The sequence below is a fragment of the Dyadobacter sp. BE31 genome, from assembly GCF_031457695.1.
GTDB lineage: Bacteria > Bacteroidota > Bacteroidia > Cytophagales > Spirosomataceae > Dyadobacter.
The window spans coordinates 173,015-230,548 of sequence record NZ_JAVDXA010000005.1 but is presented as its reverse complement, the minus strand read 5'-3'; the positions used below and the strand labels follow the sequence as shown (position 1 = coordinate 230,548).

Genomic DNA, 57,534 nt, shown 5'->3' with positions numbered 1-57,534 from the left:
GTGCATTGGTGAACGGTATCATCGTAGGCTTGAAAGTAGCCGTTGTGATCATCTTCATCGTGCTGGGCTGGAAATACATCAACGAATCTAACTACGTACCTTATATCCCCGACAACACGGGCAAATTCGGTGAATACGGTTTCAGCGGGATCATACGGGCCGCGGCGATCGTGTTCTTTGCCTACATTGGTTTCGACGCTGTAAGTACTGCGGCGCAAGAGGCCAAAAACCCTAAGAAAGACATGCCGATCGGTATCCTCGGCTCATTGGTGATCTGCACCATTCTATATATTCTCTTTGCACACGTAATGACGGGTGTAACCAACTACACCACATTCAAAGGCCAGGACGGTATCGCGCCGGTTGCCGTAGCGATCGAATCCATGGGTACGCCCGATGCCAGTGGTGCTATCCACCCCGACTATCCGTGGTTGAACCGCGCAATCATCGTGGCGATCCTCGCGGGTTATGCTTCCGTGATCCTGGTAATGCTTTTGGGCCAGAGCCGCGTATTTTTCAGCATGAGTAAAGACGGATTGCTGCCACGCGTATTCTCGGCCGTACACCCGAAATTCCAGACGCCGGTGAAGAACAACACCATGTTCCTGGTCTTCGTGAGCCTTTTCGCGGCATTCGTACCTGCGCGCGTCGTGGGTGAAATGACCAGCATCGGTACATTGTTTGCGTTTATCCTCGTTTGTATCGGTATCATCGTAATGCGCAAGCAAATGCCGGACGCACCGCGTGCATTCAAAACACCGCTGGTGCCATTGGTTCCGATCCTCGGTATTTTCACTTGCTTTTTCATGATGGCGTTCCTGCCACTTGATACCTGGATCCGTCTGTTCGTGTGGATGATTATCGGTTTCGACGTGTATTTGTATTATGGTATTAAAAACAGCTTCCTGTCGAACAAACTGCCGGCTTCCATTGTGGCTGGCGGCAAAACCGTTGGAATCGTGGGAATCGTGCTGGCTGTGCTGCTGGCCGCGATAGCCTATTTCCACCACGTACAAACCGACGGCACCGACACAGGGATCTATTACTTCTCGCTCATCTTTGCCGCTATTCACATTGTGACTTTCGGTATGACGCAGACCAAGAAGGCGTAATTAGAAGAAAAAAAGGGCGGCCCGCGCAGGGAGGACGGAGGAGAGGAAAAAGGAAAATATATCAAAGCAAAATAGGCCATTCCGTGACTGGATGGCCTATTTCTGTTTAAGGCTATATCGATACTAAAATCTTGACAACACTTTCTCCGAAACCGTTTGCCCGATGGAGAGCGATGATGTAGCGGCAGGCGAAGGCGCATTGCAGACGTTAATGGCCGTTTTGTTTTCAATGATCGAGAAATCATCCAGCAACCCGCCGTCGTAGTCGCACGCCTGTGCGCGTACGCCCGAGCCGCCGGGAATGAGGTCGTCGCTCTGGATTTCAGGGATGAGGCCTTGTAATGCTTTCGTAAATGCGGCTTTCGAAAATGAGCGGTAATATTCGCCCAACCCGGTGCGCCAGTATTTCATCGCTACTTTCTGAAAGCCCGGCCAAGAGAGCGATTCAAGCATTTCGGGCACGTTAATGTCCAGCTTTTTATAACCTTCTCTTTTGAATGCAAATACCGCGTTCGGCCCCGCCTCGATGCCGCCTTCGATCATACGCGTGAAATGCACGCCCAGGAAAGGGAAATTAGGATCAGGCACCGGGTAAATGAGGTTTTTAACCAGATAATGCTTCTCCGGCCGGATCTTGTAATATTCCCCGCGGAACGGGATAATGCGGACGTTGATATTCTCGGGCTGCGTGAGCTGCGCTACTTTATCGGAATAGAGCCCGGCGCAGTTTACGACGAGTTTGGTTTCGAATACCTTCCCGGTAGCGGTTACCACTTCCGAGTGCGTATTGCGGTTTTTCACGTCGGTCACTTTTTCACCGAAATGTACTTCGCCGTCCAGTTTCCGGAAACTCTCCGCGTATTTTTCACAAACCGTTTTATAATCGATAATGCCGGTGTAGGGAACCCAAATGCCTTCTAACCCCTTCACATGCGGCTCGATTTCCTTCATTTCGCCTTCCGAGATCATGCGGTTTTGGGTCAAGCCGTTCTGGTTTCCGCGCTCGAAGAGGTTACGCAACAATGGGCGCTGCTCCTCGGTGGTGGCCACCACTATTTTTCCGCACAAATCATACGCAACGCCTTCCCTCTCGCAGAAATCGATGAGCATCCGGTAGCCGCGGATGCAGTTTGTGGCTTTCAAACTCCCGGGTTTGTAGTACAATCCCGAGTGGATCACGCCGCTGTTGTGGCCGGTCTGGTGTTTGGCTACTTCATTTTCCTTTTCGAGCAGCAGCACTTTCAATGCAGGTTTCTGCTCCTTAATGCGGAGGGCTGTTGCGAGGCCTACAATGCCGCCGCCTATGATGGTAATGTCGTACATATATGCTAATACTAATTCCTTAATTAACCGGGGAAGGATATTTTCCCCATCGAAACGCCCGGCACGCCTTTCTTTTCGCCGAAATACACCGCCTCGCCTGCTACCGCCTCGTTCGCGAGAACGGCAAACAATACGGCCTCTTTCGCATCCCCCGCAACGCCGAGCTCATCGATCAGACGGATATTTTGGCCCAATAACCTGCCAATCGCGTCCATTAATGCCGGGTTATGCGCACCACCTCCGCTTGCGTACACTTCAGATACTTCGGCGTTTTGCTTTGCGTTCGTTTCGCCGCTTCGCATTGAATTGCGGATCGCCTCCGAAATTGTTTCGGCGCTGAACTGCGTTAATGTCGCAATCAAATCTTCCGGTTTCACCGCATTGCGCCCCGAGAGCTGCATGGCATTTTGCACATAATCAACGCTGAATACCTCCGGGCCGGTGGTTTTCGGAAATGGCTGTTCAAAAAACGACGAGTCTTTGAGTGCATTCAGCAATGCTTCGTCGACTGCACCGCTCGCCGCAATGCGCCCATTCTCATCAAAAGGCTTCCCGAAATGCAAGCGTGCAAACGCGTCGATCAACGTATTTCCAGGGCCGGTATCGGTCGTGAAAACCCGTGAAGCATCGAGGTTCCCGGGCAGGAATGTGAAGTTGGCAATGCCGCCCATGTTCAGCAGAATGCGGTTTTCATTTTTTTGGGAAAACAAAAAATAATCGCCGTACACCGCCAGCGGCGCGCCTTCGCCGCCTGCCGCAATGTGTTTTTGCCTGAAATCACTGAGTGTGATAATGCCGGTTGTCACCGCAATATGGTCGCCGTCTCCGATTTGCAAGGTCGCATTGGGAAAGCCTGCAATGCCGTGCTGCTTTTGCGGAGCGTGAAAAACGGTTTGCCCGTGGCTCGCGATCAGGTCTACTTCCGAAGTATTAACACCCCATTCAACCAGGCATTCGAGGATCATCCGACCGTGTTGCAGGCCTATGAATGGATTGAGCAAAACCAGTTGCTGAAAATCGATCTGCCTCTTCGCGAAAATCTCCCGCACGGCATTCCTGAAATCCTCTTCATAAGGCACCGTTTTGAAATGCTCGACGCTCAAATGCGTCTCCGGCCCACTCCCTTCCGCGCGGCAAAGTGCCACATCCAGCCCGTCGAGCGAAGTGCCCGACATCAGCCCGATAATCCTGCGCGACGGCTTGCGGCTCAGCGCGTAAAGCTTTTCAACGTGTTCTTTCACAGATGGTATTGCTAAAAAACGGGCCAGCCTTTGAATGAGCTGGCCCGTAAGGATCCGTTGGAAACGCGGTTACCCGTTGTTTTCCGCTGCCGGCGGCGTTCCTTCCGGCTTCGGTCCGCCACCCGAAGGCTTCTGCCCTCTGTTACGGTTACGGTTGTTCCTGTTTCCTCCTTCGTTGTTATTTCTGTTACCTCCTTCGTTATTGCCCTTGTTGCGGGGCTCACCGCCGGGGTTACTGTTGTTACCTTTGTTTCTCGGTTCGCCTCCGGGATTGTTATTGGCCCGGTTACGCTGGCCTTCGTTCGGGTTATTACCTCTGTTACGAGGCTCTTCTCCTTGGTTGTTGCCTTTGTTCTGACGTTCCTCTCCCGGGTTGTTACCGCGGTTCCTGGCCTCGTTCCCCTGGTTATTACCCCGGTTTCGCTGCCCTTGATTCTGGTTCTGGTTATTCCCTTTATTCTGAGGCGCATTCCCGGTATTTTCCGCAGTAATGCTGTTTCCAGCCTCATTGCCTCCGCTCTCACCAGCGCTGTTTTCAGGGCCATTTCCGCGGTTTTTACCCGAACGGTTCTTCTTCTTTTTCTTTTTCTTTTGCTCGTCGCTGTACTTCTTGTCGAGGTTTTCCAGGTCGCTATTGAGCTTGCCCGCCAACTTGTCCGCACTTTTTTCAGGTTCCGGTGTCAGGATTTCGAGTGATTCGGGGATAATATCCTTTTTATTCAACTCAATGATTTCCAAAACCTTGTCGATCGGTACAGGATACCAGTTCGTGTCCTTATCAAACCCGAACCACATGATTTTCTTGAAGATATCCGTCTTCTGCAAGGTGGCTACGCCTTTCTTGGTTTTCAACGGCGCATCCACCGTCGGGATATCCCGCAATGCATCGATGTACGTTTCGAGCTCGTAATTCAGGCAGCATTTCAGCCTTCCGCACTGGCCCGACAGTTTCGCAGGGTTCAATGAAAGGTTCTGATAACGCGCCGCAGCAGTTGAAATATTCTTGAAATCGGTCAGCCAGGTCGAGCAGCAAAGTTCGCGCCCGCAGGAGCCTAACCCGCCTAAGCGGCTCGCTTCCTGCCGCAGACTGATCTGCCGCATTTCGATCCGCACTTTGAACTCCGAAGCCAGCATTTTGATCAGTTCCCGGAAATCCACCCGCTCTTCCGACGAATAGTAGAATGTCGTTTTGGTATTATCCGACTGGTATTCCACGTCCGAAAGCTTCATATTGAGCTTCATTTCCCGGATAATCTCGCGCGTACGGTAGAGCGTGGGCATTTCGCGCGCCATCGCCTGCGTGAACTTGTCGAGATCTTTTTCCGTCGCGATGCGGTAGATCACGTGCAGGTCGTCGTTGATCTGGACATTCTTGCGCTTCATCTGAAGGCGCACGAGTTCCCCCTGCAACGATACCGTTCCAATATGCTGGCCGGAAGCCATTTCACACACCACATAATCGCCTGTGATGAATTCCAGCTGATTTATATTCCGGAAATATTCCTTTCTGCCTCCTTTGAACTTGACTTCAACTACATCAAAACGCTGTCCCGCCGGCACGTCCATGTGACTGAGCCAATCGAAAACATTCATTTTATTGCATCCGCCAGTTCCGCAGCTTCCTTTACTTCCACATCCGGCGACGGCCGTACCGTTAGTACCGCAACCCCCGGATGAACATGATCCACATCCCATAATTACTCCGCTTCATCAATCGTTATAACGAATTAAATCCACGCCAATATCGTGCCGGAAATACTTTCCTTCGTATTGCACTGCCTGCGCAGCCCGCTGTGACTTGTGCACTGCGTTTTCGAGGGAATTGGCCAGGCCTGTAAGGGCCATTACCCGTCCTCCGTTCGTCACGACCTCGGCGTTTGCATTAAAAGTGGTACCTGCATGGAACACATGTACATCCTCCACTTTGTCTGTCCCCGAAATTACCTTCCCTTTTTCGTAGTCTTCGGGATAGCCGCCCGACACCACTACCGTCGTTACGGCTACCTGCGGTGAGATCTGCAAATCGAAATCTTGCAGGGTACCTTTGGCCGTCGATGCCATGAGCATCGCAAAATCCGACTGGATACGCGGGACTACTACTTCGGTTTCGGGATCGCCCATCCGGACGTTGTATTCAATCACATAAGGCTCGCCTTTGATGTTCATCAGACCGATGAAGATAAAGCCTACATATTTGATTCCTTCGCTTTGAAGACCGTGCAATGTAGGTTTCACCACCTTTTCCTCTACCTTTCGGATAAAGTTCGCGTCCGCAAACACGACGGGCGACACCGCCCCCATTCCACCCGTGTTCAGGCCCGTATCGTTCTCGCCGATACGCTTGTAATCCTTCGCTTCCGGGAGGATTTTGTAATGCTCACCATCAGTAAGCACAAAAACCGACAATTCTATCCCTTTCAGGAATTGTTCGATCACAACTTTGTTACCCGCCTTACCGAATTTGCCGTCCAGCAGCATTTCGCGGAACGCCTGTACGGCGTCGGAATGCTTTTCCGCGATGATCACGCCTTTGCCGGCAGCGAGGCCATCGGCTTTGAGCACGATCGGCAGCGAATGGTTTTCGAGGTATTCCAGTCCTACTTCCAGGTCTTCGGCAGTAAATGTGCGCGAAGCGGCGGTTGGAATGCCGTATTTATCCATAAACTGCTTCGAGAAGTCTTTACTTCCTTCGAGTTGCGCACCGGCTTTGTCAGGGCCGATAATCCGCACTTTCGAAAGGTCTTCCCGTGCATTGAAATAATCTACAACCCCATTTACCAGCGGTTCTTCGGGACCTACGATCACGAGTTCGATGTTATTTTCAATTACCGCGTTGGCAATGGAGTCAAAATCGTTGTAAGAAATGGATAGGTTCGTTGCTATGCCTGCTGTTCCGGCGTTTCCGGGAGCCATAAATAAGGTATCGCAAAGAGGGCTTTGGGCTATTTTCCAGGCAAAAGCGTGTTCTCTTCCGCCCGATCCCAAGATGAGTATGTTCATAACTGGTTTTAAAAATTCAAAAAATACTGATTGTCCGGCAAGTACTCCGGGGGTGCTAGTTGGCTAGTTCCGACAAAAACTTGATCCGCATCAGGCGCAATTCTTCTTCACTGACCTCCTCGCCCTCGAATTCGTTCAGCGCGGTGGCGATATTGTCGGTTTCGGCGGTCATAAAATAATCGTAAATATCCTGCTGTCGCTCGCGGTCGATCACCTGGTTGATGTAATAGTCCAGGTTGAGCTTCGTACCGGAGTAGCAAATGTGTTCCACTTCTTCGATCACATCGGCCAATGCGAGGTCCTTCACTTCGGCAATCTCGTCCAGACTTACCTTCCTGTCGACCTGCTGGATGATGAAAATCTTGATTTTGGATTTGTTAACCGTGGATTTGATCACCACATCTTTCGCCGTCTCGATCTCGTTTTCTTCCACGTATCGTGAAATGAGTTCGATAAACGGCCGGCCGAACTTCTGCACCTTACCCATTCCGACGCCGTTAATCTGCGCCATTTCCTGCTGGGTGGTAGGATAAGTAGTGGCCATTTCTTCCATCGAAGGATCCTGGAAGATCACATACGGCGGCAGGTTTTTCTCCTTCGCCACCTTTTTACGCAGGGCTTTCAGCATTCCGAGCAATGCCTCGTCGTAAGCATGCGCGCTGCCATTTCCGTTCACGGCTTCCTTATCGTCGTCCTCTGGTTTCACTTCCTCTTCATCAAAGTTGTGGTCCTTCTGAAGTGTGATTGGGTAAGGATCGTTCAGGTATTTGGCACCTTTTTCGCCCAGCCTGATCACTCCGTAATTCTCAATGTCCTTTTCGAGGTAGTTCAGGATCACAAGCTGGCGAATGGCCGACACCCAGTAATCACGCGACTCATTCAGTTCCAATCCCTTGCCAAAAACTTCCAGCTGGTCGTGCTCGTAGCTTTTTACGTACTGGTTGTCGGTGGCGGTGAGCAAATCGGCGATATGGTCGGCGTCGAAACGCTGCTCGGTCAGCGCTACCGATTTGAGGATCAAAATCACGTCCTCCTGTACCTTGATCTTCTCCGTGGGCTTGTTACAGTTGTCGCAGTACCCGCAATCTTTTTCGAGATACTCGCCGAAATAGCTCAGCAGCTGCCGCCGCCGGCACACGCCCAATGTCGAGTACGCCACCATTTCGTTCAGCAAATGGCGTGCATTGTCGCGCTCGGTAACGGTTTTGTCCTTGTTGAACTTTTCGAGCTTCTGAATATCGTCGTAGCTGTAAAACATCAGGCAGTTGCCTTCCAGCCCGTCGCGGCCTGCGCGGCCCGTTTCCTGGTAATAGCCTTCAAGTGACTTCGGCACATCGTAGTGGATCACGAAGCGCACATCCGGCTTGTCGATACCCATTCCGAATGCGATCGTCGCCACGATCACATCGCACTCCTCGTTCAGGAACGCGTCCTGGTTCGCCATGCGCGTATTGGCGTCGAGGCCCGCGTGATACGGTAATGCACGTACGTCGTTGACATTCAAAAGCTCCGCGACTTCCTCCACCGTTTTACGGCTCAGGCAGTACACAATGCCCGATTTGCCCTTGTTGTTTCGGATATAGCGGATAAGCTGCTTCTTAATGTCCTTCTTCGGACGGATTTCGTAATAAAGGTTTTTGCGGTTAAAAGAAGATTTAAACGTCTCGGCCTCTTCCATTTGCAGGTTTTTACGGATATCCTGCTGCACTTTCGGAGTGGCAGTGGCCGTGAGCGCAATGATGGGCAGTTTGCCGATATTCTCGATAATGCCGTAAATGCGGCGGTATTCGGGGCGAAAATCGTGGCCCCATTCCGAAATACAGTGGGCCTCGTCGATGGCTACGAACGAGATCTTTACTTTTTTGAGAAAATCGAGATTATCTTCTTTGGTGAGCGATTCAGGGGCAATGTAAAGTAGTTTGAGGCTTCCGTCGAGCGCGTCGGTTTTGACGCGTGTCATTTCGGCTTTGGTAAGCGTTGAATTCAGGAATTGAGCATTGATACCGAACGCAGTAAGCTGGTCGACCTGGTTTTTCATCAAGGCGATCAGCGGGGAAATCACGATCGTCAGTCCGTCGCTGACAAGGGCAGGAAGCTGGTAGCAGAGAGACTTACCTGCGCCCGTAGGCATAATGACGAATGTATTTTTACCTAAAAGTATATTTTGTATGATAACTTCCTGATCTCCGCGGAATTGACTGTATCCAAATATTTCTTTAAGCTTCCCTTTTAATGTGTCTGTTACGACTTTATCAACCTGCTGTACCATACTCTGTTCACAAAATGGTTATTCCAAACTTCCCTATCTTTGCGCTTTGAAATAAATAATGACGTTTTTGTCTCTCTAAACTGTGTTTCAGATTTGAAATTAATAAAAAATATTCAGTCAACCGCAAAAGAAGTATTACGTCAGGAAGCAGAAGCTGTACGTAATCTGATTGAATTGATTGACGATGAATTTGAAAAATGCGTATATGCCATTTTACACTCCGGAGGGCGCGTTGTGGTCTCTGGCGTGGGTAAAAGCGCCATTGTAGGACAGAAGATTGTAGCCACCCTGAACTCCACGGGCACACCGGCATTATTTATGCACGCGGCCGACGCCATTCACGGCGATTTGGGCATGATCCAGGACAACGACGTGGTGATTGTGATCTCCAAAAGCGGCGATACGCCGGAGATCAAAGTACTTGTGCCCCTGCTGAAACGTACCGGCGTGCAGATGATCGCCATGGTGAGCAACAAGGACTCCTACCTGGCCAAAAACTGCATTCTCACGCTTCACGCACATGCGCCCGCAGAGGCAGACCCGCTCAACCTCGCGCCTACAACGAGCACATCCGTAACCATGGCGCTCGGCGACGCGCTCGCGATATGCCTGCTCGAAGCGCGCGGCTTCACACACGACGATTTCGCCCGGTACCATCCCGGCGGATCATTGGGCAAGCGGCTTTACCTCAAAGTCTGCGACATTTACCCGCATAATGCATTGCCGACTGTGAACGAGCAGGCTACTTTGCAGGAGGTAATTCTCGAAATGACTTCAAAACGGCTCGGAGCGACGGCGGTAGTGAGTGAAAATGGCCTGATGGCGGGTATTATTACCGATGGAGATTTACGCAGAATGCTGAAAACTTACGGCGCGGCAAGCTTGCTGGACTTGCACGCAAAGGATATTATGACCCAATCTCCGATTACGGTTTCGCCGGATGAATATGCGGTGAATGCTCTGGAGGTAATGCAGTCCAAAAGCATTACCCAAGTAGTAGTGGTGGAAGAAGGTAAAGCGCTGGGTTTCGTGCATTTGCACGATCTGCTGCGGGAGGGGTTGGTATAGCCCAGGCCCTTGCCAACCCAGGCCTCAAGGCCTGGGTTACGGTGCTGCCTATCTGAAGCGCTTGGACTGCTGCACTTCCCGCTCGTCCTTGCGGATGAAGCGATTCGCAAACACATTTGCGAGCATGGCGCCCACGAGTCCGTAGAAACCGATATCATATTTGCCGGTCAGTTCAGGATCGAAAAGCTTGGCTGTTTTGTAAAAAGTGAAATAGATCACCAGACCCATCGTAACGGTCATCAATATGGAGTTCACCGCGCACAATGCCGATTGCAGAATGCGGTTTTTGAACTGGAAGATCGCATAGGCAGCCACACCGGCTGTGAGAATGGCCAGCGCGACGAGGTAATATACCGGCTGAACATTGGATTGTACTTCGTTGATCTGGTGGTGCAGCCTCAGGGCCGTCAGATCGGCACTTTGTCCTCCCGCTAATGCTACTTTGGACCAGATCGGGAAGGCGAGGAAAATACCCATTCCAATGACGACCATAGCCAGGAAGATAGTTTGAATACGTTGTAACATGCTTTTTTAAGAGTTGTTCTTTTTCAAATTGAATGGCAAATTTAGGCAAAGACGCCATTTGCCGGAAATCGCATCAGGAAATCACTTCACCATAAAGGTCAAATTCCTCGGCGGAAGTCACTTTCACCTGTGCGAAATCACCCAACCGTACATACTGGCTCGCAGGCACGAGCACCTCATTGTCAACCTCGGGTGAATCGTACTCGGTACGACCGATGAAATAGCCGCCTTCCTTCCGGTCGAAAAGCACTTTGAAGGTCTTACCGATTTTCTCCTGGTTAAGCTCTGCCGAAATGCCTTGCTGCAATTCCATAATCGCATCTGCACGCTCTTGCTTCACTTCCGGGTCGATATCGTCCTCCATCGAGAACGAATGCGTATTGTCCTCGTGCGAGTATTGGAATGCACCCAGGCGGTCGAAACGCATTTTTTCAACGAACTCGTAGGTTTCATCGAACAGCTCTTCGGTTTCTCCCGGGTGGCCGACGATGAGTGTCGTACGCAATGCGATATCGGGCACTTTATCGCGGATCGAGTGGATGAGCGCTTCGGTTTTTTCGCGGGTAATGCCGCGGCGCATCAGTTTCAACATCTCCGTCGAGCCCGATTGCAGCGGCATATCGAGGTATTTGGCGATGTTGCTGCGCTCGTTCATCACATCCAGCACGTCCATTGGGAAACCCGCCGGGTAGGCATATTGCAGGCGGATCCAATCGATACCTTCCACATCGGAAAGGTTACGGAGCAGGTCCGAAAGGTTTCTTTTCTTGTAAATATCCAGGCCGTAGTAAGTCAGGTCCTGGGCAATGAGGATGAGCTCTTTGGTACCGCGTTTCGCAAGCGATTTCGCTTCTTTTACCAGCTCGTCGATCGGCCTCGACACGTGGCCTCCGCGCATAAGTGGGATCGCACAGAACGAACACGGGCGGTCGCAACCTTCGGCGATTTTCAGGTACGCATAATGCGCGGGCGTAGTGAGCAGGCGCTCGCCTACGAGCTCGTGTTTGTAATCGGCTTTGAGGGTTTTGAGCAGGCGGGGCAGCTCGTTAGTCCCGAACCAGGCGTCCACTGTCGGTATTTCAACCGCCAGTTCATCTTTATACCGATGCGAGAGACAGCCCGTCACATACACTTTGTCCACCATCCCGGCCGCTTTGGCATCAGCATAGCGCAAAATCGTGTTGATCGATTCCTCCTTCGCATTGTCGATAAATCCGCAGGTGTTGATCACTACAATCTGCGAATCATCCTTTTTCGACTCATGGTCCACCGCGAACCCGTTGCCTTTGAGCTGCGTGTACAGCACCTCCGAGTCGACCAGGTTTTTGGAACAACCCAGCGTCACGATATTGACTTTATTCTTAACTATTCCTTTGGTTTTCATTGAAATTGGCCGTAGGCTTTAAGCCATAAGCTGTATGCTTTTGAATTGATTAGCCGGCATTCTGCCTCAAAGTGACTGATAATGAACGGCGAAATGGGGTGCAAAGTTCGTGAAAAAATGAATAGGAAGTACTATCGGATGAAAGGAAACCTTTGTCTGACGTACTCTGTCGGGATCTTTTTGAAATACTCCACAATCACCCATTCGCCCCTTGTATAGTTGGGCACAACGAAATGATCTCCATTGGTCAGGTAGCATTTGGCATAACCGAAAGGCATTTTGTAATTACCGTTGTGATAAACTACTAATTTCTCGATGTCACCCTCTTTGAGTCGCAGCACCACTTCTTTAAATGTAATTTCGAGTTCGTGTGTTTCCGGAAACGTCTCAATTGTAATGTCTTTGGCATAAAACCAATGATCTAGTTCCAGTGCGAGAATCAGCAGTCCGGCTCCCAGAAAAAATACCGAGCCAATCAGCATCCCGATCCGCATCAATGTTTGGTAGTCAACTGTGTACGAGATATATCCAAACAGTGATATTTTGTATAAAAACACGCCGAAAACGAGTGAATAGAAAACAAACAAGTTATCCATTCTCACAAAATACCACCAGGCAGTCGTCTCGTAGAAGCGCGAAACCTTCATCGGTGAATTGGCCCCGATAGTATTCCGCGTGTACCGCAGTACTTTCCACATAAACCAGCCGAAAGGCACGAAAACAATCAAAAATGTGATCAACGTTTCCATGAAAAAAGGTATCCTGAGACGAGAATGTCATCAAGATACCTTTTTCAAATCTTATCAAAAGCAGCAATAGGCAAACGGTTACTTAACTCGATCAGCGGCTGCTATCCTATTTTCTTAAACAACGAATCCACAAACTCGCCGCGGTCGAAAACCTGCAAATCGTCCATTTTTTCGCCTACCCCGATGTATTTCACTGGGATTTTGAATTCGTCCGAAATACCGATCACGACGCCGCCTTTCGCGGTACCGTCGAGCTTGGTGATGGCTAATGCGGTAATGTCGGTCACCTTGGTGAATTCGCGCGCCTGGATCACAGCATTTTGGCCCGTACTGCCGTCGAGGACAAGCAATACTTCGTGCGGTGCATCCGGGATGATCTTTTGCATCACGCGCTTGATCTTCGAAAGCTCATTCATCAGATTCACCTTCGTATGGAGGCGGCCCGCAGTGTCAATAATGATCACATCCGCGCCGGTTTCGGTACCTTTTTTCAATGCGTCGAATGCCACGGCCGACGGGTCGGTGTTCATCCCGTGATCGATTACCGGCACATTTACGCGCTGGCCCCAGAGTTTCAGCTGGTCAACCGCCGCTGCACGGAAGGTATCTGCCGCACCGAGCACTACTTTGTGCCCGCGCTGATGAAACTGGTGAGCCAGCTTGCCGATCGTCGTCGTTTTGCCCACACCATTCACGCCCACTACCATAATCACGTAAGGTTTCGGCAAATGCTCGGTTTCGAAGCTGTCTTTAATATCGATCGATTTGTTCTCGGTCAGCAATGCAGCGATTTCCTCGCGCAGGATGCTGTCGAGCTCGGCCGTCGACGCATATTTATCCCTGGCTACACGCTCTTCGATGCGTTTGATGACCTTCACGGTCGTTTCCACACCCACATCGGAGCTTACCAGTATATCTTCCAGTTCATCGAGAACGTCCTCGTCGATGGTCGTTTTCCCCACGATGGCCCGTGAGAGCTTGCCAAAGAAGCTGTCCTTGCTTTTTTCGAGGCCCTTATCTAATGTTTCTTTTTTCTCCTTTGAAAAAAAGCCAAATAAACCCATAGTGCTGATTACATTGATGGCTCAAAAATAAAACAAAAAAGTCCCGGAAAGGGACTTTTTACAATTCAATATCAAAACCGAGGATAACCTTAGTTTTTCAATGCACCCTGTACGCCGTCCAGGGGAACGATTTCTTCTTTGAAGGTATAAGCTCCTGTTTTAGGAGATTTTACGGCTTTGATCACTTTCGCGAATGCTTTACCGCCTTCTTTTTTCAGGGTAGCAACTACTTTCTTTGCCATGTCTGTATATCAGTTAGAAGTTATTTTGTTAATGATTAACTGTTCCGTGCTTACCCAGTTATTGTTCAGCTTCACGTGACAGTTAACGGGTAACAAGACGAACTTACTTAATTTCTTTGTGGACTGTGTAACGTCTCAGGAAAGAGTTGAATTTCTTCAATTCCATACGGCCTGGCGTATTCTTCCGATTTTTTGTGGTCACGTAACGTGACATGCCTGGAACACCGCTTTCTTTTTGTTCAGTGCATTCCAAAATGACCTGTACTCTATTACCTTTCTTAGCCATTGCTTTACATCGTTTTACAAATAGGAGTGCAAAAGTAAAGACATTTTGCATTAATCGCAACAATTACAGACAAATAAACAAGAAATTTTCCTGAATTTGTTAAAAGCCACCTGCGGATAAGCGGTTGTCGGACAAGCGAATACAATTCGGTGTTTTCAAGAATTGTCCGAATTTCTGTTCGGAGCATGAAGGAAATCTAACGCAAACTTGCTTTCTTCGTGGTCGATTTGGTATCGCAACCTTAATCTGGCGAAAATTCTTAAAAATTAACACAATGACACTCAAAAAAAGCGCTTCTTTGGCTCTGATGGCCCTGGCAGTTTCTTTCTTCATCGGTTGTTCATCCAAAGAAGACCGTGACAAATATGATCAATGGTATGGCTCAGGAAGCAAGGCGCGGGAAGAATCTGCCCTGGTGAAGCTCCAAGCCGATAGAAAAGCAGCGGCTGAGCAGGCTACCGCGGCGGCAACAGAAAAAGCAGCAGCACCCGCAGCAGCACCGGCAGCCGGTGGTGATACAGCAGCAGCAGCTCCCGCAGCCGATGCACCCGCAGCGGCCCCTAAACGCAAACCTGTTCCTGCCGAGGTTTCCGCATTGTTGAACAAACATGCTTGTTTGGCATGCCACCAGGCTTACGACAAAGTAATCGGTCCGGCTTACGCAGAAGTTGCCAAGAAAAAATATACTGCTGACCAGATCGTAGACCTGGTTCACAATCCAAAACCGGAACACTGGCCTGGCTATCCTCCGATGGCTCCGTTGGCGCACGTTCCAAAAGCTGACATTATCGTAATCGCCAATTGGATCAACTCGCTCTGATCCCTGGCAAAACCGGCTATATTCCATAAAATACGGGTCGTTCATGCTATGGACGGCCCGTATTTGTATCTTTGCGAAAGCATTAGTAATATAATATGAGTCAAACCGCAATTCACCCCGCTGACGTTACCGATGAACTTCTGGCCGCTTATGAAACCGTAATCGGGCTCGAAGTACATTGCCAGCTTCTGACGGAATCCAAGCTGTTTACCCGCGATTTCAACATTTTCGGCACTGAGCCCAACACCAATATCGGTCCGCTGACGATCGCATTGCCCGGAACTCTGCCCAAAGTCAATAAAAAAGCTGTCGAATACGCCATCCGCCTCGGCATTGCCTGCGGATGCTCCATTAGTAAAAGGACTATTTTCGACCGCAAAAATTACTTCTACCCCGATCTTCCGAAAGGTTACCAGATCTCGCAGGACAAAAAACCGATCTGCGAGCAAGGCGGCGTGCATATTTCCTTTAAACACGACGGTAAGTTCACCGAGAAAACCATCCGCTTCCACCATATCCATTTGGAAGAAGACGCAGGAAAATCGGTGCACGACGGCAGCCATACCGAGACAATGCTTGATTATAACCGCGCCGGAACACCGCTGGTAGAGATGGTTTCCGAGCCGGATTTGCGTTCGGCAGAGGAAACGGGCGCATTTGTGACAGAAATCCGCCGCTTGGTGCGCTACCTGGGCATCAGCGACGGTAATATGGAAGAAGGTTCCCTGCGCGCGGACGTGAACGTGTCCCTGCGCAAGAAGGGCGCGGCAGAATATGGTACGAAAGTCGAGATCAAGAACATGAACTCGATCCGCAATATGATGCGCGCCATTGCTTACGAGGAACGTCGCCAGGCTGCCATGCTCGAAAACGGCGAGGTGATTCAGCAGGAAACGCGGATGTTCGACGTGGAAAGCGGACAGACTTACGGAATGCGCGTGAAGGAAACGATGAACGACTACCGCTACTTCCCGGATCCCGATCTGAGCCCGGTAGTGGTTTCGGACGAATGGCTGGAAAGCATCAAGGCGAGTATGCCTGCGTTGCCGCACGAGCTTCGCGAGAAATTTGTGACCCAATATGGTATCCCGGCCTACGACGCCGCGGTACTGACCGATACCCGCGAACTGGCCGAGTATTTCGAGGCAGTTTGTGCCAAAACAACGCATTTCAAAACCGCATCCAACTGGCTGATGGGCCCTGTGAAATCGTATCTGAACGATCACCATGGCGACATCGCGCATTTCCCGATCAGCGCCGGAAACCTTGCGGCTTTGATCGAGCTGAACGAATCGGGTGCAGTGAGCCATTCGGTGGCTGCACAGAAGGTTTTCCCGGTCATGCTAGAAGAGCCTGATCGCGACCCGTCGGAGATCGCGTCTTCAAATAACTGGCTGCAAAACAGCAATACAAACGAGCTTGAAACGTTGGTAGATGAGGTAATCGGCGCAATGCCCGACAAGGTTGCCGCTTATAGAAAAGGTAAAAAAGGATTGATGGGATTGTTCGTCGGCGAAGTGATGAAAAAATCGAACGGAGCTGCCGATCCCAAACTTGTGAACCAGCTACTGGCGCAAAAGTTATAGATCACACATTCGACAATCAGTTATAGAAGATCATGAAGGCATTTATCAAACAGAGTGCATTGGTTTTGGGTGGCGCGTTACTGAGCTTCCAGGCCCTGGCGCAGATTGAACCGAAAGGCTTTACCATTAATGGAAAGGTTAAAAGCGGTTCCAAAGGCGAGAAAGTCATTCTGTCACAATCCACCGCAGCCGGATCTTCCGTTAAACTCGATTCCACATTACTAGGCGCCGACGGTAGCTTTACACTGAAAGGTGTAGATAAGGACCGTGGCAGCTTTTTTACAGTCAACATCGCCGACCGGCAGAAATTCCCCTTGCTCGTGGAGGGTGGGGAAACCTTCAATATCACCGCCGACGGTACCCAGCGCGACGATAAAGGCAATGGCGGAAAGGTAGCCATTACGGGCTCCAAAAACATGGAGTACTACGCCAAAATCGACCAGCTGATGCAGGCATTCTCGGCGAAAGTGACCGGCTGGAATGAACAATACGCAGCAGCAGAAGAGAAAAAAGACGCTAAAAAAATTCAGGAGATACAACAGGCCTACCAAGCGGCAGAAAAAGAAAGAGTAACTGCATTGCGCCAGATGATCCCGGAAATGGGCACATCGCTGATCGCACTTTTTGCTGCAAACAACTTCCTCACGCCCGAAAACGACCTCGATGTTCTGAAGAAGCTGGCCGACGATTATTCCAAAGTAGAGCCTGTGCCTACTTTGGCAAAAGGCTTTATTGGTTCGGTCAAAAGAATGGCAGGACTGGCTGTCGGCGAAGTAGCTCCCGATTTCACCCTCAACAGCCCCGAAGGAAAACAGATCGCATTGTCGTCGTTGCGCGGCAAATATGTGCTGATCGACTTCTGGGCATCGTGGTGCGGGCCTTGCCGGATGGAGAACCCGAACGTGGTACGCATGTACGGCAAGTTCAAGGACAAAGGCTTCGATATCTTCGGCGTGTCGCTGGACGATAACGAAAAAGCCTGGAAAACAGCCATCGAACGCGATAAGCTGACCTGGCTGCACGGTTCTGAGTTGAAGAAATGGAACTCCGGCGTGGCACAGACTTACGGTGTGAATGCGATCCCGGCCACGTTCCTACTCGATAAAGAAGGCAAGATCATTGCAAAAAACCTCCGCGGCGCGGCGCTTGAAACCAAGCTGACCGAGCTGCTGGGAGCTCAGTAATACACTTTTTGGTTTATAAATAATAAAATCCGCAGAGTTGATCCTGCGGATTTTTTGCGTTTTTAGAAGTTCATGAGTTTAGAGTTTAGAGTTTATGAGTTTAAAAAACGCTCTGAACTCATATACTCTAAACTTATAGACTCATAAACCCTCGTCGAGCTGATAATGAAATAGCAGCGGATCGGAGTATTTGAATTCGTATTGATAGGTTTTCGAAAACTTATCCCCTGAAATCAATTTAAATGGAGGATGCTCCTCCGGCATTTTGAATGTAGGCGCTTCCCAGCCGAACTGCGCGCAGGAATCGACATACACTTCGCTCCGTGTCGGGTGGAAAGGGGCGGTGATATTGAATGTCTCGTTTCTAATCCCCTGCCTGATAACCGCGAGAATAATGCCCACCGCATCGTCGCGGTGAATGTAGTTCACGGGAATATCGCCCGTTGTCATTTCTTTTTGACCCTGCACATATTTTCCGGGAATGCGGTTGTAGCCGAGCAGGCCGCTTAATCGCAGGATAGTGACCGTTTTTTTCGGCCTTAATGCGGCTATTGCATTCTCCGCGGCCACCATTTCGGGTTGGGCTGAATGTTCGGGCAGTTGCACATCCGATTCTACGGCTGTCTGGCTCAGGTCGCGGTAAACGCCGGTGGAGCTTACAAAAACCACCTCTTTTGCCGGCGACTGGCGGATTGCCTCGGCTACCATCCGCATTTGCGCCGAGTAGTTACCGGCCACATTCTGCGACATACGTGGTGGAATGGAGATCACCATCACGTCCGAGTCGAAAAACGGTTCCGAAATGCTTGCGTCCAGACCCGCTTCCGGGTTCAATGGGAGTAAGTAACCGTCGATTCCGGCGGCGGCAAATTGGTCGAGTTTATGCTCCGATGTAGTGCTGCCCTTTACCTGCGATGTAATACCGCTGCCCAGTAACCGTTTAGCTAATGGAAACCCCAGCCAGCCGCAGCCCAGGATGCTTATGCGTTTTTTTTCTACTTTTGAAACTTGTTCCGACATATATTCTCTCCGCCAAATGGTTTATTTCAGGTCCTTATTGTGCATTCTGTTAGTAGCTTTCTTCCAATTTTCGTGTAAAACCGACCAGCGCAAGGAGGCGGACACCAGCAATATCCAGGTTGAACTGGTCTCCAAAAATCTCGACGAGGAGCTGTTCTCCTGCAAATCAGTGGAAGATGTACAAAAGTTCCTCGACAGTCATCCCTATCTTGGCAAAGGCTATTTTACGGACGCCCCCGTCGAGCCTGCAAAACTGGCGGCACATTTGTTTACAATCCTGCAAAACCCCGATTTACAGGCATTCCGCGCGCAACTCGATTCGATTATCGGCGACCGGAAAACCCGTATCCTGAACCCACTGACCAATGCATTCAAGCAAATTAAATACCATTATCCCCAATTCAGAATCCCTGAGGTAGATTTTATCGTTACCGGTTTCACCGGCAACGACCTTTATATTTCCGATTCGCTGATCGTTATCGGCCTCGATTATTTTGGCGGCCCTGCTGCGCGTTACCGGCCCAACGTATATGATTATCAGCTCCGCCGTTACCAGCGCGAGTACATTGTGCCGTCGATCATTTTCTTTGAATCCAATCAATTCAATTTCATGAATGTCGGCGACCAGACGTTGCTATCGGATATGATCGGTTACGGGAAAGGTTATGAGTTTGTGAAACAAATAATGCCGCAAACCCCGGACAGCCTCATTATCGGCTATTCGGAGGATGATCTGAGAAGGACTTACAACAGCCAAACGGATATCTGGGCATACTTCATTTCCAGCAAGCTGCTGTACGAAAAAAGCGACCTGAAAAAGCGCAAATTCATCGACGATCGCCCATTTACCACCGAAATCGGCAACAAAGTGCCGGGCGCCATCGGCCGATGGGTCGGCTGGCGGATCGTGAGCCGCTTTTTAGCCGAAAATCCCAACACAAAGCTCACTGATCTCATGGCGATTGATAATGCCGGCCGAATTTTGCAGGAATCGGGATATAAGGGACAGACAGACGAAGATGAGTAAGTTTTTTACTTACTTTTGCGTCAAACCATTGTTCAGATAGCATTTAATGCCTTTTACGCTCATCATTTTCCTCCTGCTCGTCCCCGGCTTTGTCGTGATCGGTGTGTATCTGGAACGGAAGGTTTCGGCTTTTATTCAGGACCGCCTCGGGCCTATGGAAGTTGGGAAATGGGGGTTGTTGCAGCTCTTCGCCGATTTGCTCAAACTACTTCAAAAAGAGGACATTGTACCCAAAGCCGCCGACCGGCGACTATTTCTGATCGCTCCGTTCGTCATTTTCATATCTGTTTTTGCAGGATTCGCCGTGGTTCCGCTCGCACCCGAGCTCGCGGGATCGGGCGCGGCCGTGGGGGTGTTTTTCCTGCTTACGATCGTTTCTGTGGACGTGATCGGGCTGCTTATGGCCGGGTGGGGTTCCAATAACAAATTTGCATTGTATGGCGCGATGCGCGCGGTGGCGCAGATCGTCTCCTACGAAATCCCGCTGGGCCTTTCCATTCTCTGTGTGGTCATGCTCACGCAGACGCTCGATTTACAGGTTATCAGCTACCAGCAAGGCATTTACTCGCCCGAAACTATATATCTCTTCGGTATGCGCGAATTCGGAATCGATGTGAGCGGTGTGGGCGGGTTCCTAACCTGGAATATTGTGCGCAATCCATTTCTGCTGATTGCCTATGTGGTCTTCTTCATTGCTTCACTGGCCGAATGTAACCGCGCACCTTTCGACCTTCCCGAAGGTGAATCGGAGTTGGTGGCTGGTTTTCACACCGAATATTCCGGGATGCGCTGGGCGCTGTTCATGCTGTCGGAATACGGCATGATGCTGCTGGTTTCGTTACTAGGGGCGATTTTGTTCCTCGGAAGCTGGAACACGCCGTTGCCCAACATTGGCCCGGTGAAACTGGCGGATTGGACCAGCGGTGAACCGGGAACGTGGTTCGGCTACGTGACGGGGATTTTCTGGCTGCTATCGAAGGCTTTGTTCGGCATCCTGATCCAGATGTGGGCGCGCTGGACGCTCCCGCGCCTGCGCGTAGACCAGCTCATGTACCTGGGCTGGAAGGTACTCACGCCCGTGGGACTTGTATTATTCTTTATTTCAGGAGTTTGGCGCCTGATCGGCATCTGATCATTTGACGATCTCTGCGCCGTCCAGAATGTAATTCATCTGGTAAATATCATCGGCATTGAGTTTCAATGTGCCGGTGAAAGTGAGGCGCTCATCGGTTTTGAACTTCTTCCCGTCCTTTTTCTTAAAATTCAAAGTCATCACCGTTTCGGGGCCCGCTCCTCCGCAGAAAAAACACGCGCTGAACGGAAATGCGGAAAGCACGTACAAATTGGCTTCCAGATCAACCGGAAGGATGTAACCTGTAATTGAAACCTGCTGGTTTTTCAGCTTCTGCACGCTCGGTCCGAATGTCGGGTGTAGCATGTAGATCGACTCTTCGGCATACCATTTCTTTTTAAAAGTAACATCCCGCAGGGTTTCCCAGGTCAGTTTCACCGGTTCAACCGCCGGTTTGAAAGCAAACAATGAAACGATGCAGAAAAACAATATGCTGATTTTGACAGATTTCATCAGTATTCCAATTTTGTATTACAATGATTTGTACCGGTTTACAAATTTACACACATAATCATTCCTCCGCCAATGTCCGCGAGATATTCAGCCGGTAAATACCCAGCGACGGTAACGCAGCCGCCACTACGCCGATCGCCAGCGCACCGAAAAACAGGTAAACTTCTTCCGGCAGCAGCGCAAATTTGCCCAGCGAGTAATGAAAATCCTGCTCCGCCGATTTGGAAAACACCCACAATCCAACTCGACTGGCGATGATACCGGCAAAAAATCCGATCACAGCGAGCGATAAGCCTTCAATCAGCAACATCAGGAACAGTCTCGTGCGCGTGGCGCCCATCGAAAGCATGAGGGCCATTTCGTATTTTCTGTCTTTTAATGAGTTATATAAAGAAATAAAAACACTGACGCCCGCAATGGAAATAATGATCAGGGCCAGAGTCCGTAATGTTTCGATTCCCACTCCCAGTAATGAGAACAGCCGGTTGATCTCAATGCTGGGCAATGCAGCTTGCATGGAAGTATTGTCGTTGATTTGCCGCGGAATGGTCATCAATCCCATCGGATTACGGAACTGGATCAACGCGCTGGTTACGTCCTTGCCTTCTTCGTCGGGTTCGGGGTCAGTGTGTACCTGTCCGTCGGTATGCTCCACTTCCGCGACCGCCGGTGCTTCTGCTCCTTCGGAATGCTCGTGAATGTCCCAAACGCTTGATAGCCGGGTGATAATCAGTTGGTCCACCACCGTGCCGCTGGGCTGAAAAATGCCTACGACCTTGTATTTCTTATCCTCATGTTTCTCCCCTTCCGAATCCAGGCCGTGCGATCCCGAAAACTGGTCTCCGATTTTCAGCCTGGAATCCCGCGCCACCTTGCTGCCGATCGTCACTTCCATGGATGCATTATATAAATGTCCTTCGGCGAGTTTAGCATTAAAATGCTCGACATATTTCGGCGTCGTGCCCAGAATGCGGAAACCCTGGTAGTTGTCACCCATCGACAACGGGATAACCGTTTTCACAAACGGATTTTTCCGGAGCGCATTCACCTCGGCCAGCGGGATGTTGCCAGTAGGCGCGTCGATCTGGTAGATGCTCGAAAGGATCACCTGCAACGGGCTGCCTTTGGCCCCTACCACCATGTCGATGCCTTTCAGGTTACGCTTAAACTGTTCGTCGAGCTGTTTGTTCAGCAATAAAAGCAGGGAGATCATGCCGATGCCGAGGGTCAGCAACAATGCGCTCAAAAAGCTGTTGAGCTTCTTTTCCCGGAGATTGGCAATGCTGATCTTGAATAGGTTCATTGGGATTATTTTACAGAAAAACCTGGTTAGAAAACTCGTCTTTGAGGCGCTGGTCATGGGTAACCACCACCAGGCTTGCTCCGATCTGTGCCGACTGCTTTTTCAAAAGCTGGATCACGCGCTGGCAATTATCGTCGTCGAGGTTGGACGTGGGTTCATCGGCGAGGATGATGTTCGGGTTGTTCATCAACGACCGCGCAATGCTTACGCGCTGCTGCTCGCCCTGACTGAGCTGGTTCGTTTTTTTGGATAAATGATCCGCAAAACCCAGCTGCTCGGCCAGGTGACGGGCTTTTTGGCGATCTTCTTTCTGATTGGCCAGGTAATTGGACAGCAAAATGTTGTCCATCACCGAAAGCGAGCTCACAAAATGCGGCCGCTGATAGATAATACCAATGTTTCTGGCTCGTGTGGCGGTAATTTCCTGCGGTGTCAGGTTTTTAATGGATTTGCCCGCGATGACCACATCACCTGACTCCGGCGTCAGCAGCAGCGCCAGCAAATGCAGCAATGTAGTTTTGCCCTTACCCGACTGACCAAGAATCAGGAGCGTTTCTTTATCATTGCAATGAATATCGGGGAAGCTGAATTTTTTCTGAGCGGAATAAGAAAACCGTAGCTGGTTACTCGAAATCATTTTCTGTGGTGCTTTTTGAGTACACAATGATAAGGAAGATTTGTCGTTGAAATGGTGTTGCATCCTGAAGAAAACCAACAACTATTCTATTTTTGCAAAAAAATCGATCTGAAAATGCGTAGAAATTTCGACTTGAGAAGAGTATCCGGAGCGTTGGCTTTAACCTTGATCTTGGGGCTATTACTGTCTGGCAAAGACGTAAAAGCACAGAACAGAGGTTTCTTCGTTCCCTATTCTACGGCAGGTTTTGGTATTGGTACTTCGAGCTACTATGGTGATCTTGCACCATACCGTCGCCCGCTGGCCTCTACCTTCAAAATGATCCGCTGGAGCGTCGGCGGGAACTACACACGCCACTTTACACCGCGGCTTGCCGCACGCGCAAGCTTCATTTACGCGAGAATCGCCGGTGACGATTACGTCATGAACCGCGATTCGAGACACGTCACCAGTATTTACTATGCGCGGAATCTGCATTTCCGCAACGACCTTAAAGAATTTTCAGTTCAGGGTATTTACAAGCTGACACCCGATAACCGCAGCTATGACCGCCGCCCGCAATTGGGCTGGTACCTGTTCGCGGGTGTCGCGCTTACCGCGCACAACCCGAAAGCACTCGATTCACTCAACGGCGATTGGGTGAAACTGCAACCACTTGGCACTGAAGGCCAGGGTAACGAGGGATATGCCAAGCCCTATTCGCTGGTTCAATTTGCGATTCCACTCGGTATCGGTGTTCGCTATAAAATCAATTCTAAATTCGACATTTCGGCTGAGCTAGGCTACCGTAAAACATTCACAGATTACCTGGACGACGCGCACGGTGCATACGCCGACCCAGCGCTTTTTGCGGATAATCCAACAGCGGCATTGGTCGCAAACCGTACTACCGAGCAATTCGCCGCACGCAAGGGGACAGACAGAACCAACGATGTGCGTAAATTCATGGATGCCAACTATCCGGGTGTTTTAGCTGGCGGGGAAGATCCATTTGCTAAACTGCCTACTACGGGATTTGGAGCTCCCGGCACCGAACGCGGCAATAGTCCAACCCAAAAGGATGCATATCTTTTTGGTATGATCACCGTCCATTATATGCTGCCTTCGCAGGTTAAATGTCCTCCACTGAGATAAGACTTACCCCGTTGAAATACATTTTCAAACATTTGAATGAACGGCCGCCGTTGCGGAAATGCTTGCCGGCTGTGATGCTGGCAGGTATTTGTTTTTTTCTGGCAACCGCACAAGCACAAGCGCAGCGGATAGAGCTCGGGGCAGGTATTGGAGGGTTCAACTACCGGGGAGATATCTCGCCTACTTTTCGGTTACGTTTTTTCAAACCGGGCGGAAGTCTCTTCTTCCGGTTCAATCCGAACCAGGCATTGTCACTTCGCGCCGAAATTGCGGGAGGACTTATCGGTGCTGATGATAAAAAAAGTGACGACCCATTTCAGCAGGTCAGGAATATGTCTTTCCGCACCACGATAATCGAAGGTAGCGCGGTCGCCGAATACAATTTCCTCAATTTCCAGGATCGCCGGTTCGCAGTCAATTGGAGTCCCTATGTGTTCGGAGGGCTCGGTTTCAACAAGTTTAATCCTAATGTTCAGACCGGCTCCTACAAAACCTCCGGCCTGGTGCTCCCTTATGGCGTCGGGATCAAATACCAGATCCGTCGCCCGTGGAACATTGGACTCGAATACGGCACACGGAAAACTTTCACGGATTATCTCGACAACCTCGGCGGCGATCCTACGTCCACCGACAAATTGCAACAGGGCGATCCTTCCGTAAAAGATACCTACTTTTACGTGCGCCTGTCCGTCAGCTATACCTTCTATAAAATCTTCTGTCCCTGATTTATGAAAAGAATTCTACTGATTGTCTTTGCCTTGATCATCGTTGCATTCGCAGGCTTTTGGGGAGTCAGAAAATACACCAAATCGTTCAGTCCCGAGGCAGTGGCAGAAACCAGTCTGAATGGCGTTAATGTTAAAATCTCCTACGGACAACCCAGTAAAAAAGGCCGTATGATTTTCGGCCGGGAGCAGGACAAAGCATTGCTCCCTTACGGCAAAGTATGGCGTACCGGCGCCAACGAAGCGACGCTGATCGAATTCGAAAAAGACATCTTAATGGGCGGAAAACCGGTAAAAGCCGGCACGTATTCGCTTTTTTCAGTGCCTGGGCAGAGCACCTGGAAAATCATCCTGAACGCTGAGACCGGGCAATGGGGTACAGATTACAACGATGGCAAGAATGTCATGAATGTGGAAGTCCCGATCAGGATCCGTCCGTCGGTCCAGGAAGTGTTCCAAATCTATTTTGAAGAAATCCCCAATGGTGCCAACATGGTCCTGAGCTGGGACCAGACCGAGGCACTTGTTCCCTTTACCCACCCTTAGTTCGATACGGCTTCGGCCAGTTTTTTATGTTTGTTGATGCTATTGAAAAAATAGATCAGTTTACCCGTCCGGTTCACTTTATCATCCGTTATTACGCAGGGAGCGACATTGTTCCGGGTACTGCCACACTGTTTTTTGTAAATGAAGACGGCTTCGCGGTCACGTGCAGGCACGTAGCGCGACAAATCCTTCATGCCAACAGCATTTACGAAAACTACCTGAAATTTAAAGGGGAGCTTCGTAAATTCGAGAAAGATCCGGGCCTCTCCACACAGCGCAATTTGCTGGAAACGAAATACAAAATCGCACCGGACAGCCCGATTCGCATACTTTTCAATTTCATACATTGCGTGTCGGCATACAAAGGACTCACGATCCATCTGCATCCGACGCAGGATCTGGCCATTATTCAATTCCGGAATTACGAATCGAAGCAATACCAGTCACATGCCCAATTCCTGAAAGATTCGAGGATGGTGAAACAGGGTCGCTATTTATGCCGGCTGGGTTATCCGTTTCCCGAGTTCACTAATTACCGGTATAACAAGCATACCGGGGATATTGAATGGACAACCGAAGGGAAGGTCAAGACTCCAAGCTTTCCAATCGACGGCATTATTACCCGCCATATCGGCGACAACAGCGAGGTTGTCGGCATCGAAATGAGTACGCCGGGGCTACGCGGCCAAAGTGGCGGGCCGTTGTTTGACCAGAACGGCATCATTTATGGTATGCAAAGCTCCACGCGCCATCTGCACCTCGGCTTCGACCAGGTCAATCGCGAGGTAACCATCGACGGCCACCGCAAGCGGGTTTCCAATTATCCGTTCCTGAACGTCGGGCAATGCGTACATGTAGACGTGATCAAGCAATTCTTAAAAGAAAAACACATCCGTTACTACGAAGCAGATCCAAACTGACGGTCTGCCTCATTACAAGACAAGCATTAGCTCTTCGAGCCTCTTTATATTATAGGTAGGCGATTCGTCGAACTGCAAACCCGCCGGATTGAGGTACACCGTATCCATCCCTACTTGCTTTGCGCCGAGAATATCCGCGATCCAGTTATCGCCTACCATCAGACTGTCCTCCGCGGTGGTTTGCGCGAGTTCCAATGCAAATTCGAAAATACGGCGATCCGGCTTTTTGGCGCTGGCTGTTTCAAACGTCACTACATGATCGAAGAAATGGCCGATCTCCGAACTGGCGATCTTCCTCGCCTGGATTTCGTTGAAACCATTTGTGATAATGTGCATTCCATAGCCCGCCGCCGAAACGTAGTTCAGCAAATCGAGCGCACCTTCCAGCAAATGCTTTTTGGTAGGCAGCGAAGTAAGGTACAACTCACCGATCTCGGCATGCTCGGGCGGGCATTCCGCGCCGAGTTCCTCGAAAACCATCCTGAAACGATTCTCACGTATATAGCTATGGTGCAACTGTCCCCTATCGAACGCATCCCACAAAGCTGTATTAATTTTAAGGAAAGAGCCCACAAATGCTTCCAGGGACGGAATGCCGTAGCGGCTAAGCTGGTGGTGGTGGAAAATTTCTTCCAGGGATTCGGACGAATTTCTTTCAAAATCCCAAAGTGTGTGATCCAAATCGAAGAAGATATGCTTGTATTTCATATCTGGTAAAAATTCAATTTTTATAAGAAAAGTGAAATTACGATGTCCGGTCGAAAAATACAGGATCCGACATACGAAAATCGATCTAACTCGACGCGCGCATCGTAGATTATTTATTAAATACTATTATTTATTCTAATATGTCTACGACCTGGTGACAACGAACGCAATGCATCTAAAACATGCACAACTTGTTAACATCTGTTAACGGGAAATAATTTTTCTGCAAAAAGGAACTCAAACATTTGCAAATTATTTTCCAAATCCATTTCTTTGATTCGTATAATTCGAAATACCGAAAAGTCACATCTAATTTTTCACCAAACCAGAAAGGAGAAACAATATCGATCAACTGCTCTACGTTAACTAAATCGAATAGTAAAATGGAGAAAGTCCAAGTTAGCGACAGTGAGTTGGTAACATTGTATATCCGGGGCAATGAGAAGGCTTTCGAAAAGCTTGTTCAACGCCATAAGTCGAGAATATACACCACTATTTATCTGATTGTCAAGGATCAATATGTAGCCGAAGATTTATTACAGGATACATTTATAAAAGCTGTTGACACAATTAAAGGTGGTAGATATAACGACGAAGGTAAGTTCCTACCATGGATTATACGTATCGCACACAACCTCGCCATTGATTATTTCAGACGCGATAAACGCTACCCCAATGTAGTGTTCGAAGATGGGAGCAGTGTTTTCAACACGCTGGATTTTTCGGAAGATTCCGTTGAGTCGATCCAGATTCGTCAGGAAACACATGAGCAGCTGCGGGAGATGATCCAGCGGTTGCCCGACGTGCAGAAGCAAGTTCTGATCATGCGCCACTACGAGGACATGAGTTTTCAGGAAATTGCAGACGCCACGGGTGTGAGTATTAATACGGCATTGGGTAGAATGCGTTACGCGTTGATAAACCTGCGTAAGCAATTTAACCAACGTGCCCCACAGTATGACAAAAACCTTTACCTACGATGATGTTGTAAGGTATTTATATGCCGAAACAACTGAGAATGAAAATGAACAGATTGTTGAGGCGCTCGCTCTTGACGACAACCTGATGAACTTTTATCTCGATTCCCTGGAAATCCAGAATCAGATGAACAAGATCACTCGGACTCCCTCCGAGAACGTGATTTCAGAAGTTTTCAGATACTCGCGAAAATTCTCTTCTAAAAGATCTGCTGCACTCTTGTACTAGGACGAGTCGGCAGATTTTTTTGTTTCCAGCTATCGGTGCGGTAGCTGGAAATTGTCATTATTTTTAAGATTCAGAACGGAGCCCCGTTACTCGGCTCCCGTTCTCAGTAGATTTCTGTGTGGGAGCTCCTTCCTTCATAGGACCATGACCTTGTTATGCAAAAAAAAGAACGTTATAAACATTTCCTGGATTATTTCACCCAGAATTTCCCGGAGCCAGAAACCGAACTGCATTATTCCAATCCGTATGAGCTGCTAGTGGCGGTGGTGCTATCGGCGCAATGTACCGACAAGCGTGTGAATATGGTCACACCAAAGCTTTTCGAGCGTTTCCCGGACCCCGAGTCGCTCGCTGCATCCGATTCGGAGGAAGTATTCACTTATATCAGGTCCATTTCCTACCCCAACAACAAAGCCAAGCACCTGGTAGGCCTGGGAAGGATGCTGGTCGAACAGTTTCACTCCGAGGTGCCATCTACTGTGGAAGACTTGCAAAAGTTACCGGGCGTGGGTCGCAAAACTGCCAACGTAATTGCCTCGGTGATTTTCAGCATGCCGGCTATGGCGGTTGATACACATGTGTTCAGGGTGTCGCGCAGGCTGGGCCTGGTACCGCTTACCGCCAAGACGCCGTTGGCAGTGGAAAAGGAATTGGTGGCGCATATCCCCAAGCATTTGATTCACAAAGCCCATCATTGGCTGATCTTACACGGGCGCTACGTGTGTACCGCGCGCAACCCGCAGTGCTTCCAGTGCCCCCTGTCGCCATTTTGCAAATACTTTGAAAAAAATGTAAAAATCGACGTTTTTCACTCGTGATTACAACCAATTTCAACATACCAGGGTCTCCCTGAAAACTAAAACAATCCCATTAATTACTTAGAAAAGAAATGAAGCGTATTAACCTGGTATGGTGTGTACTACTGACGATGGCGATCGGGGTCTCATCTTGTATGAAAGATGTGTCGAGCAGGGACGAAGAGAAAATCGCCGAAAATGAAGCAGCTATCCAAGCAGCATTGCAGGCCGACAGCCTTGGCTCAAAAGCGGTGAGGGATTCTACCGGCTATTACTATATTATCAGAAAGTCTAATCCAAGCGGTCTAAAAGCGCAGATCGGCGATGCCGCAACGATCAAATACACCGGATATACGCTGAACGGGACAAAAGTCATCTCTTCTACTGAGGACAACAAGACAGAATTCTCTTTCCCTGTTAATGGAGGTGTGTATTGGCCAGGCATTGAGTTGGGAATTTTCAAATTGAAAACCGGTGAACAGGCGACACTGTATCTACCGTTCTACCTGGCATCGGGCGCCGTGGATAGAGTGAATATCCCTGCCTATACGCCCATTCGCCTCGAGGTTGAATTTATTAAAACTCGTACCGAATTGCAGCAGATTGACGACTTTATTACGAAGAAAGGGTACACAGTATCTGAAAGAACTCCTGACAACCTCGTGATTGTCAGAGCCAACACTGTGACCGGTGACACAATCGGCATAGGAAAATCGGTGAATGTAAAATATGTAGGAAGGCTGCTCGACGACACAAAGTTCGATGAAAATACAAGCAGTTTCATCACAGGTAGCCCAAACACGATTCCTGGATTCGATAGGGCGATTAGAAAAATGAAAAAGGGTGAAAAAGCAGTCATTATATTCCCTTCCAAACTAGGTTATGGTAAAAACTGGACCAAGTCTATTTTACCATATTCTCCGCTTCAATTTGAAATTGAGATTCAATAATCAATGCGAAACCACGTAAAAGGATTGTCTTTCTAGGCGGTCCTTTTTTATTGCTCAATCATTAATATATACTCCGAATAAAGTACGAAACTGTTCTATTATTTAGCTATTGACAAAGAAAATAAATTCAAAGTTTGTAGAATTAATTGTGAGGTAATTATTTTTTGTATACTTTTGGTTACAAACCAATTAACAAACACATTCTATGAAGAAATTATCTTTTTCAGTTCTAATGCTATTTGCATTGTCGTGTGAGAGTCCATCATCTATGGATCCGGGAGTTCCTGAGAGCAAACAGGAAGTCAATGAAAGTTCCCTGAAAGTTGTCAATGGTACTTTCTCATTTGAGACAGTAGATGAATTTGAAGCTACTGTCAAAAAAATCGGCTCCATGAGTAGCCAAGAATATTCACTTTGGCAAAAATCTCACGATGTAAAGACATTATATTCAGAGTATTTATTATTGCCACCTAGTGCATCGTTACAACAAGTCGCAAAAACTCGTCCCCACCTCATTACTCTTAATGAGAACACAAATGCTTACGAGTTAAATAGTGTCAACTCCAACTATGCAAAAATTACTAATGAAAAAGGCTTAGTTATTATTAATAATGCAACTTATCAATTCTCCGCAACCGAAGTAAAATGCATTAAAGGAATTGATCAAAACGCGGCAAGTACACTGCTAACCTCCAAGCGGGAAGAATATCAAGCAAACAGCATCAAGTTTTCCTCGGTTGAAGAAGGCTTTAAGCCGAGTAGAAATGCAAAAGTGGGCCCGTGGGAAAAAGAGCAGCGGGGCAACGCCATTACAGATATGAAAGGCTGGGACGGCGATTATTATCTTAAATCTTGGCTCGTTTGCCGATATTATTGGATTCCTAATCCCTGGTTTCCCGGTATGGATCGGGGCATGATGGCGATTGAAGTTTCAGGAAAATATTACAGAGAAAAAGGTTGGGGTCCTGATGAAGAACGCACGCCACAGCAGTATAGTACAACTTGGTCATTTGAATTATCCGATGGTCTAGCAAATTTCGGAACATATTATCCGCACTCAGGAACTTGGACAGAAAGTGGAATACCTAGCTTCGCCAAAGTTTTATACGACGGCATTCCCTGCGACATTCGAAATCTCAATATTCCCGTTACAGCTACGGATTTTAATAAAAATGGAAACAGTGTCACGTCCACTACAACCTTTGTCGTCACAAACTAATTTTGTCTACCGATAAGCTGGTATCAATATTTAAATTCGAGGCAAACTTATGTTGATTTAAATAAGCTTGCCTCGAATTTTTATTAATTAAGGTAGCTCGTATTAACGTAAATTGCTTGCAATTATATTACATATATAATCTATATCAGCTTCCCACAAGGTAGTGCCAGAAGGAAGACATATACCTTTCTCAAACAGCTCTTTCGATATATTGTTGCCAAAATATTTGTGTTCACAATATAAAGGTTGAAGATGCATTGGCTTCCAAATCGACCTCGATTCAATTCGATTCTTATTCAATTCATTAAGGATATTGTTTGCACTTTTTTGATAAGTTGGTGATTTACTAATTTTCAAAGCCGTCAGCCATCTATTACTAAACACACCAATCGGTTCCTTTTGAAAATTTATTTCTTGCAGCTTGTCCAGGTGTCCTGAATAAAACTGAAAATTAGCCCGTCGCTGCCTAACCCTCTCATCAACCACTTCCAACTGCCCCCGCCCAATACCCGCACAAATGTTGCTCATTCGATAGTTGTAGCCAACCGTCTGATGCTCGTAATGCAATACCGGTTCACGCGCCTGCGTTGCCAAAAACCGGGCCCTTTCAATGTATTTTACATTATCCGACAGCATTGCACCGCCTCCCGATGTGGTAATGATTTTGTTCCCATTAAAAGACAGGATCCCGATATCACCGAAAGTTCCTGCCTTCCTACCTTGATACTCTGAGCCCAAGGCCTCCGCCGCGTCCTCAATCAAATAGATTTCATATTTTTTACACAAATACAAAATTTCCCGAAGCATGGCCGGCATACCGTACAAATGCACGACGATTACGGCTTTCGGCTTTTTACCAATACTTAAATAGTGCCTAATCGCGTCTTCCAGCGCATTAGGGCACATATTCCAGGTGACGGACTCACTATCGATGAAAACCGGCGTTGCGCCTACGTACATGATCGGATTTGCCGTAGCTACGAATGTGAGCGACTGGCAAAGGACAATATCTTCCGGGCCGACACCGAGTGCCAGCAATGCGAGATGCAATGCCGCCGTTCCCGATGATACGGACAGCGCATGCCTGCTGCCGGTATATTGGCATAGTTCTTCCTCAAATGCATCGATATTCGGCCCGACGGGCGCGATCCAGTTGCTATCAAATGCTTCCTCGATGTATTTCATCTCACGCCCGCTCATATGTGGGGGCGACAGGTATATTTTGTATTTCATAGTGTGTTTATATCAATAAATGATTCTCGCAGGATTACCAACCACCTTCACATAATTGGGAACATCCCGCACCACCACGGAACCAGCGCCGATCACACATTCCCTACCGATTTCCACACCCGGTAGTACCACGCTACCTGCACCTACAAGCGTGCATTCCCCTACGCGCACACCCCCGCACAAAACAGCGCCCGGGCCTACATGCGCAGAATCGCCGACAATGCATTCATGTTCGACAATAGCGGCGGTATTGACAATCACGTGATCTCCTATCCAACAATCGGCTTGTATGACTGCCCTATGCACCACGACTACGCCTTGTCCCAGGCGTACCGAGTGATCGACTATCGCAGTGGGGTGAATAGCTGTTCCAAAAGAATGCGCGACTTTCCCGGCAATCTGCCGGCGCATGAAATTGTTGCCAACGGCGATAATCAACTTTTCATTTTGCATCAGCACTGGGTTATAAGCTACCGGAACGGTCGGACCAGGCCATTTCACATTTTTCCAATCATCGTCGAACAGGGCCAAAACCTGTTCTCCACATGCTGAAAGTATACTTGCTACTACCTTCGCATGCCCGCCTGCGCCGTAGATCAGCATGGCGCATTACCTTTAAATGGTGAAGTATCGACCACGGAACCCACAGTTTTACGCATGAGCAGGAGCCCCGCAGCGGTCTCAAAAATAATCCTGGCATCGAGCATCAGCGAAAGGTTTTTCACATAATGCAGGTCGAACTCAAACTTTTCGTCCCAACTCAGCCTGTTTCTTCCATTGATTTGCGCCAAGCCGGTCATACCCGGTTTCACGGAATGCCGTAAACGTTGCTCAGCATTGTAAAGCGGCAGATATTCCGGCAACAGGGGTCTTGGCCCCACAATGCTCATATCGCCCCGCAGTACGTTCCAGAACTGCGGCAACTCGTCGACCGACGATTTCCGAAGCAATTTGCCGAGTCCGCTAACCGGCCGCCCGTCGCTATGCATAGTCCTGAGTTTCAGGATCACGAATAACCGCGCATGCAGTCCCGGCCTGATTTGCACAAAGAACGGATCTCCTTTAAAATACACCCACAACACGGGCAGCAACACAACAAAAAACGGCAACGAGGTTATCAACCCTGTTGCCGCCAGTAAAATGTCTAAAATTCTTTTTCCTTTTGAACGATACATGAGATCATACGTTAAACAGCTCCGGATATTTATCTGGGGCCGCTTCTCGCATGATGTTGTAAACAGTTTCAAAAATGTCGTCCATATTCGGTTTCGAGAAATAATCGCCGTCCGAGCCATAAGGTGGGCGGTGGTCTTTCGCTGCGATGGTTACCGGCGCCGAATCGAGCCAGCGGTAAGCCTGCTGCCTTTCCAAAACCTGCTGCATCATAAAACCTGACGCACTTCCGGGTAAATCCTCATCGGCGAAAATTACCCGGTTCGTCTTTTTAATGGACTCCACTATCCGGTTGTCGACATCGAATGGCAACAAAGTCTGCACGTCAATGACTTCAACTTCAATTCCTGAACTCTGCAATTGAGAAGCGGCCTCCATTACTATACGACACATTGAGCCATAGGTAACAATAGTGAGGTCATTTCCTTCTCTTAAAATTTCAGGTTGGCCTAGCGGAATGTAATAATCGCCCACATTATCGGGCATAGTCTCTTTCTGACGATACGAATTCAGCGGCTCTACGATCAATGCGGGGTCATCGCCCTTCATCAATGTATTGTAAAAACCTGCCGCCTGGGTGAAATTCCGCGGAACAACCACATGCAAGCCACGCAAGCTGCTGAGCATAGTCCCCATCGGTGAACCCGAATGCCATATACCTTCGAGGCGATGCCCCCTCGTCCGGATAATCAGCGGGGCACGCTGGCCGCCGGCTGTTCTATACCGGAGAGATGCCAGATCGTCCGTAAGCGTCGCCAATGCATAATAGATATAATCGAAATACTGAATTTCAACGATCGGCCGCAGGCCGCGCATTGCCATGCCTATTCCCTGGCCAATGATTGTCGTTTCACGGATACCCGTGTCGGTAATACGAATCTCTCCGTATTTTTCCTGCAAGCCGGCAAAGCCCTGGTTCACGTCGCCGATAAAACCAATGTCCTCGCCCAATGCCACCACGCGCGGGTCTTTTTCAAACAGCGCGTCAAAGTAGGTCCGTATCACTTCACGCCCGTCAACAACTGGACTATTCTCCGAATACACGGGACTTACCGGCTCCACGAGCATCGGGGAGTAGCGTGTTTCGCTGTATAAATGGGTATTGAAGCGTTCTTTATTGGCATTCAAATTATCCCTCAGAAATGCCTGCAAAGCCAATTTCTCCGCATTTTCTTCTCTACCAACAAGCCTCAGCACCTTGCGCACCGTCGCGATCATATCGCGGCGAACAGGCAGGTACGTCTTTTGCAATTCGAGAATCGCATTATTTATTTCCGCGGTAGAAGTACTTGCCTTGGCTACATCCTGCAAAAGCCGGATCGTCTCGGTATATTCCTTATCCAGTTCCCTCCGGTATGCCTGCCAGGCTTCGTTACGTTCGCCGAGCGCCTTTTCTTTCGCCTCTGCTTCGATCTGTTCCAGCTCCTCGTCGGTGGCGTAGCCGTTTTTCAATATCCAGTCACGAAAACGCACATTGCAATCGTGTTCGCGCTCCCATGCCAACCGCTGCTTCGACTTGTAGCGCTCGTGCGAGCCTGAAGTGGAATGCCCTTGCGGCTGAGTGAGTTCAGTAACATGTACCAGCACCGGCACATGTTGTTCCCTGCTGATCTTCGCGGCCTTTTGATAAGCCTCCACCAACGCAGGGTAGTCCCACCCATTTACAACCAGGATTTCGATGCCATCACCGTCCTCATTGCGTTGCAATCCGGCCAATGCTTTCGAAATACTACTTTTAGTAGTCTGATACTCAACAGGAACTGAAATTCCATAGCCGTCGTCCCAAACTGAAACGATCAGCGGTATCTGCAACACGCCCGCCGCATTCATCGCCTCCCAGAACATCCCCTGAGACGTAGAAGCGTCACCGATCGTCGCAAATACAACCTCATTTCCATCGTGGGAAAACGTGGTCATATCGTGCAGGTCGGTATTCTCGCGGTATAATTTGGAAGCATATCCAAGGCCTACCGAGCGAGGGATCTGCCCGGCGGTGGAAGAAATATCACAAACGGAATTGTACAATTTAGTCTGATCGAGCCAGTCGCCATTTTCATCTATCCAACGGGTAGAAAAGTGCCCATTCATGGAGCGTCCGCCTGTGTTTGGCTCATGTTCGAGGTCAGCGTGGGCGTACATTTGGGCAAAAAATTGCTGCCAGGTTAGATTCCCGACAGCCGCTTCAATCGTCTGGTCCCGATAATATCCCGAGCGAAAATCTCCCGGTTGAAAAACTTTGGAAAGTGCAATTTGTGCTACTTCCTTTCCATCTCCAAAAATCCCGAATTTAGAACGGCCGCCCATTGTATCCTTCCTCCCCAGCAAACTTACCTGACGACTTTCGCAAGCTAAGCGGTAATCGTCGATAATATTCTCCTTACTCAAAACACTGGAACCGGTCAAACTATCATTTTGAAGCATAAGCAAAAATCACGGGTTTTAATCCGTAAGTTAAATTACGTTTTTTTGAATGCAAGCCAAAATTATGCAGGAAAATAATAACCACGGCATCGGAACGCCTACTTTTGGGGCATTGTTAATATTGGTTAATGATTATTATATTTAGCTTTTTAAGCGTTAATCTTGTTTAACAGTAAGTTTTTCACCACTTAAAGTATAGTTACAACTATGAAAGTATTCTTTTCAGCGCTGGTTTTAATCCTCGGGCTGACCACCGTAAGTTTCGCACAGAAAGGTGTTCTGAAATTCAAAGAAGAGACACACAAATTCGGTAAAGTACCACAAGGCACTCCCGTTACGCACGAGTTTGTATTCACCAATACAGGTTCAGATCCCGTGATCCTTTCTAACGTAACCGTTTCATGCGGATGTACTACACCTGTATGGTCCAAAGACCCTGTTCTTCCAGGTAAAACCGGTTCAGTAAAAGCTACTTTCAACGCTGCTGCGGCTGGTCCTTTCAACAAGCCTGTAACCGTTTTCAGCAACACAGAAGGTGGTTCAATTACCCTTTACCTGAACGGAGAAGTGGTTCCGAAGGCCGCTAAGCCTGCTTCCAAATAAGCATTATCCGCAAGCATTGCAGTGGCCGTTCCAATGGGACGGCCATTTTTGTTTTAATACAAACCCACTGATTAATAGGCCGCTCTGTCGTAGAATGACCGGCGGCGGGTCACTTTCAGGTCTTGCAGGATGGCCGACTTTACTTTCAAAGTGAAGGAATAGTTGCTCGCGCGGGCTGCGCTGCCGGCAAACGGCGTCCAGTTAAAGCTCATATCCCAGCAATGCAGGTCGCGCGTGAGGCCCAGCTGTGTGATGGTAGGCTCGAAAGCTACGAAGTCGAAACCGGTGCTAAGGGTCACTTTCAGGTTTTTGGACAAGCTCAGATCGCCCGTGGCCTGGATCGCCTGGATAATCTGCGCTTTTGACAAGCCCGGTTTCGTAAGCCCGAAGTTATAGTTCAGCGAAACGTTCCAGGGGATATTGAAATCTACGTACAACTCGGGGTTTTGTGCGATAAACTCCTTGGCCTCCTGCTTGGCTTTGGCATTTGGGTCATTGGGATTCGTCGTTTGCGCATTCTTGGTATTGGTGTTGGAAGAACTGCTTTTGGGTGAAAAACTGGTCCCCAATGTAAACCCTAAACTCTGCAAATTAGCAAGGCCCTGCCCCGACGTGATCGCATATTTATTCACTTTTGTCCCAACCTGATTACCGATGATATTGGGGTTCGCCACGTAGGTGTACGGGTCGAGGTTCATATTGAAGTTCAGGTTCAGGTTCCGCCCGATCCGCGCGTTGGCATTGATGGTAATATTCGATAAATTCAGTGAGTCGGCCAGCAGGTTATAGCTACCTCCCAAACTCAGGTTATCGAGCAACGAAACCTTCTCGAACTGCTGCGCCGCGGTATCGCTCTTGCTTTTGAGCTTCATTTCAAATGAGTTGTTTAAACTAAATGAAATGACACTCGATGCCCGCCCGTTACTCACACCCGATCCTACCCCTCGGAATTTGGACAACGAAAGCTCACGCACATTACCTTTCTTGTCTTCGACCTGGATGTTTTGATAAAAACCGAATGCATCTCCCGAGAAATCAGGCGTGTAGGTAAAGGACACCGAAGGAATTACCGTGTGGCGGATAGCCTCCAGACGCTTCCCGCCAAAGAAGAACGTCCCATAGAAACGCGTGTTCATCCCCGCACCGAAGTTATAGGAATACTCCGTGCCGACCTTTTTAAGGGTGTCGATCCGGATCGAATCGCGCCCTGTTTTGGTGTAACGGTATTGCTTGGTGAACACCTCGCCTGACAGCGACATGCTGGGGGTGATATTCACAAAACGCAGGACTTTGAAGTTGGGTAGCGAGATCGGAAGGCTGTACCGGCCCGTAAACTGCGCATCTTTGAGCATGTCCGGCAGGTTGTCCAGGTTGAAAGCTACAATCTTGGTCTTTTTAAGGCGGGTCGTATCGATTTTCGCATCCGTGATCACGAAGCCAAGGCTGCTGTAAGACGTGTCGATGGCCGTCAATGCATTGGCAAGGGCATAATTACCGTTGAAATCCAGACCCAGACGGAAGCTCTCGTACCAACGCCCGCGGCCGCCCTTTAATGCGAATGGGGCAATCTGGTTCACTCCAAAACTAAAATCGGTAGAAACGTTCGTCTTGCCATTTTCACGCTTCTGGGTAGTAGGGTTTATCTGCCCGAAGTTCTGGTTCACGCGCAAGGATCCCGCCGCACGCATGTATTGCCCGAACGTGCGGTTGTACTGCACTGAAGAACTGGCGACGTTGGATGTATATTTGTTTACATTAAATTCCTGCTGCTGGTTATATGTATTGCTGCTGACGTTCACATTCGCAGAAAACGTCGAGTTACCCCTTGCCTTCGGCGCATGCGACCATACGATACTGAAATCGTTGGTGACCCCGAGGCCGAACGACCTTTGGACCTCGTCACTGGATTTGTTCCTGTTGAAACGCAGCGAAAGGTTACCCGAATACTGGTAGCGTTTGATATAGCTCGACGTGAGCCCCAACCCCCAGCTGCTGTTGGAGTAAATCTGACCTGTAACAATCGCATTGACATACTCGCTGATCGCGAAGTAGTAACCGCCGTCGCGCAGGTAAAAACCACGACCATTCGGTTCTTCCCCATAGGTCGGGATGATGACGCCGCTCGTTCCGTTTTCCTTCTTTTTCGGAAACGGGAAAAAACCGAACGGCAGGCCTATCGGCAATGGCACATCGCTGATGACAAGGTTAAAAGGCCCCGAAATCACCTGCTTCTTGTTCACCATCTTGATTTTCGGCGCATTAATGAAATAATGCGGGTGGGTAAGATTACAGGTCGTGTAAATGGAATGCCTGATGTAGAAATTGCCTTCCGTATCTTTCTTTACCTTATCTCCCCGGATGTTTCCATCGCCCTCCTGGGTAACGATCCCCTGGATCAGGGCCTTTTTGGATTTGAAATTGTAGCGTATCTCTTTGGTATTATACGTCTCCGGTCCATCCTGAAAGATCGGCTCGCCGGCCATTTTTTTTGCCGTTGAATCATAAGTCCCGATCGCATAAACTTCGTTGGTAATCCAGTTGAGACGGATGTAATTCGCTTTGAGATTGATGGTCCCGTAGTTCACTTCCGCATTGCCATACAAATGGACCTGCTTCAAAACTGCGTCCATGATGGTGGAATCTTCGGCGGTATATTCTACGGTATTTTCAAGATCGTCGGGATTTTTGAGAGAGTCGGCGGCTGTGGAATCCGCGGCTAACCCTTTGCCGGTCAACGTACTATCGCCCCCAACGCCCCCTCTCGGAATGGACGCACCGGGTTGACCGGCGCGGGAAGTGTCCGCACCTGCTTGCTTTTGCACTGTAAGAAGGGAATCCGCTGATTGCTTTGCAGAAGCCGAACTTTTAAGCTTACCCTGATTTTTCCCGGAACCCTTGGAGCGTTGCTGCACACATGCCACAGTGCTGAACAGGAGAAACGCCGCAACTACCGACGATATAATAATCGCCTTTCTTTTCAGTTCTAACAATTAGCGTATTTTTGCATAACGAATTTCAAAATTAGCAGAGAAACCCCTTTCGCGTAAGGCCCCAACTAAAAAATAATGTTAAAACTTCTTAAATTAGTAATTGTAGCAAGTTTTCTGCTGGCGAGCGTCGCCTTTGTTTTTCAGCAAGAACCGGTTGCAGCGAAGTCGGGAAGCAAGGTTAATACAGTTGTAATCGACGCCGGCCACGGCGGCAAAGACCCCGGCACCAGGGGCAAATACACCAAGGAAAAAGATGTAGCATTGGCCGTAGCATTGGAGCTCGGCAAGAAGATCAAGGAAGAAACGCCGGACGTCAAAGTGCTCTACACGCGCTCTACCGATGTGTTCATCGAACTCGGCGAGCGGTCCGCATTCGCCAACCGCAACAACGCCGACCTTTTCATTTCCATCCATTGCAATGCCACGCCCCGTTCCAGAAGCGTAAGAGGTACCGAAACCTTCGTAATGGGTTTGCACAAAACCGAGGGTAACCTGGAAGTAGCGAAACGCGAGAACTCGGTAATCTTGCAGGAAACCAACTACAAGCAGAAATATAAAGGGTTCGACCCCGATTCGCCGCTCGCGCACATTATGCTCGCGAACTATCAGAGCGCATTCATTTCCAGCAGTTTAAAGCTAGCCGACCTGATCGAGAAAAAATTCCAGTCGATCTCCGAGCGGGACAGCCGCGGGGTGAAACAGGCGGGATTCCTCGTGTTATGGCGTTGCGCAATGCCCAGCGTGCTGATCGAAACCGGCTTCCTTTCCTCCCCCGATGAAGAGGAATACCTGAGCTCCGAAGCCGGACAGGAAGAGGTCGCCAAATGCATTCATTCGGCATTTATGGCGTACAAAAAAGATATGGACCGGTAGCTCAACGGTCACATATTGCTTTGATTTGTCAAAACAATTTTTGATACTTTGGTGTTAATACCGCTTAACCTGCCGCTGCTGCGAGCAGGACAAACCAATAGTCCATGAAAATATCAAGAGAAGCAAAAGTCGGAGCCATGGCACTTTTCGCCATTATCATGCTGTATTTCGGCTTCCACATCCTCAAAGGCTCCGACGTTTTTTCCAGAACATATAAATACCACGTCGTTTACGACAATATCGACGGACTAACCGCTTCCAACCCCGTTTTGCTCAATGGCTTGAACGTGGGCCGCGTGCAGGAGATCAAACTGCTTCAAAACCGCGGGAACCAGTTGCTGGTAACCATCGATGTGCAAAAAGGCATTCTATTACCTCAGGGAACAGGGGCGATACTCGCGGATGGCGGCCTTCTCGGAGGCAAGGTGATCCACCTCGCAATGGGTACCGGCGCCGCGATGAAAGAGGGCGACACACTTGTTGCCAAAAAAGAGTCGGGTATTTCCGCTGTTTTGCAGGAAAAAGCATTGCCGCTCGTCTCCCACGCCGATTCCCTCATTAAGAACCTCGACCTCGTCGTGGGCGGCTTCCAGGAGACAGGTTTGATTTTGAATCAGGTTCTGAAAAACTATAACCAGACGGGCACCAGCCTGCAAGGTCTTTTAGCCGAAAACCGCTCAAACCTGCTGGCCATGACTTCAAATCTGAACAAGCTCACTACTTCACTCGTCGAGACAGAAAAGGAATTGAAGCCATTGCTCGCCAAAACCGGCACGCTGGCCGACTCGCTGAATGCATTGCGCCTGGGCGAAACCGTGACAAGCGCACGTAAAACCATTGAAGAACTGCACACCCTACTCGCAAGCGTCGAATCGGGCAAAGGCACCGCCGGCAAACTCGTAAAGGACGAGGCCTTGTACAACAACCTCAACCGCACGATGATCAGCATGAACAAGCTGCTCACCAACTTCCGCGAGCATCCGAAGCGTTATATCCATGTTTCTGTCTTTGGTAAAAAAGATAAGGGACCTGCCGAGTCGCCGCTGGATACGGCCACTACCATTAAATAGGGCCTCGCATTTTTAAATTAATATGAAAGTCGTTTGCTTACCGGTGAACGACTTTTTACATTTGAAATAAGCCCATTTCAATTACTCACACCATTCTTCATCATCATGACCAGCCAGGAAAACCTACCACACCTCATCGAAATCCTCAACCAGAAATACGAGCAGGTAAAGCTCGGCGGCGGTAAGAAAAAAATCGAAGCGCAGCATCAGAAGGGCAAACTCACGGCCCGCGAAAGGATCGATTACCTGATCGACCCAGGATCGCATTTCCTCGAAATCGGTGCATTTGTAGGCGATGGAATGTATGAAGAAGAAGGCGGCTGCCCGTCGGGCGGCGTGGTGACGGGTATCGGGTATGTTTCAGGAAAACAATGCATGATCGTCGCCAACGACGCCACGGTGAAAGCCGGTGCGTGGTTCCCGATAGCGGCCAAAAAGAACTTGCGTGCCCAGGAAATCGCGATGCAAAACCGCCTGCCGGTGATTTACCTCGTGGATAGCGCGGGCGTGTTTCTGCCGATGCAGGCGGAAGTATTTGCCGATAAGGAACATTTCGGCCGCATTTTCAGGAACAATGCACAAATGTCGGCCATGGGCATTGTGCAGATTTCGGCCATTATGGGTGCCTGTGTCGCAGGCGGGGCCTATTTGCCGATCATGTCCGACGAAGCATTCATTGTGGAAGGCACCGGTTCGGTGTTTTTGGCGGGGCCTTATTTGGTCAAATCATCCATCGGCGAAGATATTGACGCGGAATCGCTCGGCGGTGCCGCCATGCATTGCGAAATCTCCGGCGTTACCGACAACAAATTTCCCGACGATAAATCCTGCCTGGATGCGATTAAAAGGCATATTGATAAAATAGGTAAGCCCCAATCTGCCGGCTTCGACCACAAAAGCCCTGAATTACCAACGCGCCAGCCTCAGGAAATATACAATCTCCTCCCTACTGATCGCCTGAAACCTTACGATGTACTACCCATTCTGGAATGCATTGTGGATAACTCGGAGCTGGATGAGTATAAACCTGATTACGGCAAAACCCTCATATGCGCCTATGCACGCGTGGACGGCTGGGCGGTAGGGATCGTGGCCAACCAGCGTAAAATGGTGCGGTCGGGCAAAGGCGAAATGCAAATGGGCGGCGTGATCTACGCCGAGGCGGCCGACAAAGCGGCCCGGTTTATCATGAATTGCAACCAGAAAAAGATCCCGCTCGTTTTCTTCCACGACGTTACCGGCTTTATGGTCGGTAGTCGCGCGGAACAGGGCGGAATTATCAAGGATGGTGCTAAAATGGTGAATGCGGTGGCAAACTCGGTGGTACCCAAGTTTACATTCATTATCGGGAACTCGTATGGCGCGGGGAACTATGCCATGTGCGGCAAAGCCTACGATCCGCGGCTGATATTCGCCTGGCCAACAGCCCAAATGGCGGTGATGAGCGGCGCCACTGCGGCACGGACATTGCTGCAAGTACAAACGGCCACCTTGAAAGCCAAAGGCCAGACGATCACTCCCGAGGCTGAAAAGGAATTGCTGAGTCAGATTACCGACCGCTACAACGAGGAATTATCCCCTTACTACGCCGCTGCACGCCTCTGGGTCGACGGCATTATCGATCCCGCGGAAACGCGGCGTATTATCTCGGCGGGTATCACAGCCGCCGACCAGGCGCCCATTGAGAAACCATTCAATGTAGGGGTCATTCAAGTTTAATTGTAATCTAAACCTGTTATTATGTCTGAAAAAATAGCGTTTCTCGGACTCGGGAACCTTGGTACTCCTATCGCTGAAAGCCTGCTCGAAGCGGGTTATGAATTGGTCGTTTGGAACAGAACGGCTTCCAAAGCAGAACCGTTGACCAAACTCGGCGCGACCGTCGTTGAAAACGCGATCGACGCCATTACGCCCGGCGGGCTGGTATTTTCGGTATTAGCAGACGACGCAGCTGTCGAAGAGCTATTCTCCATGGAGCTCGTCGAAAAACTCGGAAAAGACGGCGTGCACATTTCCATGAGCACCATTTCGCCTGAAACCTCGCGCCAGCTCGCGCAGGTACACGAGTGGTACGGTGCGCATTACGTGGGCGCGCCCATATTCGCCCGGCCGGAAGCCGTGCGCGCGAAGGTGGGAAACATCTGCCTTTCGGGTAATGCAGCCGCCAAAGAGCGCATTAAGCCCATTGTACAAAGTTTTGTAAAAGGTGTTTTCGATTTTGGAGACGATCCCGGAGCAGCGAATGTGATCAAGCTCGCCGGCAACTTCATGATCGCGTGCAGCCTCGAAATGATGGGCGAAGCATTCACCATGGCCGAAAAAAATGGCATTTCAAGACAAAGCATTTACGAAATGCTGACATCGACCTTGTTTGCAGCGCCTATTTTCCAGAACTACGGTAAAATTGTAGCCCAGCACGCCTACGAGCCCGTTGCATTCCGCTACCCACTCGGGTTGAAGGACATTAACCTGACCCTTCAAACAGCCTCGGACGTAAATGCACCGATGCCTTTCGCGGATATTATTAAAAATCGCTTCATTTCCGGTCTTGCCAAAGGCCGCGAAAACCTGGATTGGGGCGCTTTGGCACTTGGAGCGTCGGACGACGCCGGTCTGACGAAGTAGCCACAAAAAAGCCGATCCCGCGTGTCCCTGACAGAGCACACGAGATCGGTTTTTTCTCTTTTCACTTAAAAACTATCGCCCAACCTGCTCGCTGTAACGCCGCGGGTCGTACCCTTTCGCAAACAGCGGATATTGGTCAAAAATGCGCCTTACAACGCTCCGGTAATGGTTATTGGAACCTTCCGTTCCTTTAAATATCCCCGAAGCATAACCTCTCCAAACCACCTGGTCGCTCTCCGCATCAATCAGTGAAACGATCAGCGTCCCTTTGTCGAGCGCATATTTAATCGGTTCATAGCGGAATCCCTCATTCTCCGTATCTACCCAGTTCTTGATCACCGGCTGCATGTAGCCCTGGTAACGCAGGTTATCATAGAAAATACCATAATTCACCAGCAGCGTAGGCTTTTCGGCAGTGAGCTTGTAGCCTCTTACCTGCATCTGGCGACGGATCGCCTCATAAATTTCGGTGCAAAGATTATTGGTATCCCTCTCACATTCCAGAAACGTATAAGAAGAGTAATCTTTAAAATTGGTTTCGTAGCTGTAATCATGCTCCACAAACACTTTCCGGCCACTGGAACACCCTGCAATCACGACTACGAGCAGTAAAGCAGCATAAATAGAAATAGACCTCAGCATAAGCATTTAAATTTGTCAGGTTGTGAATTAAGATATATCAAGAATGTATTTTGAATACTCCTCTTACACTACCAATAGCTTATGCCGCACTGTAAATCTATCCCAAATAATAAGCTATTGATCTGCGCATTTCAGTTGCCGTTACTACGATATCAAAGGCACATTGCCCGGCCCCTTTCAGCAATGAAAACCTGATTTCCTTCCCTTTGTTTTTCTTATCCTGCCGCGTCAGCGCGATGATCTCCTCGATATCCTCCGGCTTGATCTTCACTTTCCCATACGTCGCGAACAGGAACTCTTCAATATTTGTCAGCGTCTGCTGATCGATCATTTTCCGCTCAAACGACAGATATGCCTCCATAATCATCCCCACTGCAATGGCTTCCCCATGGAAAAGCCGCTCCTTGGGGCCCTTATTCAAAAAGCACGTCTCCACCGCATGGCCAAGTGTGTGCCCGAAATTCAGGATCTTCCGCAAACCTTTCTCCGTAGGGTCCTGGTCCACCACCTGCTGCTTGATCTTCACCGAATGCGCGATGAGGTCCGGCCATTGCTGCGCTTCAAAATCTTTCGCCCTGATTTCCTCCCATTTTGCACCGTCGGCGATCAGGCAATGCTTGATAATCTCCGCAAACCCTGAGCGTATTTCCCGCTCCGGCAAAGTCTTCAAAAACACCGGGTCGATGAGCACGCTTTTCGGGATATTGAAAACACCCAAATGGTTTTTAAAACCCTGAAAGTCAATCCCCAATTTTCCTCCCACGCTCGCATCCACCTGTGAAAGCAAAGTCGTCGGAACCTGGATAAAATCTATTCCACGCTTGTACACCGCGGCACAGAAACCACCCATGTCTCCGATCACCCCGCCGCCCACATTGATTACTAATGCATGCCGGTCGAGCTCGTCCTTGGTCATGGCCTCCCAGATTTTCTCGCAAGTCGCCAATGTCTTGTGCGCCTCGCCGCTGGGAACGGTAACAACACTATGTTTTGGCAAAAACGCCTTCAAAATCGGATAACAATGCCTTTTGGTGTTGTTATCGGCTATTACTACAATTTTTGAATACTGTTTTGAACTCAAAAAATCCGGTAGGCTCTCGCCTATCGGTGCAATTACTACTGACTGGTTCATTCTAGACTATCATTGAGACGGGCTCATCACAGATACGATGAGTGCAACCAAATGGATGCGTTGATTTCCAGGTTTTTAAAATAAAATTTTGGAAAACCATTTTAAAGATAGCAATTATTATGCTTATCAAATAATCATTTAGTTTTTGTATCCCGAGAAATTTTTCCACAGGTCGCATTCCCAGTTCAAATGCCTGTGCCACGGCTCGTTTGCTTTTTATTTCGTAAAATTGCCGCTTCGTTAAGATTATCCACCTTTATCCTCATATAACCTCAACAAATGAGTGCTCCGCTGATCTCTGGAATTCAACAGGTAGGAATTGGTTGTCAGAACGTGCCAGAAACCTGGAAATGGTACCGGCAAGTGCTGGGCTTCGACGTACCCATATTCGATGAAAAAGCCGATGCCCCGCTCATGACGCCCTATACCGGCGGCAAAGTGCAATCGCGGCAGGCGGCGCTGGTGATCAATATGGCAGGCGGCGGCGGACTGGAAATATGGTCGTTCACGAGCCGCGTTTCGCAGCCTGCGAATTTCAAAGTCGAGCTCGGCGACCTGGGTATCAATGCGATCCGTTTCAAAGCCCCGGACGTCAAAAAAGCGCACGAGTGGGTGAAAAGCCATTCCAAAGAAGCCACCGGCCCACTCTCTAAGCTGCCCGAAGGTGAAGGTTTCTGGGGAACCGATCCATACGGTAATGTTTTCCAGGTCACCAGCGATGCTACCTGGTTCCAGACCAAAGGCAAAAACGTGGGAGGCGTTGCCGGTGTCGTGATCGGCGTTTCCGATATCGATAAGGCAGCCGTTTTTTACCAAAACCTGCTTCAACCACTGCATGTCGTTTACGACAAAACAGGTGTTTTCGAAGACCTGCCAACGTCCATTCCCGGCCAGCGCTTCCGCAGAATGCTCCTTCGTAAGAATTTCACACCCGACGGCGCGTTCAGCCGCCTGCTCGGCGACGTGCAGATCGAGCTTGTGCAAGCCCTCGACCGCACGCCTAAAAAGATATTCGAAAACCGCTATTGGGGTGATTGCGGCTACATTCACCTGTGTTTCGACACATTGGATATGGACGCTCTGAAAACCAAGTTGCAAGCGCAAGGTTATCCATTCACCATCGACAGCGAAAGCTCATTCGGCATGGAAAATGCCGCAGGCCGCTTCGCCTATCTCGAAGATCCCGACGGCACGCTGATTGAACTCGTGGAAACACACAAAGTACCAATTCTGAAAAAGCTGGGCTGGTTCCTGGATTTGCAAAAACGGGGACTGAGAAAGCCGTTGCCGAACTGGATGTTGAAGGCAATGGGGTTGAATAAAGTGAAAGACAAATAGTACTAATTTTGCCTATTTAAAATACAATTATCTGAAATTAACCATGTAAATTTGCACTTGACTTGCAAATTTACATGGTTAATGATTAACAGAGCTATTGAAGCAACCGTACTTCGGTCGCTGAATTTCTTCCCGGTTGTTGGTATATTGGGCCCCCGGCAGGTGGGCAAAACGACTCTGGCTCGCAAGCTGATTGGCGAGCTTAATAAACCTGTTGTTTACTACGACCTCGAACTGGTCGAAGACTTCGAAACCCTCTCTCAAAACACTACCTGGGTTCTTGAAAATAATATCAATAAAACCATCGTAATCGACGAGGTCCAGCGCTTGCTTCCTCTGTTTCCACAGTTGCGTGCGCTCGTCGACCGCAAGCGTGAAGCCGGGCGTTTTATATTACTCGGCTCTGCCTCCCCCGATTTCCTGCAAAAAAGCTCTGAATCCCTTGCCGGACGAATCGCATACCACGAGCTTATGCCGATTTTGAAGTCCGAGGCGGAATCTTCGTTCATTCCCCAGCCCACTCACTGGCACCGGGGTGGGTTTCCTGATGCATTGTTGGCTCCCGACAATGGATACTGGTATCAATGGCAGCAGAATTTTATCAAAACATACGTTGAGCAAGACCTATCAGCCATGGGAATCTCCACGACGATCCCGTTACTCAACAACTTTCTTCGCATGATATCGCACGTGCACGGCTCGCTGCTCAACTATTCGACGCTCAGCAACTCGCTCGGAATGGCCAACAACACCGTGCGTCGCTACGTTGAAATATTGGAGCAGGCCTACCTTATACGAAGACTGGAACCGTGGTTTGTGAATGTGAGTAAACGGATCGTAAAAAGTCCCAAAATCTACATTCGGGGTTCGGGTAACCTGCATTTTCTCTCTAATATTCGTCATTATGAAGATCTGATCACTCATCCGATTGCCGGGGCATCATGGGAAGGCTATGTGATTGAACAGATTATTCCACTGCTTGATCCGGGCATACGGCCGTACTTCTACCGAACTTCCAATGGAGCGGAAATGGATTTGATACTGGTAGACGGAATTACACCCGTAGTTTCTATTGAAATAAAACTCTCGCTTGCGCCAGCCTTAAAAAGAGGTTCAACAGAATCTGCAAATGACCTGCAAACTGAACACAACTTTGTGGTGACACCCAATGGAGGAAATATTGCCGTACGTCCGAAATGGCTGCATTGTAATATTAGCGAGCTTATTGAGCACTTGAAAACACTCAACATGGTCGCCCAATATTAATGTTACCATTTACTCCCCACCCAGGCCAGCAACGGCAGCCCGATAAATGTTCCGAGCCCGACCTCCCAGCCTGCAAACGCTGCTACGATAATCGATAGCAAACCCACGATCACCGGGTACAGATACAGCAGCATGCCAAAAAGAACCGAATCATAGAACACCGATCGTGCGGTAAGTTTGGCTGCCTTTTTTTCGAAGAACGAATATAATGGCAAATGAATCATGCGGCCAATCCAGCCGATGGCGCCTAGCAATGGATTGCTTTTAGCCTTCGGCGTAGCACATTTATCGAAGAATGCATTCAGTTGCCGCTGCTGCTCAGCTTTGGGCAGATCGGCGTGGACGGTGAGTATCTCCGCATTCATCTTCCGGTCGAGGATTTCATTGAATTCCCGAAGCCACTTTTCGTACTCCTGCGGGCTGGTTTGAATGTCGTCGGCGGCAATGGCTTCGCCGAAATTGAGTGAAACCCGCTTGCCCGGGCCGCGGAAGTTTTCGTAGTTCAGGCCGGTCGGGATCACTTTCATACTTTGGAGCGCATCTTCGCCATACCAGATTTTATAGGCCATCCGCGCGGTACCCTTGCCGAGCGGCCGAAGACGCCATTCGTTTACACAAATACCTTCTGAAAATACGACTACCGCATCGCCTTTTTTCAGCGCATCGTGACTTTCCTGCGCAGTAATATCATGATTTTTAACATATTGACGACCTTCCGAGCCCCGAAATACCGGGATCAGGTTGATCTGCCGCAGCCAGAATGCGGCCGCTTTTTTGCGGAACACGTCGCCGCGGGTGAGCGTATGAATGGGTTGTTCGAGCACGGAGCCTATCACGACCGCGTCGAAAAATGAATCGGGATGGTTGGAGGCCAGCAGCAGCGGCGCCCCTTTGGGTAGTTTATCGAAATGGACGACGCAAAGCTTTCTCAAATAAATAGGCAATGCCAGACGGACCAGGAAGCGCGAGAAATAGTAAAACAAAGTTCAAAAAGTAAGTTTTTGCAAAATTATGTGATTATTTTTTTATTCAATCCTAACGGCCAGGGTATTCTGCTTCCGCGAGTTTGCTACCTTTGGTGCCATCTGTAAAGCCTAATGTGAGATTTGGAATGCGTTTAAAAGATTATCCCGAAATTATCCGCAAAGCCTGGGCAGGGTTCGATAATTCTATCGGGGTCAAATTTGTAGAAGATATCAGTGCCAAAGTTTCGACCAACCACGTGTTCCGCGTCACGCTCGACAACGACGATAAAGTGGTGGCGAAGCTTTCCTATTTCGGTAAATACGAACATTTTAAGGAGGACCACCGGATCATCCAGGCCCTTTCGAATAACCTGCTTTATCCTTTTGAGAATGTCCTTGCGAAGTCGCTCGTGAAGAACAACCAGGTTTATACCTATCGTTATCAGGAAGATTTCGTGGATACCTGGGTGGTATTTTACAACCCGATCCGAGCCATGCACCGGTTGCCACGCAGGCTGGACGAAGAGCATATCCGCAAGCTGGGCACCGAAGCGGCCAAATTCCATCAGGCATGTTTCCGGGCGAGCCGGTCCATTCCAAAATCGTCCAAAAACCTCCGTACCGACATTCACCATTTACTGGAAATCCTGGAAACCGACACCGGCCAGTACGAGCACCGCGGCTACATCCATATCCTGAAAAGGCAATGCGATATTTTCATGAAGAATATCCAGCGCCTGAACGTGAGCTCGTTCGACCTTATGCCGGTTTTTGTGGATTGGAACATCGGGAATTTCTCGGTTACCGACGATATGAAGCTCTTTTCGCGCTGGGACTACGACTGGTTCCGCGTGTCTTCCCGGGTGATGGATTTCTATTTTTTCAGTAGGGTGTGTTCCAACGTCGGCGACCGCACGGTATTCAGCTACCTCATCGGGCCGCTGATGGAAGAGCGGTTTATCATGTTTTTGCAGGAATATCACAAAGTTTACCCGCTCACCGAGAATGAAGTCCGCTTCATGAAGGAAGCTTACCGCTTTTTTATATTGAATTATGTGATCAAATATGGTAAATACTTTTTCCACCGCTCGTATTGCACGAAGTTGCAACGAGAGGCCTATGAGCTGTATTTCCCGTCGATCGACGGGTTCGATCCCGACAAAATTCTTCGTGCCCTGAAAATCTAGCAACCTCCTTTCATCCTATTCACTCCAAGACACCAACCGCATGGTACTCGATAATTTTAAGTCTGTCCTTTCGAAATACGACGTTATCTTCTTTGACGCATTCGGTGTACTCAAAACGTATAACGGGCTGATTCCCGGTATCGAAAACACATTCGCCTACCTGCGCGAGCACGGGAAGGATTTTTATGTGGTCACCAACGATGCCTCCCGCAGCCCCGAGCAGCTGGCGCAAAGCTACGTCAACCTGGGTATCAACGATGTAACGCCCGATCGCATTATTTCGTCGGGCATGCTAGCCCGCGAGTACCTCGACTTGAAAGTAAGAAAAGGAACCGTTGCCTACCTCGGTACCGAGAATTCTGCGCATTATATCGAGACCTCGGATCTAAAAACACTCTCCATTCGCCAGCTGGACCTGAATAATGTGGGTGATATCAATGCACTGGTGTTTCTGGATGATGAAGGTTTCGACTGGAATACGGATCTGACCAAAACGCTGAACCTGCTGCGGAAACGAAACATTCCCGTTATCGTAGCGAATACCGACAAGACTTATCCGGCTTCGAAAAGCCGCGTTTCCTTCGCCATCGGCGCATTGGCGAAGATGATCGAAAATACCATCGGACGGGAGTTTATCCGCTTCGGTAAGCCCGATCCCCAGATGTTTATTTTTGCCTATCAGCACATTAAAAACTATCCTAATGTGAGCAAAAAAGACATTCTCATGGTAGGCGACACGCTGAATACCGACATTCTGGGCGGCAACAAGTTCGGCCTCGACACCGCGCTCGTGCTCACAGGTAACACGCAAGCAGAAGACGCGGAGGTACGTATCCGCGCTACCGGTATTATCCCGACTTACATTTGCGTGTCGGCGGTGGTGGAATAATGTTACTCGCTCCGCAAGCTTACGACCGGATTGGTTCTTGCCGCCCGCATCGATTGAATGGAGATAGTCAATATCGTGATCAGAGCTGTTATGCCGATGGTCAATGCGAAAATCCACCAGCCGACATCGATGCGGTAGGCATATCTTTGGAGCCAGTTGGACATCAGGAACCAGCCTAATACCGCCGCGGGTACAAAACCTGTGACCAGTAACCGACCGAAATCTCTTCCGAATGTCCAGAGCACCTGGTTCTCTGTCGCGCCAAGTACTTTTCGCACGCCGATCTCTTTCGACCGCGATTCGGCCATGAAAGTGACAAGGCCGTACAGTCCAAGGCAGCCGATAAGGATCGCGATGGCGGAAAATACGCGGATAAAGCCCAACAGTATTTGTTCGGTGGAATAGAAATCGTTGATCTTGTCTTCCAGAAAACCGGAGTGGTAAACATTCTCCGGAAACAATGTATTCCAGGCCTTTTCAATGCGGGGCAAGGTCGTGTTCATTGTGCCGGTTTGAAGCTTAATGGCCGTCATGGCATAAGCCGAAGGCTCGTTGACCACGACCGCAGGCTGCGCTGAATTGCTCAGCGGGTCCAGGTTGAAGTCCCTGATAACGCCCACAATCGTACGTTCGCGGTCCCAGAGCCGAATGTCCTTGTTCAAAACGTCGGCCGGGTTGCCGATGCCCAACTGTTTCAGCATTGCCTGGTTCACCAGCGCTTCCCGGCGTGAAGCGTCCCTGGATTCGAGGTTTCTTCCTGCCAGCATTTTTAATCCAAAAACAGGCACATAATGGTCGTCTCCAATCCGGACACGCACCTGGAACTTCTCTTTTTCGGTGCGATGGTCGAATGTAAATGGCTCGTCGGTATCCATTTGGGACATAGGCGGCTCTCCGCCCAGCGCCACAGCCTGCACACCGGGCACGGTGCTAAGCTGATTGGTCCAGGCGTCGGTTCCAGCCGCATTGCCACCCGGAAGGCCCACCATTAGAATGGCTTCCCGATCAAATCCGGGATCGGCGGTTTTCAAATGCTTCACCTGCGCCGACATCACGATCACCCCGATAATGAAGAGCTGCGTGATAAAAAACTGCACGACCACCAGGCTCTTCCTCACCGAAAACCTCCCGTCGCGCCGGCCAGGCTTCCCTTTCAATGCGGCCACCGGATTGAAACGGGCCAGCACAGCCGACGGGTAAAGTCCCGCCAGCAAGATCACCAGCATTACCAGGCTTCCAAACCACCACAATGCATGGGTATTCAACAAATCCAGCACAGAAATATCCGCACGCAGCATCCACAATGCGCCGTTCAGCATCGGCAAGTTCAATTGGGCGAGCAGCAACGCCATCACAAACGCCGCCCCGCACAATATCGCCGTTTCCAGCATAAACTGCCCGATCAGCTGCGCCCGGGAGCTGCCCACCGTTTTGCGCACCCCCACTTCCTTCGACCGCCTGACCGCCTGGGCTGTGGACAGGTTGATGAAATTCACACAGGCAGCAATCACCAGAAATACGCCAACGACGATCAACGCATATAAAATGGGCCGCGGCGCCGGACCGTAACCGGGCATATGGAACATTTCGTGCAACGGAATCGTCCGCATTTTGTACGTTCCGGCATCTTTTGCGCTATAATGCGTTCGTGTGATTTCCGTCAGTGTTTGGTCCAGCCGGGCCACATCGGCACCCTCTTTCATGGCCACCCAGCACATGGTAATAGGCTCGCCCCAGGCCTGCATCATGCCGGGGTCATTCCACAAGCCTGGCAGCGTAGAGTAGGAAATGAGCACATCGTACCGCAGCTGCGTGTTGGAAGGCGGATTTTCAATAATACCAGTTACTGTAAGGTTTGCTTTGTTATCCAGGCGTAGTGTTTTGCCAATGGCCCGGTCTGTGCCAAAATACTTTTTCGCATACTCCCTCGATAGCACTGCGGTATTCGGAGCGCTTAATGCCGCCAGCTGGTCACCCGCTGCCCATTCTGAATCGAAGACCTTGAAATACTCCGGTTCTGTAAAACAGATATTCCGGGATTCTTCAAATTTCCTTGACATCCCGCCCTTCCCATCAGGGACACCCACCAATGCGCCAAATACATTGTTCAGTCGCACGGCACTTTCCACAAACGGGTATTCGTCGCGGAGAACCTGCCCGACCGGCCTCGGCGTCACATCGGTCGGCTGCGGTTTATCATTCAGGATGTCGGTAACGACCCAGTAAATGCGCTCCGATTTGGTGTGATAGCGGTTAAAGCTGAACAAATAACCCACAAGCAGAAAGATTACCAACCCACTCGCAAGCCCTACCGACAGGCCCAGGATGCTGACAATGCTGGTCGTACGATTGCGCCAAAGATTCCGCAGCGCGATTTTGAAGTAATTGTTGAACATAGCCTGGTACGGGGTCTGATGGTTTGAATTAATCTGTGTCCTTAACGCGGGCGACCAGCCTGCCCGCTCGAACCCGAACCGCAGGCGGATGAAGCCAATCACATTGAGGGAATAGCGACGGCTCGCCTCCTTTTGCCCAAAAGCCAGGTAATCGGCCTGAAAACGCTCATAGAGATCGCCCTGCACCTCTTCCAGCAAATGGGGTGTGCATAGTAATCTGAGCAGGGCGTCGGCCCAGCGGGAAGGGCGGGGAGGATTCATATCGTGGGTATTAATGTATCTGGTCCAATCGCATTCCAAAGGCGGTTTCGCATTTCCTTGATCTCCGATAGTGTCGCGCCGCCCAATGCCGTCACAGCAAACAGTCGCTTGCGCCTGCCACCACGCTCGGCCGTAGCTTCTCCCAGGTGCGATACGAGCATTCCTTTTTCTTCCAACCGGTGCAATGCAGCATGCACAGCACTGATATTGGCCGAGCGGCCCGTCTGGTCCTGCAACTCGTCGGCAATGGCCACGCCGTAGGCTTTCTCTTTAAGAATAGCCACAGTGAGCAGCACCAGTTCTTCAAATTCTCCAAGATAGGTCCGCTTCATTATTGTATATATTTCACTTTTGTAGATAAAACAATCATGCCAATTTGAAAGATACTTATATATCAATTAATTACATATAAAGTAAAATGATTTTTTGTCCGTAACCGGACGGCTGTAATTCGTTAGCGGACAGCAGGAATGGCCAAAACAGGCACATAATACTCCCGGGACCGTTGATCTTCCTGCCCCGCTTCGAGGCCCTTTCCTAATTTACGCAAAAGTACGGCGCGGTTCTGGTGGCATTGCCCGGCCAACCAGGAGTCGGGGAAAGAGCGGGCCGAGCGGGTAAAAAGCTCATACGACTCCCGCAGCAACGCGGTATCGCGCTTCGTCATAAACACCCTTCCTTCTTCGAAGTCCTTCCGCCAGCGCTTTGCAATGGGAGTCATGCGTTCGGCCTCCTGGAAAACTTTGAATGCGGGTATCACAGGTACTTTCGAATTTTTAGCAACAATGGGCGCCACAGGCTTTCCAAAAAACGCGATTATGGCCTCGGTGTATGCAATGGCCTCTTTCTGGTTATGTTCGGGCTGTTTCAATCGCTGCTCTTCGGACGGGTTTGTAAAAAATGACGCCTCTGCGAGCAGTGCAGGCATTCCATAGGTATTCCTCAGTACGGAAGCCCCGGCATCGGCGAAAATTGTAAAGTCGGAAACGAGCGAAACGGGCGTCTGGGGCTTATGCAGGTATTTCAACAACGCCTGAGCCAATTCTTTTCCAAAATCCACACTGGCAACATTCTCCGACATATTTCCGTGAAAATAAATGATCGGAAAGTTAACCGACGAATCGGCGGTTGCATTGTGATGGATCGAAACAAAAAGATCGGCTTTTCGGTCTTTGGCAAGTTTCGCCCGGTCGGCAAGCGGTACTTCAACGTCCGCGACTCTTGTCATCACCACTTTTGCCCCCTTCTTTTCGAGCATTTTTTGCAATAACAGTCCTACCCGCAGGTTCACCCACTCCTCCCGCTCGCCGCCCGGGCCCACTCGGTAACTATCCGTGGCCGCAGTACCTCCGTGACCGGGGTCAATGCAAATGATTTTTCCTTTCAAAGGCTTTCGTTTCGATTGCCCTACGGTAAACGATATGATACTTACGAAAAATAACAGGGTCAGAAAGATGCGATTCATGGGCTTAGTTTAATGGATTCATAAATTAGGAATGATCAACCGGTTGCGCAAGCCTTGCATGCGGTTTCCCTGCTTTCGCCTTTTTCCTGCTATTTTTACCAAAAATTTTTCTATTCATCAAAGCACACACTAATGCTTGCTAAAACATACGGAAGCGCCGTTTTCGGCGTCGATGCGACGATCATCACCATTGAAGTAAATGTTGGCCAGGGGCTGGGATTCTACATGGTCGGCCTGGCCGACAGCGCCGTGAAAGAAAGCCAGCAGCGGGTTGAAGCCTCTCTGAAACATTTCGGCTACAAAATGCCCCGGCAGAAACTGGTCGTGAACCTGGCACCCGCCGATATCCGCAAGGAAGGCTCCGCCTACGACCTGCCGATTGCCATTTGCACATTACAATGTTCCGACCAGCTCGTTTGCATCCGCAACCCCGAAGACTACATTATCCTCGGCGAACTCTCGCTGGACGGTATTTTACGTCCTATCAAGGGAGTGCTTCCCATCGCTATCGAAGCGCGTAAACAAGGCTTCAAGGGGATTGTTTTACCTTCCGAAAACGCGTCCGAAGCCGCTATCGTAAACAACCTCGACGTGATCGCCGTCGAAACCCTGGACGACGCCATCGGGTTTTTCAAGGGGACTAAAAACATCGAGCCTCTCATCGTCGATACCCGCGACCTCTTTTTCACTTCCCAAAACGACTACGAAGCCGATTTCGAGCATGTCCAAGGACAGGAAAATATCAAACGCGCATTGGAAATCACCGCTGCGGGCGGGCATAATGCCATTATGATAGGTCCGCCTGGTGCCGGCAAAACCATGCTGGCCAAGCGTATTCCGAGCATATTGCCACCGCTGAGCCTGCCCGAGGCATTGGAAACGACCAAAATACATTCCGTAGCAGGGAGGCTAGGGAAGCAGGCAACGCTTGTATCGCGCCGCCCCTTCCGCTCGCCACATCATTCCATCAGCGACGTCGCATTGGTTGGTGGCGGGAGTTATCCGCAACCCGGCGAAATATCTTTGGCGCACAATGGCGTCCTCTTCCTGGACGAGCTTCCGGAATTTAAACGCTCCGTACTGGAAGTCATGCGACAGCCATTGGAAGAAAGAAGAGTAAGTATTTCGAGGGCCAAAATGGCCGTTGAATATCCCGCCAACTTCATGCTGATCGCGAGCATGAACCCCTGCCCCTGCGGCTATTATAACCATCCTGAAAAAGACTGCGTTTGCGGCCCGGGCGTCGTTCAGAAATACCTCAACAAAATCAGCGGCCCACTACTCGACCGCATCGACCTGCACGTGGAAGTGACGCCCGTTTCCTTCGAACAAATCTCATCCACCCGCAAATCGGAAAGCAGCGAACAGATCCGCG

At 49.5% G+C, this 57,534-nt stretch carries 53 protein-coding genes (2 of these 53 only partly in view); 26 read left to right on the top strand and 27 right to left on the bottom strand.

The annotated features are described in order from the left end of the window. On the top strand, nucleotides 1–1,112 hold the 3' portion of the coding sequence (locus J2Y43_RS24235; protein ID WP_309988431.1) for an amino acid permease. The gene continues 538 nt to the left of window position 1, outside the view; 1,112 of the gene's 1,650 nt are visible here — the last part of the coding sequence; its start codon lies beyond the left edge, outside the window; its stop codon occupies nucleotides 1,110–1,112. A 123-nt stretch (nucleotides 1,113–1,235) separates the two neighbouring features. On the opposite strand, the gene lhgO is transcribed toward J2Y43_RS24235, so the two are convergent. From lhgO to recQ, 5 genes are all read right to left on the bottom strand, one after another. Next, nucleotides 1,236–2,435: an L-2-hydroxyglutarate oxidase gene (gene lhgO, locus J2Y43_RS24230; protein ID WP_309988433.1), complete on the bottom strand. Its 1,200-nt coding sequence runs from the start codon at nucleotides 2,433–2,435 to the stop codon at nucleotides 1,236–1,238. A gap of 23 nt (nucleotides 2,436–2,458) precedes the next feature. Beyond that, on the bottom strand, nucleotides 2,459–3,676 hold the full coding sequence (locus J2Y43_RS24225) for an anhydro-N-acetylmuramic acid kinase (RefSeq protein ID WP_309988435.1): 1,218 nt from the start codon (nucleotides 3,674–3,676) through the stop codon (nucleotides 2,459–2,461). A gap of 69 nt (nucleotides 3,677–3,745) precedes the next feature. Continuing rightward, nucleotides 3,746–5,269 carry a regulatory iron-sulfur-containing complex subunit RicT gene (locus J2Y43_RS24220; protein WP_309988438.1) on the bottom strand — a complete coding sequence of 508 codons (1,524 nt, stop codon included), beginning with the start codon at nucleotides 5,267–5,269 and terminating at the stop codon, nucleotides 3,746–3,748. A gap of 117 nt (nucleotides 5,270–5,386) precedes the next feature. Continuing rightward, entirely contained in the window at nucleotides 5,387–6,676 is a 1,290-nt protein-coding gene (gene purD, locus J2Y43_RS24215) for a phosphoribosylamine--glycine ligase (RefSeq protein WP_309988442.1), read from the bottom strand. A gap of 55 nt (nucleotides 6,677–6,731) precedes the next feature. Beyond that, complete coding sequence (gene recQ, locus J2Y43_RS24210) at nucleotides 6,732–8,945, bottom strand: DNA helicase RecQ (RefSeq protein WP_291201110.1); 2,214 nt, start codon at nucleotides 8,943–8,945, stop codon at nucleotides 6,732–6,734. Nucleotides 8,946–9,038: 93 nt separating this feature from the next. On the opposite strand from recQ, the gene J2Y43_RS24205 reads away from it, so the two are divergent. Further along, a complete protein-coding gene (locus J2Y43_RS24205) occupies nucleotides 9,039–10,013 on the top strand; it encodes a KpsF/GutQ family sugar-phosphate isomerase (protein ID WP_309988446.1) in 975 nt (324 codons plus the stop codon). Between the two features lie 48 nt (nucleotides 10,014–10,061). Here J2Y43_RS24205 and J2Y43_RS24200 read toward each other — a convergent pair whose 3' ends face one another. From J2Y43_RS24200 to rpmG, 6 genes are all read right to left on the bottom strand, one after another. Next, nucleotides 10,062–10,538 (bottom strand): DUF4293 domain-containing protein, encoded by a 477-nt coding sequence (locus J2Y43_RS24200; protein WP_309988449.1) that lies wholly within the window; start codon nucleotides 10,536–10,538, stop codon nucleotides 10,062–10,064. A gap of 73 nt (nucleotides 10,539–10,611) precedes the next feature. Further along, on the bottom strand, nucleotides 10,612–11,922 hold the full coding sequence (gene rimO, locus J2Y43_RS24195; RefSeq protein ID WP_309988454.1) for a 30S ribosomal protein S12 methylthiotransferase RimO: 1,311 nt from the start codon (nucleotides 11,920–11,922) through the stop codon (nucleotides 10,612–10,614). A 131-nt stretch (nucleotides 11,923–12,053) separates the two neighbouring features. Continuing rightward, entirely contained in the window at nucleotides 12,054–12,671 is a 618-nt protein-coding gene (locus J2Y43_RS24190; RefSeq protein WP_309988458.1) for a hypothetical protein, read from the bottom strand. Nucleotides 12,672–12,772: 101 nt separating this feature from the next. Beyond that, nucleotides 12,773–13,735 (bottom strand): signal recognition particle-docking protein FtsY, encoded by a 963-nt coding sequence (gene ftsY, locus J2Y43_RS24185; RefSeq protein WP_309988460.1) that lies wholly within the window; start codon nucleotides 13,733–13,735, stop codon nucleotides 12,773–12,775. An 89-nt stretch (nucleotides 13,736–13,824) separates the two neighbouring features. Continuing rightward, the gene (locus J2Y43_RS24180) at nucleotides 13,825–13,977 is read right to left on the bottom strand and encodes a DUF4295 domain-containing protein (protein ID WP_015813059.1); all 153 of its coding nucleotides are present in this window, start codon (nucleotides 13,975–13,977) and stop codon (nucleotides 13,825–13,827) included. 103 nt (nucleotides 13,978–14,080) lie between these two features. After that, nucleotides 14,081–14,263 carry a 50S ribosomal protein L33 gene (gene rpmG, locus J2Y43_RS24175; RefSeq protein WP_019944752.1) on the bottom strand — a complete coding sequence of 61 codons (183 nt, stop codon included), beginning with the start codon at nucleotides 14,261–14,263 and terminating at the stop codon, nucleotides 14,081–14,083. A gap of 274 nt (nucleotides 14,264–14,537) precedes the next feature. Here rpmG and J2Y43_RS24170 point away from each other — a divergent pair, with 274 nt between their 5' ends. From J2Y43_RS24170 to J2Y43_RS24160, 3 genes are all read left to right on the top strand, one after another. Then, complete coding sequence (locus J2Y43_RS24170) at nucleotides 14,538–15,083, top strand: hypothetical protein (RefSeq protein WP_309988476.1); 546 nt, start codon at nucleotides 14,538–14,540, stop codon at nucleotides 15,081–15,083. A gap of 95 nt (nucleotides 15,084–15,178) precedes the next feature. Beyond that, entirely contained in the window at nucleotides 15,179–16,669 is a 1,491-nt protein-coding gene (gene gatB / locus J2Y43_RS24165; RefSeq protein ID WP_309988479.1) for an Asp-tRNA(Asn)/Glu-tRNA(Gln) amidotransferase subunit GatB, read from the top strand. Nucleotides 16,670–16,701: 32 nt separating this feature from the next. Then, a complete protein-coding gene (locus J2Y43_RS24160) occupies nucleotides 16,702–17,853 on the top strand; it encodes a TlpA disulfide reductase family protein (RefSeq protein ID WP_309988482.1) in 1,152 nt (383 codons plus the stop codon). A gap of 141 nt (nucleotides 17,854–17,994) precedes the next feature. On the opposite strand, the gene J2Y43_RS24155 is transcribed toward J2Y43_RS24160, so the two are convergent. Continuing rightward, nucleotides 17,995–18,873, bottom strand: coding sequence for an NAD(P)-binding domain-containing protein (locus J2Y43_RS24155; protein WP_309988485.1), 879 nt, complete (start codon nucleotides 18,871–18,873; stop codon nucleotides 17,995–17,997). Nucleotides 18,874–18,889: 16 nt separating this feature from the next. On the opposite strand from J2Y43_RS24155, the gene J2Y43_RS24150 reads away from it, so the two are divergent. Further along, the gene (locus J2Y43_RS24150) at nucleotides 18,890–19,900 is read left to right on the top strand and encodes a gliding motility protein (protein WP_309988487.1); all 1,011 of its coding nucleotides are present in this window, start codon (nucleotides 18,890–18,892) and stop codon (nucleotides 19,898–19,900) included. A 46-nt stretch (nucleotides 19,901–19,946) separates the two neighbouring features. Beyond that, nucleotides 19,947–21,032 (top strand): complex I subunit 1 family protein, encoded by a 1,086-nt coding sequence (locus tag J2Y43_RS24145; protein ID WP_309988489.1) that lies wholly within the window; start codon nucleotides 19,947–19,949, stop codon nucleotides 21,030–21,032. Here the strand turns inward: J2Y43_RS24145 and J2Y43_RS24140 are convergent, their stop codons facing one another. Genes J2Y43_RS24140 through J2Y43_RS24130 form a run of 3 tightly spaced genes read right to left on the bottom strand, consistent with a single transcriptional unit; the run spans nucleotide 21,033 to nucleotide 23,425 of the window. Then, nucleotides 21,033–21,485: a DUF3299 domain-containing protein gene (locus tag J2Y43_RS24140; RefSeq protein WP_106595729.1), complete on the bottom strand. Its 453-nt coding sequence runs from the start codon at nucleotides 21,483–21,485 to the stop codon at nucleotides 21,033–21,035. 58 nt (nucleotides 21,486–21,543) lie between these two features. Beyond that, nucleotides 21,544–22,788, bottom strand: a complete 1,245-nt coding sequence (locus tag J2Y43_RS24135) for an FtsX-like permease family protein (RefSeq protein ID WP_309988491.1) — start codon at nucleotides 22,786–22,788, stop codon at nucleotides 21,544–21,546. 10 nt (nucleotides 22,789–22,798) lie between these two features. Next, a complete protein-coding gene (locus tag J2Y43_RS24130) occupies nucleotides 22,799–23,425 on the bottom strand; it encodes an ATP-binding cassette domain-containing protein (protein WP_309988494.1) in 627 nt (208 codons plus the stop codon). 114 nt (nucleotides 23,426–23,539) lie between these two features. Here J2Y43_RS24130 and J2Y43_RS24125 point away from each other — a divergent pair, with 114 nt between their 5' ends. Genes J2Y43_RS24125 through J2Y43_RS24110 form a run of 4 tightly spaced genes read left to right on the top strand, consistent with a single transcriptional unit; the run spans nucleotide 23,540 to nucleotide 26,750 of the window. Further along, on the top strand, nucleotides 23,540–24,559 hold the full coding sequence (locus J2Y43_RS24125) for a hypothetical protein (RefSeq protein WP_309988497.1): 1,020 nt from the start codon (nucleotides 23,540–23,542) through the stop codon (nucleotides 24,557–24,559). A gap of 11 nt (nucleotides 24,560–24,570) precedes the next feature. Continuing rightward, the gene (locus J2Y43_RS24120) at nucleotides 24,571–25,284 is read left to right on the top strand and encodes a DUF6089 family protein (protein WP_309988499.1); all 714 of its coding nucleotides are present in this window, start codon (nucleotides 24,571–24,573) and stop codon (nucleotides 25,282–25,284) included. A 3-nt stretch (nucleotides 25,285–25,287) separates the two neighbouring features. Further along, a complete protein-coding gene (locus J2Y43_RS24115) occupies nucleotides 25,288–25,830 on the top strand; it encodes a DUF2911 domain-containing protein (protein ID WP_309988501.1) in 543 nt (180 codons plus the stop codon). A gap of 26 nt (nucleotides 25,831–25,856) precedes the next feature. After that, on the top strand, nucleotides 25,857–26,750 hold the full coding sequence (locus tag J2Y43_RS24110) for a trypsin-like peptidase domain-containing protein (protein WP_309988503.1): 894 nt from the start codon (nucleotides 25,857–25,859) through the stop codon (nucleotides 26,748–26,750). A gap of 12 nt (nucleotides 26,751–26,762) precedes the next feature. On the opposite strand, the gene J2Y43_RS24105 is transcribed toward J2Y43_RS24110, so the two are convergent. Further along, a complete protein-coding gene (locus J2Y43_RS24105) occupies nucleotides 26,763–27,458 on the bottom strand; it encodes a YjjG family noncanonical pyrimidine nucleotidase (RefSeq protein ID WP_309988506.1) in 696 nt (231 codons plus the stop codon). Between the two features lie 383 nt (nucleotides 27,459–27,841). Between J2Y43_RS24105 and J2Y43_RS24100 the strand changes: the two genes are divergently transcribed. The 5 genes from J2Y43_RS24100 to J2Y43_RS24080 all read left to right on the top strand — a co-directional run bounded on the left by J2Y43_RS24100 (nucleotide 27,842) and on the right by J2Y43_RS24080 (nucleotide 31,630). Next, nucleotides 27,842–28,441 carry an RNA polymerase sigma factor gene (locus J2Y43_RS24100; RefSeq protein ID WP_015813074.1) on the top strand — a complete coding sequence of 200 codons (600 nt, stop codon included), beginning with the start codon at nucleotides 27,842–27,844 and terminating at the stop codon, nucleotides 28,439–28,441. Then, complete coding sequence (locus J2Y43_RS24095; protein ID WP_309988511.1) at nucleotides 28,416–28,664, top strand: hypothetical protein; 249 nt, start codon at nucleotides 28,416–28,418, stop codon at nucleotides 28,662–28,664. The genes J2Y43_RS24100 and J2Y43_RS24095 overlap by 26 nt, the downstream gene beginning before the upstream one ends. A 155-nt stretch (nucleotides 28,665–28,819) precedes the next feature. Further along, entirely contained in the window at nucleotides 28,820–29,482 is a 663-nt protein-coding gene (gene nth / locus J2Y43_RS24090) for an endonuclease III (RefSeq protein ID WP_309988514.1), read from the top strand. A 71-nt stretch (nucleotides 29,483–29,553) separates the two neighbouring features. Continuing rightward, a complete protein-coding gene (locus J2Y43_RS24085) occupies nucleotides 29,554–30,411 on the top strand; it encodes an FKBP-type peptidyl-prolyl cis-trans isomerase (protein ID WP_309988516.1) in 858 nt (285 codons plus the stop codon). Nucleotides 30,412–30,616: 205 nt separating this feature from the next. Beyond that, nucleotides 30,617–31,630, top strand: a complete 1,014-nt coding sequence (locus tag J2Y43_RS24080) for a hypothetical protein (protein WP_309988517.1) — start codon at nucleotides 30,617–30,619, stop codon at nucleotides 31,628–31,630. A gap of 102 nt (nucleotides 31,631–31,732) precedes the next feature. On the opposite strand, the gene J2Y43_RS24075 is transcribed toward J2Y43_RS24080, so the two are convergent. From J2Y43_RS24075 to J2Y43_RS24060, 4 genes are read right to left on the bottom strand one after another with little or no spacing between them, the layout of a single operon-like run. Next, nucleotides 31,733–32,863 (bottom strand): aminotransferase class I/II-fold pyridoxal phosphate-dependent enzyme, encoded by a 1,131-nt coding sequence (locus tag J2Y43_RS24075; RefSeq protein ID WP_309988520.1) that lies wholly within the window; start codon nucleotides 32,861–32,863, stop codon nucleotides 31,733–31,735. Between the two features lie 12 nt (nucleotides 32,864–32,875). Further along, nucleotides 32,876–33,466 (bottom strand): acetyltransferase, encoded by a 591-nt coding sequence (locus J2Y43_RS24070; protein WP_309988524.1) that lies wholly within the window; start codon nucleotides 33,464–33,466, stop codon nucleotides 32,876–32,878. Next, entirely contained in the window at nucleotides 33,460–34,038 is a 579-nt protein-coding gene (locus tag J2Y43_RS24065; RefSeq protein ID WP_309988526.1) for a sugar transferase, read from the bottom strand. The genes J2Y43_RS24070 and J2Y43_RS24065 overlap by 7 nt, the downstream gene beginning before the upstream one ends. Before the next feature lie 4 nt (nucleotides 34,039–34,042). After that, entirely contained in the window at nucleotides 34,043–36,457 is a 2,415-nt protein-coding gene (locus J2Y43_RS24060) for a thiamine pyrophosphate-dependent enzyme (protein ID WP_309988530.1), read from the bottom strand. Nucleotides 36,458–36,664: 207 nt separating this feature from the next. Here J2Y43_RS24060 and J2Y43_RS24055 point away from each other — a divergent pair, with 207 nt between their 5' ends. Further along, nucleotides 36,665–37,060: a DUF1573 domain-containing protein gene (locus tag J2Y43_RS24055; RefSeq protein ID WP_223400841.1), complete on the top strand. Its 396-nt coding sequence runs from the start codon at nucleotides 36,665–36,667 to the stop codon at nucleotides 37,058–37,060. 71 nt (nucleotides 37,061–37,131) lie between these two features. On the opposite strand, the gene J2Y43_RS24050 is transcribed toward J2Y43_RS24055, so the two are convergent. Beyond that, on the bottom strand, nucleotides 37,132–40,050 hold the full coding sequence (locus J2Y43_RS24050) for a putative LPS assembly protein LptD (protein WP_309988535.1): 2,919 nt from the start codon (nucleotides 40,048–40,050) through the stop codon (nucleotides 37,132–37,134). Nucleotides 40,051–40,125: 75 nt separating this feature from the next. Between J2Y43_RS24050 and J2Y43_RS24045 the strand changes: the two genes are divergently transcribed. The 4 genes from J2Y43_RS24045 (at nucleotide 40,126) to J2Y43_RS24030 (ending at nucleotide 44,618) form a co-directional block, all read left to right on the top strand. Further along, nucleotides 40,126–40,923 carry an N-acetylmuramoyl-L-alanine amidase gene (locus tag J2Y43_RS24045; protein WP_309988537.1) on the top strand — a complete coding sequence of 266 codons (798 nt, stop codon included), beginning with the start codon at nucleotides 40,126–40,128 and terminating at the stop codon, nucleotides 40,921–40,923. A gap of 104 nt (nucleotides 40,924–41,027) precedes the next feature. Next, a complete protein-coding gene (locus J2Y43_RS24040) occupies nucleotides 41,028–41,993 on the top strand; it encodes an MlaD family protein (protein WP_309988540.1) in 966 nt (321 codons plus the stop codon). Between the two features lie 105 nt (nucleotides 41,994–42,098). Then, on the top strand, nucleotides 42,099–43,712 hold the full coding sequence (locus J2Y43_RS24035; protein ID WP_309988543.1) for an acyl-CoA carboxylase subunit beta: 1,614 nt from the start codon (nucleotides 42,099–42,101) through the stop codon (nucleotides 43,710–43,712). Nucleotides 43,713–43,733: 21 nt separating this feature from the next. Beyond that, a complete protein-coding gene (locus J2Y43_RS24030) occupies nucleotides 43,734–44,618 on the top strand; it encodes an NAD(P)-dependent oxidoreductase (RefSeq protein WP_309988545.1) in 885 nt (294 codons plus the stop codon). Between the two features lie 72 nt (nucleotides 44,619–44,690). Here the strand turns inward: J2Y43_RS24030 and J2Y43_RS24025 are convergent, their stop codons facing one another. Together J2Y43_RS24025 and aroB are read right to left on the bottom strand one after the other, a co-directional pair. Then, a complete protein-coding gene (locus J2Y43_RS24025; RefSeq protein WP_106595747.1) occupies nucleotides 44,691–45,266 on the bottom strand; it encodes a DUF4136 domain-containing protein in 576 nt (191 codons plus the stop codon). A 91-nt stretch (nucleotides 45,267–45,357) separates the two neighbouring features. After that, the gene (aroB, locus tag J2Y43_RS24020) at nucleotides 45,358–46,392 is read right to left on the bottom strand and encodes a 3-dehydroquinate synthase (protein WP_309988547.1); all 1,035 of its coding nucleotides are present in this window, start codon (nucleotides 46,390–46,392) and stop codon (nucleotides 45,358–45,360) included. Between the two features lie 279 nt (nucleotides 46,393–46,671). On the opposite strand from aroB, the gene J2Y43_RS24015 reads away from it, so the two are divergent. Together J2Y43_RS24015 and J2Y43_RS24010 are read left to right on the top strand one after the other, a co-directional pair. Beyond that, entirely contained in the window at nucleotides 46,672–47,730 is a 1,059-nt protein-coding gene (locus J2Y43_RS24015; protein WP_309988550.1) for a VOC family protein, read from the top strand. Nucleotides 47,731–47,811: 81 nt separating this feature from the next. Then, a complete protein-coding gene (locus J2Y43_RS24010) occupies nucleotides 47,812–48,996 on the top strand; it encodes an ATP-binding protein (RefSeq protein WP_309988553.1) in 1,185 nt (394 codons plus the stop codon). 2 nt (nucleotides 48,997–48,998) lie between these two features. Here J2Y43_RS24010 and J2Y43_RS24005 read toward each other — a convergent pair whose 3' ends face one another. Next, nucleotides 48,999–49,979 (bottom strand): 1-acyl-sn-glycerol-3-phosphate acyltransferase, encoded by a 981-nt coding sequence (locus J2Y43_RS24005; protein ID WP_309988555.1) that lies wholly within the window; start codon nucleotides 49,977–49,979, stop codon nucleotides 48,999–49,001. 128 nt (nucleotides 49,980–50,107) lie between these two features. Between J2Y43_RS24005 and J2Y43_RS24000 the strand changes: the two genes are divergently transcribed. Beyond that, complete coding sequence (locus tag J2Y43_RS24000) at nucleotides 50,108–51,148, top strand: hypothetical protein (protein ID WP_309988557.1); 1,041 nt, start codon at nucleotides 50,108–50,110, stop codon at nucleotides 51,146–51,148. A 40-nt stretch (nucleotides 51,149–51,188) separates the two neighbouring features. Then, nucleotides 51,189–52,037: a TIGR01459 family HAD-type hydrolase gene (locus tag J2Y43_RS23995; RefSeq protein ID WP_309988559.1), complete on the top strand. Its 849-nt coding sequence runs from the start codon at nucleotides 51,189–51,191 to the stop codon at nucleotides 52,035–52,037. Nucleotides 52,038–52,039: 2 nt separating this feature from the next. On the opposite strand, the gene J2Y43_RS23990 is transcribed toward J2Y43_RS23995, so the two are convergent. The 3 genes from J2Y43_RS23990 to J2Y43_RS23980 form a co-directional block, all read right to left on the bottom strand. Continuing rightward, a complete protein-coding gene (locus tag J2Y43_RS23990; RefSeq protein ID WP_309988561.1) occupies nucleotides 52,040–54,694 on the bottom strand; it encodes an ABC transporter permease in 2,655 nt (884 codons plus the stop codon). After that, nucleotides 54,691–55,026 (bottom strand): helix-turn-helix transcriptional regulator, encoded by a 336-nt coding sequence (locus J2Y43_RS23985; RefSeq protein ID WP_309988562.1) that lies wholly within the window; start codon nucleotides 55,024–55,026, stop codon nucleotides 54,691–54,693. Before J2Y43_RS23985 ends, J2Y43_RS23990 begins: the two co-directional genes overlap by 4 nt. Nucleotides 55,027–55,148: 122 nt before the next feature. Continuing rightward, entirely contained in the window at nucleotides 55,149–56,159 is a 1,011-nt protein-coding gene (locus J2Y43_RS23980) for an N-acetylmuramoyl-L-alanine amidase (protein ID WP_309988566.1), read from the bottom strand. A gap of 132 nt (nucleotides 56,160–56,291) precedes the next feature. Here J2Y43_RS23980 and J2Y43_RS23975 point away from each other — a divergent pair, with 132 nt between their 5' ends. Beyond that, on the top strand, nucleotides 56,292–57,534 hold the 5' portion of the coding sequence (locus J2Y43_RS23975; protein WP_309988568.1) for a YifB family Mg chelatase-like AAA ATPase. Its footprint extends 299 nt past the window's final position; the window shows 1,243 of its 1,542 coding nt (coding positions 1–1,243); it begins with the start codon at nucleotides 56,292–56,294; the stop codon falls past the right edge of the window.

What these genes read in the sequence shown, in the direction of transcription:
- lhgO (WP_309988433.1), bottom strand. Translation starts at nt 2,435, where the DNA reads ATGTACGACATTACCATCATAGGCGGCGGCATTGTAGGCCTCGCAACA.
- J2Y43_RS24220 (WP_309988438.1), bottom strand. Translation starts at nt 5,269, where the DNA reads ATGAATGTTTTCGATTGGCTCAGTCACATGGACGTGCCGGCGGGACAG.
- purD (WP_309988442.1), bottom strand. Translation starts at nt 6,676, where the DNA reads ATGAACATACTCATCTTGGGATCGGGCGGAAGAGAACACGCTTTTGCC.
- recQ (WP_291201110.1), bottom strand. Translation starts at nt 8,945, where the DNA reads ATGGTACAGCAGGTTGATAAAGTCGTAACAGACACATTAAAAGGGAAG.
- J2Y43_RS24200 (WP_309988449.1), bottom strand. Translation starts at nt 10,538, where the DNA reads ATGTTACAACGTATTCAAACTATCTTCCTGGCTATGGTCGTCATTGGA.
- rimO (WP_309988454.1), bottom strand. Translation starts at nt 11,922, where the DNA reads ATGAAAACCAAAGGAATAGTTAAGAATAAAGTCAATATCGTGACGCTG.
- J2Y43_RS24190 (WP_309988458.1), bottom strand. Translation starts at nt 12,671, where the DNA reads ATGGAAACGTTGATCACATTTTTGATTGTTTTCGTGCCTTTCGGCTGG.
- ftsY (WP_309988460.1), bottom strand. Translation starts at nt 13,735, where the DNA reads ATGGGTTTATTTGGCTTTTTTTCAAAGGAGAAAAAAGAAACATTAGAT.
- J2Y43_RS24180 (WP_015813059.1), bottom strand. Translation starts at nt 13,977, where the DNA reads ATGGCAAAGAAAGTAGTTGCTACCCTGAAAAAAGAAGGCGGTAAAGCA.
- rpmG (WP_019944752.1), bottom strand. Translation starts at nt 14,263, where the DNA reads ATGGCTAAGAAAGGTAATAGAGTACAGGTCATTTTGGAATGCACTGAA.
- J2Y43_RS24170 (WP_309988476.1), top strand. Translation starts at nt 14,538, where the DNA reads ATGACACTCAAAAAAAGCGCTTCTTTGGCTCTGATGGCCCTGGCAGTT.
- gatB (WP_309988479.1), top strand. Translation starts at nt 15,179, where the DNA reads ATGAGTCAAACCGCAATTCACCCCGCTGACGTTACCGATGAACTTCTG.
- J2Y43_RS24160 (WP_309988482.1), top strand. Translation starts at nt 16,702, where the DNA reads ATGAAGGCATTTATCAAACAGAGTGCATTGGTTTTGGGTGGCGCGTTA.
- J2Y43_RS24155 (WP_309988485.1), bottom strand. Translation starts at nt 18,873, where the DNA reads ATGTCGGAACAAGTTTCAAAAGTAGAAAAAAAACGCATAAGCATCCTG.
- J2Y43_RS24150 (WP_309988487.1), top strand. Translation starts at nt 18,890, where the DNA reads ATGGTTTATTTCAGGTCCTTATTGTGCATTCTGTTAGTAGCTTTCTTC.
- J2Y43_RS24145 (WP_309988489.1), top strand. Translation starts at nt 19,947, where the DNA reads ATGCCTTTTACGCTCATCATTTTCCTCCTGCTCGTCCCCGGCTTTGTC.
- J2Y43_RS24140 (WP_106595729.1), bottom strand. Translation starts at nt 21,485, where the DNA reads ATGAAATCTGTCAAAATCAGCATATTGTTTTTCTGCATCGTTTCATTG.
- J2Y43_RS24135 (WP_309988491.1), bottom strand. Translation starts at nt 22,788, where the DNA reads ATGAACCTATTCAAGATCAGCATTGCCAATCTCCGGGAAAAGAAGCTC.
- J2Y43_RS24130 (WP_309988494.1), bottom strand. Translation starts at nt 23,425, where the DNA reads ATGATTTCGAGTAACCAGCTACGGTTTTCTTATTCCGCTCAGAAAAAA.
- J2Y43_RS24125 (WP_309988497.1), top strand. Translation starts at nt 23,540, where the DNA reads ATGCGTAGAAATTTCGACTTGAGAAGAGTATCCGGAGCGTTGGCTTTA.
- J2Y43_RS24115 (WP_309988501.1), top strand. Translation starts at nt 25,288, where the DNA reads ATGAAAAGAATTCTACTGATTGTCTTTGCCTTGATCATCGTTGCATTC.
- J2Y43_RS24110 (WP_309988503.1), top strand. Translation starts at nt 25,857, where the DNA reads ATGTTTGTTGATGCTATTGAAAAAATAGATCAGTTTACCCGTCCGGTT.
- J2Y43_RS24105 (WP_309988506.1), bottom strand. Translation starts at nt 27,458, where the DNA reads ATGAAATACAAGCATATCTTCTTCGATTTGGATCACACACTTTGGGAT.
- J2Y43_RS24100 (WP_015813074.1), top strand. Translation starts at nt 27,842, where the DNA reads ATGGAGAAAGTCCAAGTTAGCGACAGTGAGTTGGTAACATTGTATATC.
- J2Y43_RS24095 (WP_309988511.1), top strand. Translation starts at nt 28,416, where the DNA reads ATGACAAAAACCTTTACCTACGATGATGTTGTAAGGTATTTATATGCC.
- nth (WP_309988514.1), top strand. Translation starts at nt 28,820, where the DNA reads ATGCAAAAAAAAGAACGTTATAAACATTTCCTGGATTATTTCACCCAG.
- J2Y43_RS24085 (WP_309988516.1), top strand. Translation starts at nt 29,554, where the DNA reads ATGAAGCGTATTAACCTGGTATGGTGTGTACTACTGACGATGGCGATC.
- J2Y43_RS24080 (WP_309988517.1), top strand. Translation starts at nt 30,617, where the DNA reads ATGAAGAAATTATCTTTTTCAGTTCTAATGCTATTTGCATTGTCGTGT.
- J2Y43_RS24075 (WP_309988520.1), bottom strand. Translation starts at nt 32,863, where the DNA reads ATGAAATACAAAATATACCTGTCGCCCCCACATATGAGCGGGCGTGAG.
- J2Y43_RS24070 (WP_309988524.1), bottom strand. Translation starts at nt 33,466, where the DNA reads ATGCTGATCTACGGCGCAGGCGGGCATGCGAAGGTAGTAGCAAGTATA.
- J2Y43_RS24065 (WP_309988526.1), bottom strand. Translation starts at nt 34,038, where the DNA reads ATGTATCGTTCAAAAGGAAAAAGAATTTTAGACATTTTACTGGCGGCA.
- J2Y43_RS24060 (WP_309988530.1), bottom strand. Translation starts at nt 36,457, where the DNA reads ATGCTTCAAAATGATAGTTTGACCGGTTCCAGTGTTTTGAGTAAGGAG.
- J2Y43_RS24055 (WP_223400841.1), top strand. Translation starts at nt 36,665, where the DNA reads ATGAAAGTATTCTTTTCAGCGCTGGTTTTAATCCTCGGGCTGACCACC.
- J2Y43_RS24045 (WP_309988537.1), top strand. Translation starts at nt 40,126, where the DNA reads ATGTTAAAACTTCTTAAATTAGTAATTGTAGCAAGTTTTCTGCTGGCG.
- J2Y43_RS24040 (WP_309988540.1), top strand. Translation starts at nt 41,028, where the DNA reads ATGAAAATATCAAGAGAAGCAAAAGTCGGAGCCATGGCACTTTTCGCC.
- J2Y43_RS24035 (WP_309988543.1), top strand. Translation starts at nt 42,099, where the DNA reads ATGACCAGCCAGGAAAACCTACCACACCTCATCGAAATCCTCAACCAG.
- J2Y43_RS24030 (WP_309988545.1), top strand. Translation starts at nt 43,734, where the DNA reads ATGTCTGAAAAAATAGCGTTTCTCGGACTCGGGAACCTTGGTACTCCT.
- J2Y43_RS24025 (WP_106595747.1), bottom strand. Translation starts at nt 45,266, where the DNA reads ATGCTTATGCTGAGGTCTATTTCTATTTATGCTGCTTTACTGCTCGTA.
- aroB (WP_309988547.1), bottom strand. Translation starts at nt 46,392, where the DNA reads ATGAACCAGTCAGTAGTAATTGCACCGATAGGCGAGAGCCTACCGGAT.
- J2Y43_RS24015 (WP_309988550.1), top strand. Translation starts at nt 46,672, where the DNA reads ATGAGTGCTCCGCTGATCTCTGGAATTCAACAGGTAGGAATTGGTTGT.
- J2Y43_RS24010 (WP_309988553.1), top strand. Translation starts at nt 47,812, where the DNA reads ATGATTAACAGAGCTATTGAAGCAACCGTACTTCGGTCGCTGAATTTC.
- J2Y43_RS24000 (WP_309988557.1), top strand. Translation starts at nt 50,108, where the DNA reads ATGCGTTTAAAAGATTATCCCGAAATTATCCGCAAAGCCTGGGCAGGG.
- J2Y43_RS23995 (WP_309988559.1), top strand. Translation starts at nt 51,189, where the DNA reads ATGGTACTCGATAATTTTAAGTCTGTCCTTTCGAAATACGACGTTATC.
- J2Y43_RS23990 (WP_309988561.1), bottom strand. Translation starts at nt 54,694, where the DNA reads ATGAATCCTCCCCGCCCTTCCCGCTGGGCCGACGCCCTGCTCAGATTA.
- J2Y43_RS23985 (WP_309988562.1), bottom strand. Translation starts at nt 55,026, where the DNA reads ATGAAGCGGACCTATCTTGGAGAATTTGAAGAACTGGTGCTGCTCACT.
- J2Y43_RS23980 (WP_309988566.1), bottom strand. Translation starts at nt 56,159, where the DNA reads ATGAATCGCATCTTTCTGACCCTGTTATTTTTCGTAAGTATCATATCG.